Source organism: Streptomyces sp. NPDC002276 (assembly GCF_053891435.1).
Map to the genome: position 1 here is coordinate 809,799 of NZ_JBSFCQ010000002.1, position 57,671 is coordinate 867,469.

At 68.6% G+C, this 57,671-nt stretch carries 51 protein-coding genes and 1 tRNA gene (2 of these 52 cut by a window edge); 39 read left to right on the forward strand and 13 right to left on the reverse strand.

Annotated features, from left to right (window positions below):
• Nucleotides 1–5, reverse strand: the 5' portion of a protein-coding gene (locus tag ACWIHT_RS08875; RefSeq protein ID WP_456165847.1) for an AurF N-oxygenase family protein. It extends 934 nt beyond the left edge of the window; only the first 5 of its 939 coding nucleotides appear in the window; it begins with the start codon at nt 3–5; its stop codon lies beyond the left edge, outside the window.
• Between the two features lie 136 nt (nt 6–141).
• Between ACWIHT_RS08875 and ACWIHT_RS08880 the strand changes: the two genes are divergently transcribed.
• The 3 genes from ACWIHT_RS08880 to ACWIHT_RS08890 all read left to right on the forward strand — a co-directional run bounded on the left by ACWIHT_RS08880 (nt 142) and on the right by ACWIHT_RS08890 (nt 1,748).
• A complete protein-coding gene (locus ACWIHT_RS08880; protein WP_456166041.1) occupies nt 142–969 on the forward strand; it encodes a hypothetical protein in 828 nt (275 codons plus the stop codon).
• Nucleotides 966–1,163 (forward strand): hypothetical protein, encoded by a 198-nt coding sequence (locus ACWIHT_RS08885; RefSeq protein WP_456165849.1) that lies wholly within the window; start codon nt 966–968, stop codon nt 1,161–1,163. The genes ACWIHT_RS08880 and ACWIHT_RS08885 overlap by 4 nt, the downstream gene beginning before the upstream one ends.
• A gap of 141 nt (nt 1,164–1,304) precedes the next feature.
• A complete protein-coding gene (locus ACWIHT_RS08890) occupies nt 1,305–1,748 on the forward strand; it encodes an ADP-ribosylglycohydrolase family protein (RefSeq protein WP_456165851.1) in 444 nt (147 codons plus the stop codon).
• Here ACWIHT_RS08890 and ACWIHT_RS08895 read toward each other — a convergent pair.
• The 7 genes from ACWIHT_RS08895 to ACWIHT_RS08925 form a co-directional block, all read right to left on the reverse strand.
• Nucleotides 1,745–2,263, reverse strand: coding sequence for a DUF3291 domain-containing protein (locus tag ACWIHT_RS08895; protein WP_456165853.1), 519 nt, complete (start codon nt 2,261–2,263; stop codon nt 1,745–1,747). The two genes, ACWIHT_RS08890 and ACWIHT_RS08895, sit on opposite strands and share 4 nt — an antisense overlap.
• Nucleotides 2,264–2,306: 43 nt before the next feature.
• Nucleotides 2,307–3,767 carry a penicillin-binding transpeptidase domain-containing protein gene (locus ACWIHT_RS08900; RefSeq protein WP_456166043.1) on the reverse strand — a complete coding sequence of 487 codons (1,461 nt, stop codon included), beginning with the start codon at nt 3,765–3,767 and terminating at the stop codon, nt 2,307–2,309.
• Nucleotides 3,768–3,775: 8 nt separating this feature from the next.
• On the reverse strand, nt 3,776–5,140 hold the full coding sequence (locus tag ACWIHT_RS08905) for an FtsW/RodA/SpoVE family cell cycle protein (RefSeq protein ID WP_200717091.1): 1,365 nt from the start codon (nt 5,138–5,140) through the stop codon (nt 3,776–3,778).
• Nucleotides 5,141–5,201: 61 nt separating this feature from the next.
• A complete protein-coding gene (locus ACWIHT_RS08910; RefSeq protein ID WP_456165855.1) occupies nt 5,202–5,693 on the reverse strand; it encodes an SH3 domain-containing protein in 492 nt (163 codons plus the stop codon).
• Nucleotides 5,694–5,872: 179 nt separating this feature from the next.
• Nucleotides 5,873–7,042, reverse strand: coding sequence for an ATP-binding protein (locus tag ACWIHT_RS08915; protein ID WP_456166045.1), 1,170 nt, complete (start codon nt 7,040–7,042; stop codon nt 5,873–5,875).
• Between the two features lie 65 nt (nt 7,043–7,107).
• Entirely contained in the window at nt 7,108–7,830 is a 723-nt protein-coding gene (locus ACWIHT_RS08920; protein ID WP_456165857.1) for a hypothetical protein, read from the reverse strand.
• 87 nt (nt 7,831–7,917) lie between these two features.
• A complete protein-coding gene (locus tag ACWIHT_RS08925) occupies nt 7,918–8,424 on the reverse strand; it encodes a protein-tyrosine phosphatase family protein (RefSeq protein WP_456165859.1) in 507 nt (168 codons plus the stop codon).
• A gap of 96 nt (nt 8,425–8,520) precedes the next feature.
• Between ACWIHT_RS08925 and ACWIHT_RS08930 the strand changes: the two genes are divergently transcribed.
• Nucleotides 8,521–9,324, forward strand: a complete 804-nt coding sequence (locus tag ACWIHT_RS08930) for a nuclease-related domain-containing protein (protein WP_456165861.1) — start codon at nt 8,521–8,523, stop codon at nt 9,322–9,324.
• A gap of 158 nt (nt 9,325–9,482) precedes the next feature.
• Here the strand turns inward: ACWIHT_RS08930 and ligD are convergent, their stop codons facing one another.
• Complete coding sequence (gene ligD, locus ACWIHT_RS08935; RefSeq protein ID WP_456165863.1) at nt 9,483–10,364, reverse strand: non-homologous end-joining DNA ligase; 882 nt, start codon at nt 10,362–10,364, stop codon at nt 9,483–9,485.
• A 60-nt stretch (nt 10,365–10,424) separates the two neighbouring features.
• On the opposite strand from ligD, the gene ku reads away from it, so the two are divergent.
• A complete protein-coding gene (gene ku, locus ACWIHT_RS08940; RefSeq protein ID WP_456165865.1) occupies nt 10,425–11,426 on the forward strand; it encodes a non-homologous end joining protein Ku in 1,002 nt (333 codons plus the stop codon).
• 143 nt (nt 11,427–11,569) lie between these two features.
• Here the strand turns inward: ku and ACWIHT_RS08945 are convergent, their stop codons facing one another.
• The gene (locus ACWIHT_RS08945; RefSeq protein WP_456165867.1) at nt 11,570–13,336 is read right to left on the reverse strand and encodes a beta-ketoacyl-[acyl-carrier-protein] synthase family protein; all 1,767 of its coding nucleotides are present in this window, start codon (nt 13,334–13,336) and stop codon (nt 11,570–11,572) included.
• A 398-nt stretch (nt 13,337–13,734) separates the two neighbouring features.
• Here ACWIHT_RS08945 and ACWIHT_RS08950 point away from each other — a divergent pair, with 398 nt between their 5' ends.
• On the forward strand, nt 13,735–16,116 hold the full coding sequence (locus tag ACWIHT_RS08950; protein ID WP_456166047.1) for an endonuclease/exonuclease/phosphatase family protein: 2,382 nt from the start codon (nt 13,735–13,737) through the stop codon (nt 16,114–16,116).
• A gap of 344 nt (nt 16,117–16,460) precedes the next feature.
• On the opposite strand, the gene ACWIHT_RS08955 is transcribed toward ACWIHT_RS08950, so the two are convergent.
• Nucleotides 16,461–17,774, reverse strand: a complete 1,314-nt coding sequence (locus tag ACWIHT_RS08955; RefSeq protein WP_456165869.1) for an acyltransferase family protein — start codon at nt 17,772–17,774, stop codon at nt 16,461–16,463.
• A gap of 226 nt (nt 17,775–18,000) precedes the next feature.
• Here ACWIHT_RS08955 and ACWIHT_RS08960 point away from each other — a divergent pair, with 226 nt between their 5' ends.
• The 7 genes from ACWIHT_RS08960 to ACWIHT_RS08990 all read left to right on the forward strand — a co-directional run bounded on the left by ACWIHT_RS08960 (nt 18,001) and on the right by ACWIHT_RS08990 (nt 26,314).
• The gene (locus tag ACWIHT_RS08960; protein WP_456165871.1) at nt 18,001–19,632 is read left to right on the forward strand and encodes a chitinase; all 1,632 of its coding nucleotides are present in this window, start codon (nt 18,001–18,003) and stop codon (nt 19,630–19,632) included.
• Between the two features lie 147 nt (nt 19,633–19,779).
• Complete coding sequence (locus ACWIHT_RS08965) at nt 19,780–21,264, forward strand: glycoside hydrolase family 16 protein (protein ID WP_456165873.1); 1,485 nt, start codon at nt 19,780–19,782, stop codon at nt 21,262–21,264.
• Nucleotides 21,265–21,299: 35 nt separating this feature from the next.
• Complete coding sequence (locus ACWIHT_RS08970) at nt 21,300–21,656, forward strand: hypothetical protein (protein ID WP_456165875.1); 357 nt, start codon at nt 21,300–21,302, stop codon at nt 21,654–21,656.
• Nucleotides 21,657–21,933: 277 nt separating this feature from the next.
• Complete coding sequence (locus ACWIHT_RS08975) at nt 21,934–22,533, forward strand: lamin tail domain-containing protein (protein WP_456165877.1); 600 nt, start codon at nt 21,934–21,936, stop codon at nt 22,531–22,533.
• Between the two features lie 298 nt (nt 22,534–22,831).
• Nucleotides 22,832–23,092 (forward strand): hypothetical protein, encoded by a 261-nt coding sequence (locus ACWIHT_RS08980; protein ID WP_456165879.1) that lies wholly within the window; start codon nt 22,832–22,834, stop codon nt 23,090–23,092.
• Between the two features lie 762 nt (nt 23,093–23,854).
• Nucleotides 23,855–24,388 carry a hypothetical protein gene (locus tag ACWIHT_RS08985; protein WP_456165881.1) on the forward strand — a complete coding sequence of 178 codons (534 nt, stop codon included), beginning with the start codon at nt 23,855–23,857 and terminating at the stop codon, nt 24,386–24,388.
• 876 nt (nt 24,389–25,264) lie between these two features.
• A complete protein-coding gene (locus ACWIHT_RS08990) occupies nt 25,265–26,314 on the forward strand; it encodes a beta family protein (RefSeq protein ID WP_456165883.1) in 1,050 nt (349 codons plus the stop codon).
• A gap of 667 nt (nt 26,315–26,981) precedes the next feature.
• Here ACWIHT_RS08990 and ACWIHT_RS08995 read toward each other — a convergent pair.
• Nucleotides 26,982–28,580, reverse strand: coding sequence for a hypothetical protein (locus tag ACWIHT_RS08995; protein ID WP_456165885.1), 1,599 nt, complete (start codon nt 28,578–28,580; stop codon nt 26,982–26,984).
• 297 nt (nt 28,581–28,877) lie between these two features.
• Between ACWIHT_RS08995 and ACWIHT_RS09000 the strand changes: the two genes are divergently transcribed.
• The 4 genes from ACWIHT_RS09000 (at nt 28,878) to ACWIHT_RS09015 (ending at nt 32,799) form a co-directional block, all read left to right on the forward strand.
• Nucleotides 28,878–30,035 carry an AAA family ATPase gene (locus ACWIHT_RS09000; RefSeq protein ID WP_456165887.1) on the forward strand — a complete coding sequence of 386 codons (1,158 nt, stop codon included), beginning with the start codon at nt 28,878–28,880 and terminating at the stop codon, nt 30,033–30,035.
• Nucleotides 30,032–30,226 carry a helix-turn-helix transcriptional regulator gene (locus ACWIHT_RS09005; RefSeq protein ID WP_067029612.1) on the forward strand — a complete coding sequence of 65 codons (195 nt, stop codon included), beginning with the start codon at nt 30,032–30,034 and terminating at the stop codon, nt 30,224–30,226. The genes ACWIHT_RS09000 and ACWIHT_RS09005 overlap by 4 nt, the downstream gene beginning before the upstream one ends.
• The gene (locus ACWIHT_RS09010; protein ID WP_456165890.1) at nt 30,223–31,677 is read left to right on the forward strand and encodes a tyrosine-type recombinase/integrase; all 1,455 of its coding nucleotides are present in this window, start codon (nt 30,223–30,225) and stop codon (nt 31,675–31,677) included. Before ACWIHT_RS09005 ends, ACWIHT_RS09010 begins: the two co-directional genes overlap by 4 nt.
• Before the next feature lie 333 nt (nt 31,678–32,010).
• Entirely contained in the window at nt 32,011–32,799 is a 789-nt protein-coding gene (locus ACWIHT_RS09015; RefSeq protein ID WP_456165892.1) for a hypothetical protein, read from the forward strand.
• Nucleotides 32,800–33,535: 736 nt separating this feature from the next.
• On the opposite strand, the gene ACWIHT_RS09020 is transcribed toward ACWIHT_RS09015, so the two are convergent.
• A tRNA-Arg gene (locus tag ACWIHT_RS09020) sits at nt 33,536–33,607 on the reverse strand.
• Nucleotides 33,608–33,666: 59 nt separating this feature from the next.
• Here ACWIHT_RS09020 and ACWIHT_RS09025 point away from each other — a divergent pair.
• The 22 genes from ACWIHT_RS09025 to ACWIHT_RS09130 form a co-directional block, all read left to right on the forward strand.
• Nucleotides 33,667–34,272 (forward strand): response regulator, encoded by a 606-nt coding sequence (locus ACWIHT_RS09025; protein ID WP_456165894.1) that lies wholly within the window; start codon nt 33,667–33,669, stop codon nt 34,270–34,272.
• Nucleotides 34,273–34,395: 123 nt separating this feature from the next.
• Complete coding sequence (nrtL, locus tag ACWIHT_RS09030) at nt 34,396–35,517, forward strand: ArgS-related anticodon-binding protein NrtL (RefSeq protein WP_456165896.1); 1,122 nt, start codon at nt 34,396–34,398, stop codon at nt 35,515–35,517.
• 92 nt (nt 35,518–35,609) lie between these two features.
• On the forward strand, nt 35,610–37,007 hold the full coding sequence (gene lysA, locus ACWIHT_RS09035) for a diaminopimelate decarboxylase (protein WP_456165898.1): 1,398 nt from the start codon (nt 35,610–35,612) through the stop codon (nt 37,005–37,007).
• Nucleotides 37,008–37,178: 171 nt separating this feature from the next.
• Entirely contained in the window at nt 37,179–38,471 is a 1,293-nt protein-coding gene (locus tag ACWIHT_RS09040; protein ID WP_456165900.1) for a homoserine dehydrogenase, read from the forward strand.
• A 6-nt stretch (nt 38,472–38,477) separates the two neighbouring features.
• The gene (thrC, locus tag ACWIHT_RS09045) at nt 38,478–39,536 is read left to right on the forward strand and encodes a threonine synthase (protein WP_200679749.1); all 1,059 of its coding nucleotides are present in this window, start codon (nt 38,478–38,480) and stop codon (nt 39,534–39,536) included.
• Nucleotides 39,537–39,836: 300 nt separating this feature from the next.
• Nucleotides 39,837–40,778, forward strand: coding sequence for a homoserine kinase (gene thrB, locus ACWIHT_RS09050; protein ID WP_456165902.1), 942 nt, complete (start codon nt 39,837–39,839; stop codon nt 40,776–40,778).
• 402 nt (nt 40,779–41,180) lie between these two features.
• A complete protein-coding gene (rho, locus tag ACWIHT_RS09055; RefSeq protein ID WP_456165904.1) occupies nt 41,181–43,241 on the forward strand; it encodes a transcription termination factor Rho in 2,061 nt (686 codons plus the stop codon).
• A 338-nt stretch (nt 43,242–43,579) separates the two neighbouring features.
• A complete protein-coding gene (locus tag ACWIHT_RS09060) occupies nt 43,580–44,716 on the forward strand; it encodes an LCP family protein (protein WP_456165906.1) in 1,137 nt (378 codons plus the stop codon).
• A 162-nt stretch (nt 44,717–44,878) separates the two neighbouring features.
• Nucleotides 44,879–45,103: a 50S ribosomal protein L31 gene (gene rpmE / locus ACWIHT_RS09065; protein WP_019060712.1), complete on the forward strand. Its 225-nt coding sequence runs from the start codon at nt 44,879–44,881 to the stop codon at nt 45,101–45,103.
• A 108-nt stretch (nt 45,104–45,211) separates the two neighbouring features.
• On the forward strand, nt 45,212–46,288 hold the full coding sequence (gene prfA, locus ACWIHT_RS09070) for a peptide chain release factor 1 (RefSeq protein ID WP_456165908.1): 1,077 nt from the start codon (nt 45,212–45,214) through the stop codon (nt 46,286–46,288).
• 71 nt (nt 46,289–46,359) lie between these two features.
• Complete coding sequence (gene prmC, locus ACWIHT_RS09075) at nt 46,360–47,205, forward strand: peptide chain release factor N(5)-glutamine methyltransferase (RefSeq protein WP_043683121.1); 846 nt, start codon at nt 46,360–46,362, stop codon at nt 47,203–47,205.
• Nucleotides 47,206–47,368: 163 nt separating this feature from the next.
• Complete coding sequence (locus tag ACWIHT_RS09080) at nt 47,369–48,016, forward strand: L-threonylcarbamoyladenylate synthase (protein WP_262063545.1); 648 nt, start codon at nt 47,369–47,371, stop codon at nt 48,014–48,016.
• Complete coding sequence (locus ACWIHT_RS09085) at nt 48,013–48,681, forward strand: arsenate reductase/protein-tyrosine-phosphatase family protein (RefSeq protein WP_200710996.1); 669 nt, start codon at nt 48,013–48,015, stop codon at nt 48,679–48,681. The genes ACWIHT_RS09080 and ACWIHT_RS09085 overlap by 4 nt, the downstream gene beginning before the upstream one ends.
• A 421-nt stretch (nt 48,682–49,102) precedes the next feature.
• A complete protein-coding gene (locus ACWIHT_RS09090; protein WP_456165911.1) occupies nt 49,103–50,350 on the forward strand; it encodes a serine hydroxymethyltransferase in 1,248 nt (415 codons plus the stop codon).
• A gap of 129 nt (nt 50,351–50,479) precedes the next feature.
• Entirely contained in the window at nt 50,480–51,799 is a 1,320-nt protein-coding gene (locus ACWIHT_RS09095; protein WP_456165913.1) for an MraY family glycosyltransferase, read from the forward strand.
• 306 nt (nt 51,800–52,105) lie between these two features.
• A complete protein-coding gene (locus tag ACWIHT_RS09100) occupies nt 52,106–52,519 on the forward strand; it encodes a hypothetical protein (RefSeq protein ID WP_399122063.1) in 414 nt (137 codons plus the stop codon).
• A gap of 210 nt (nt 52,520–52,729) precedes the next feature.
• Nucleotides 52,730–53,566 carry a F0F1 ATP synthase subunit A gene (gene atpB, locus ACWIHT_RS09105; RefSeq protein WP_456166049.1) on the forward strand — a complete coding sequence of 279 codons (837 nt, stop codon included), beginning with the start codon at nt 52,730–52,732 and terminating at the stop codon, nt 53,564–53,566.
• Nucleotides 53,567–53,639: 73 nt separating this feature from the next.
• Nucleotides 53,640–53,888: an ATP synthase subunit c family protein gene (locus ACWIHT_RS09110; RefSeq protein ID WP_067003022.1), complete on the forward strand. Its 249-nt coding sequence runs from the start codon at nt 53,640–53,642 to the stop codon at nt 53,886–53,888.
• A gap of 37 nt (nt 53,889–53,925) precedes the next feature.
• Nucleotides 53,926–54,471, forward strand: a complete 546-nt coding sequence (locus ACWIHT_RS09115) for a F0F1 ATP synthase subunit B (RefSeq protein ID WP_456165915.1) — start codon at nt 53,926–53,928, stop codon at nt 54,469–54,471.
• Nucleotides 54,468–55,283, forward strand: a complete 816-nt coding sequence (locus ACWIHT_RS09120) for a F0F1 ATP synthase subunit delta (RefSeq protein ID WP_456165917.1) — start codon at nt 54,468–54,470, stop codon at nt 55,281–55,283. The genes ACWIHT_RS09115 and ACWIHT_RS09120 overlap by 4 nt, the downstream gene beginning before the upstream one ends.
• A gap of 129 nt (nt 55,284–55,412) precedes the next feature.
• The gene (atpA, locus tag ACWIHT_RS09125; protein WP_456165919.1) at nt 55,413–57,002 is read left to right on the forward strand and encodes a F0F1 ATP synthase subunit alpha; all 1,590 of its coding nucleotides are present in this window, start codon (nt 55,413–55,415) and stop codon (nt 57,000–57,002) included.
• 21 nt (nt 57,003–57,023) lie between these two features.
• A protein-coding gene (locus ACWIHT_RS09130; protein WP_456165921.1) for a F0F1 ATP synthase subunit gamma crosses the window boundary here: on the forward strand, nt 57,024–57,671 show its 5' portion. The gene runs 270 nt beyond the window's last position; 648 of the gene's 918 nt are visible here — the first part of the coding sequence; the start codon lies at nt 57,024–57,026; its stop codon lies beyond the right edge, outside the window.

Sequence of the window (57,671 nt, forward strand, 5' to 3'; positions counted from 1 at the left end):
GTCATGGTTCTCCCACCTCGCACGTCGGTGTGTTACCCGGGGTCACATCCTCCGAGTCTTATGAGACTGCTTGTCAGCAAGCTCGTCAATCCCTCCGCCCGCATGTTCTGCGTGTCCCGCATGTACGGTGCTGTCGTGTCCATGCCTCCGCCGCCGCAGCAGCCGCCGTATTCCCAACAGCCGCAACCCCAGCAGCCGTACCCGCAGCAGTACCCTCAACAGCCGTATCCCGCCCAGCAGTTCGGGCCGCCGCAACAGCCCTACGGCCAGCCCCCGTACGGTCAACAGCCCTACGGCTGGGGCGCTCCTCCGCCCGGATTCCCGCCGCCCCCGAAGAAGCGCGGGCTCGGGTTCGTGCTGGGAGTCGTCGGCGGGGGGCTCGGTGCGGCGGGGGTGGTCTTCATGGCCGTCGTGCTGACGGTCGGAAGCCAGACCGCCACCCGGTTTCCCGAGGCCGACTTCGTGCTGACCCTGCCCAAGACGCTGGTCGACGGCCGCTTCGAACTCGCCAACGACCTCTCGGACACCGAGGGGCAGAAGATCGAGCAGGAGGCGGACGGTGCCTGGGACGCCAAGGACACCGTGGGTGTCATCGGCACCTACACCCTGAACGGCGACGCGACCAAGGGCACGCTGGCGCTGTCGGGGATGTACGGCCGGTTCAAGAACACGGACGAGGCCCGCGAGGGCATGCTGAAGGGCGCCGGTGAGGCGGACGGCGTGACCGTGGCCGTACCGCGCAAGGACTTCGTCGAGGGCGGGGTCACCATCTCCTGCGAGGTGATCAGCCAGAAGCAGCTCAGCGTCGACGTCACCTATCCGACCTGCGCCTGGTCCGACGGCAACACCGCCGCCACCGTCGCCTGGACCACGGCCGCGACCCTCACCCAGGACCCCTCGGACGTCGACCTGGCGCTCTCCGCGAAGATGACCCTCCAGGTCCGCTCGGAGACCAGGAAGGCCAAGTGACCCCGGCCCGCCGCAGTTTGGAGGGCCTCGCCCTCGGCGACGCGTTCGGCGAACGCTGGTTCCCGCTCTTCCGCGAACCGCGCCGGGCCTACGACGAGGTCCGCGCCCGGCGCACCCCGGAGGAACCGGAGTGGCACTGGACGGACGACACGGCGAGATCCAACAGGAGCCCCTCGCCCGGGCGTTCGCGCTGAGCTACGAGGCCGATCCCGCGCGGGGGTACGGCCGCGGAATGCACCAGTCGCCGCCCTTGCCGCTTCAGGAACCGCACCGCTGGCGGGAGTTCGACGCGCAAGCTGTACGACGGCCAGGGCGGCCTGGGCAACAGCGCCGCGATGCGCGCCGCCCCGCTGGTCGCGTGGTTCCACGAGAACCTCGACCTCGCGGTGACCCGGACGACCCTGTTCGCCGGGTTACCAACGCCCGCCCGAAGGGCATCGCCGGCGAGGACGCCCGAAAGTGCCGTAAGGGGTGGGCTGTTGCGGGCCGTCGACGTGCCGTTCGCCACCGGGCCGTGGCGGGCCGCCGATCTCCTCGGCAACGGTCAGCGGGTCCGCGCCGACGACACCGTCCCCTTCGCCGTCCGGTCGGCCGCCCGGCACCCCGGCGATCTGACCTCCGCCTTGTGGGCCACCGCCGAGGGGTTCGGTGACGTCGACACCACTTGCGCCATCACCGGCGGCGTCGTGGCGGCCCGGACGGGACTCGACGGCGTGCCGCAGGACTGGCTGCGGCGCCGCGAGCCCCTGCCCGGACCACGTCCCGGCCCCGGGATCTAGACCGAACAGCCCAGCCCCTCAGGGATGTTGACCGGTGCCACCGGTTCCGCGCCCTGGGGCGGGAACGACGTCCGCAGGGTGAACGCGTACGGGGTCGGGCCGTGGGCGCGGAGGTGCAGGACGCGTTCCTCCGCCTCCGCGACCGTGGGACGGTGGCCCGCCGGCACCCACCACAGGGCCACCATCGCCTCCCGCACCTGCTCGAACCACTCACGGCGGCGGGCCAGCAACTCCCTGTGCTGTCCTTGGTACATGAACGCGGTCAGGGCGTTCGTGTCGCGCCACACCGACATGTTGATGATCAGCCACTCGTCGCCGAGGACGGAAACGTCGGTCGCGTTGCCGGAGTCGGACTGGAGACGCCACACAAAACCCTCGGCCGCGTCGACGACGGCGTTCACGGGGTCGAGGGCGTCCACGAAGTCCTTCAACTCCGGTGAGTCCAGCGGAAATCGGAGTCGGCCGATGTTGACCTGGGCGAGTTCGTACGCGGGTACTGTCAATGGCTCAGTCATGAACCGAACGATAGGTCGGGCGCCCGTGTCGGGACGCCCCGTCTCACAGGCCGAGCACCGCCTCCATCACCGCCTTGGCGATCGGCGCCGCGTCCCCGCCCCCGCTGATGTCCGAGCGGTCCGCGGACGCGTCCTCCACCACCACCGCGACCGCCACCTTGGGCTCCATGTCCCGCTCGCCCTGCGCCCAGGACACGAACCAGGCATATGGCGTACCGGAGTTGCCGATGCCGTGCTGCGCGGTGCCGGTCTTGCCGCCGACGGTCGCGCCGGGAATCGCCGCGTTCGTGCCGGTGCCTTCCGTGACCACGTCCTCCATGAGTTCCTTCATCTGTACGGCGGTTGCTGGGTGCATGGCCTGGCGGACAGGGCGGGACGATCCGACCGTCGACACCGTCTCGCCGCCCCGTCTCGTCGTGCGCTCCACCAGGTACGGCTGCCGTACCTGCCCGCCGTTCGCGACCGCCGCCGCGACCATCGCCATCTGCAACGGCGTGGCCCGCGTGTTGTACTGGCCGATCGACGACAGCGCCAACTGGGCTTTGTCCACCGAGGTGTCGAAGGTGCTGGGGGAGACGGCGAACGGGATCCGCACCCCGATGTCGTTGAAGCCGAACGCCTCCGCCGTGCCGCTCATGTTCCGCACGCCCACATCCACGCCCAGCTTCGCGAACACCGTGTTGCACGACCACTCGAAGGCCGAGCGGAGCGGCGCGTCCGCGCAGCCGTCGCCCTCGTTCGTGAGCGTCGTCGAGGTGCCGGGGAGCGTGAACGGGTCGGGGGACTTCGTCGCCGCGTCCAGGTCCGTCACCACCCCCGCGTCCAGCGCCGCCGCCGCGGTGACCACCTTGAACGTCGAACCCGGCGGATAGGTCTGCCGTGCCGCCCGGTTGAGCATCGGCTTGTCGGGGTCGGCGTTCAGGCGGGCCCAACTGCGGTTCGCGGTACGGCCGTTGCCCGAGAGCGCGCCCGGGTCGTAGGACGGGGTGGAGACCAGGGCGAGGACGCGGCCGGTGGACGGTTCGATCGCGGCGACCGCGCCCGTGCGGGTGCCGAGTCCGTCGTAAGCGGCCTTCTGCGCGGCCGGGTTGAGGGTGGTGACGACATTGCCGCCGGGGTTCTGGGCGCGGGTCAGGTCGTTCCACAGGGGGAACGGCGAGAGCATCTCGTCGGTGCCGGAGAGGATGCCGTCCTCGGAGTGCTCCAGGAACGTCGTGCCGTACTCCTGCGAGGCGAAGCCGGTGACCGGCGCGTACAACGGGCCGTCCTTGTACGTCCGTTCGTAGCGGAGCTGCTCGCCGGAGTCCCGGGAGCCGGTGATCGACCTGCCGCCGACGAGGATGGCGCCGCGCGGCTGGTCGTAACGGGCGATCGTCTGGCGGCGGTTGGCGGGGTTGTCGTCGTAGGCGGGGGACCGGAAGACCTGGACGCGGGTGGCGTTCACCAGCAGGGCGAGCAGGAGCAGGGTGCAGAAGGCCGCGGCGAGGCGGATGTGCCGGGTCATGGCGTCGGTCACGCTGCCACCTCGATGTCGTAGCCGGACTGGCGGCGGGCCGAGTCGCTGATCCTGATCAGCAGGGCCACGATCGCCCAGTTGGTGACGACCGAGGAGCCGCCCTGGGCGAGGAACGGCATCGCCATGCCGGTCAGCGGGATCAGGCCGGTCACCCCGCCCGCGATCACGAACACCTGGAGCGCGACGATCGAGGCGAGGCCGACCGCGAGCAGCCGTCCGAAGGGGTCGCGCAGCGCGAGGCCCGCCCGGTAGCCGCGCTCCACGAGCAGGCCGTAGAGGATGAAGATCGCGGAGAGGCCGGCCAGGCCCAGTTCCTCGCCCGCTGTCGCCAGGATGAAGTCCGACTTCGCGGCGAAGCCGATGAGGATCGAGTGGCCGAGGCCCAGGCCGGTGCCGAGGATGCCGCCGGCCGCGAACGCGAAGAGGGACTGGGCGAGTTGGTTGGGTCCCTGGCCCGCGTCGATCGACGCGAAGGGGTGCAGCCAGTCCAGGACCCGGCTGTGGACGTGCGGTTCGAGGCGTCCCACCGCGACCGCGCCGAGGGCCGCGAGCAGCAGGCCGACCGCGATCCAGCCGGTGCGGCCGGTGGCGACGTAGAGGAGGGTCACGAAGAGGCCGAAGAACAGGAGCGAGGTGCCCAGGTCGCGTTCCAGGACCAGGACGCCGACGCTGATCAGCCAGATCGCGACGATCGGGCCGAGGACGCGGCCGGTGGGGAGCTGGAGGCGCCAGACGCGGCGGCCGGCGTAGGCGAGCGCGTTGCGGTTGGCCGCCAGGTACGCGGCGAAGAAGATCGCGAGCAGCACCTTCGCGAACTCGCCCGGCTGGATGGAGAATCCGGCGATCCGGATCCAGATCCGGGCCCCGTTCACGGCCGGGAAGAGGACCGGGAGGGTGAGGAGGACGAGGGCGGCGGCCACGCAGACGTAGGCGTAGCGCTGGAGGACGCGGTGGTCGCGGAGGGCGAGGACCACGACGATGAAGAGGGTCACGCCCAGGGTGGACCAGACGAGTTGGGTGGGGGCCGCGCGGTCGCCCGGGGTCTCCAGGTCGAGCCGGTAGATCAGGACCAGGCCGAGACCGTTGAGGAGCACCCCGATCGGGAGCAGGAGCGGGTCGGCGTACGGCGCCCGCAGGCGCACGGCCAGGTGCGCCAGCAGGGCGAGCACGCCGAGCCCGGCGCCGTAGCCGGCGGCGCCGGGCGGGACCGTGCCGTTCTTGGCGATGCCGACAGCGCAGTAGCCGTACACCGAGAGGAGTACGGCTACGACGATGAGGGTGAGTTCGATGCCACGGCGCCGGGGGAGGCGTACAGCGGGTGTGGGAAGGTCCGCTGTGACGGTGGTTCCGGCGTTGGTCATGTCCGGAACTTACCCAAATGGGGCGGGTTGTGTGCCTTGGGTGGCGAGTGTGTCTCGCCCGTCAGCACCAGCGGGGGGCGGGGCCGATGTTGTCGATGTAGCGCGCCGAACCCCAGGCCCAGGTGCCGTCCGTGAGCAGGTACCAGAGGTGGTTGCCCTGGACGTTGGAGCCGCTGGTCTTGCAGAAGATCGACACGCGCTCGCCGCGGTAGGCGTACCGGATGATCCGGCTGCCGCGGTCCGGCCGGGAACGCAGGGCCAGTTCGCTCGCCGTCACGACGCCCCGGTACAGGCGCGGGTTGTTCTGGTGCTGGCCGTGCTGGTTGGAGCCGCTCTGCTGGTTGTAGTCGCCGCGGCCGTCGTCGTCGCCGCGACCGTCGGAGTCCTCGTCGCCGCGCTGGTTCCAGTCGTCGTCGTCCTGGGGGCGGCTGACGCTCTGGTCCTGGTCGCCCCATTCGTCGTCGGCCACGGCGGGTGTGATGGCGGCACCGGTGACGAGCGCACCGGCGGCGACCGCTATACCGATACGACGGAGAGAGAGGCTGAGGGACATGGGGGTACCTCCAGGAAGGGGGCGAAGCTGACTAATCGCCACATTAGGAGGAGGTGAGAGCGGTCGCTCGTCACACTGGTCCACACGGGTTTTCAGGGGCGCGGGGCTGTGTCGATATGCGGCTCCGCCGCGTGGGCGCGACCAGCCCCCACCGGCCCGCGGCCGACGAACAACCACTCTCAACGCAACATCAACGTCGCCAACGCCCCGCCGTCCCCCACGTTCGAGAACTCCAGCCGCGCCCCCAACACCTCCGCCTGGCCGAGAGCGATGGTCAACCCCAGTCCATGCCCCGTAGCTCCCCCCTCGGTCCGAAACCGCTGCGGACCGTGCTCCAGGAGATAGCCCGGGTACCCGTCCCCGTGATCCCGCACGGTCACCACCGCCCCGTCCACGGTCACCACCACCGGCCCCCGCCCGTGCCGGTGCGCGTTCGCGACCAGATTCCCGAGCACCCGCTCAAGCCGCCGCCGGTCCGTCTCAACCCACTCGTCCCGTACGACGACGACCTCCGTGTCCGTCCCCGACGCCAGGACCACCCGCGCGGCCACCGCCCCCAACCGCTCGGTGCCCAGCTCCAGTCTCTCCCGCCGGGTGTCGAGGCGGGAGATCTCCAGCAGGTCCTCGGTGAGCGTGCGCAGCGCGGCCACCCGGTCCCGCACCAGCTCGGTCGGCCGCCCCGGCGGCAGCAGCTCGGCCGCCGCGTGCAGCCCGGTCAGCGGGGTGCGCAACTCGTGCGCCACGTCCGCCGTGAACCGCTGCTCGGTGAGCAGCTTGCCCTGCAACGAGGAGGCCATCGTGTCGAGCGCGGCGGCCACCGCGGCCACCTCGTCCTGCGGCCGGCTCGCGTCCTTCGTACGGGGATCGTCGACCCGCGCGTCCAGGTCGCCGGCGCTGATCCGCCGGGCCACCTGCGCGGTGCCGTGCAGCCGCCGGGTCACCCGGGTCACCGCGAACGCGCCGACCAGCAGCGTCGCCCCGATCGCCAGCGCCGAGGACCACACGATCGCCCGGTCGAGCCCGGCGATGGTGTCCGCGCCCTGCGAGTAGTCGACCGCCACGGCCAGCACCCGCCCGCCGTCGGCCGGTCCCGCCGCCCACATCGTCGGGCGCCCCCGGTGCCTGCCGACCATCGTGCCCCGGTCGCCGTCCTCGGCCAGCCGCCGCAGGGGCGTGGGCAGACTCGCGGGGTCGACACCGGCGCCGTGCAGCAGCGAGTCCCCGGCCTCGTACTGCGTCGTCGCCGTCCGCAGCCGCGACAGCGCCAGCTCACGGGCCTGGCCCACGGTCCGGTCGGTCACCGACACATGCACGAGCACGCCGAGCAGGGCGGCCAGCGCGCAGCACATCACCGTGATGAACGCGGCGGACTTGACGGCGAGGGTCCCGGCCCACCGGGGCAGCGCGAGCCCCGTCACGAGGTCGCCGAGGGCACGGGCGCGGGCGTCGCGCGACGGACTCCGTGCTTACGGCTGCCCGTGCGCAGGAACTCGTCGTGCGTCAGCAGCATCGCCTTCTGGTCGGCGTCCCAGGTCCACTGCACGCGGTACTCGTACCCCGCCAGCTCCGAAGGCGAGCGGATGATCACCGAATGCCCGGCCAGTTCGACCCCGCTCACCGCGTCGTCGTTGGCCATGACCTGTACGAGCCGGTGCTTCTCGACGGTGTAGACCCGCACGGCCGTCATCCTGGTGGGCAGCAGCCGGAAGCCGAGCGTCAGGTCGTCGTGCCCGTCACCGGTCAGGTCGCGGTAGTACGGCTTGAGAACGGGACATCGGCTCCGGTCCCCGCCCTTCGCACAGTCGCCGATCCGCTCGGCCGTTCCCCGGTACGCCGCCTTGGAGCCGCCGTAGTCGCCCGGATCGGCGGCGATCTCGGCCCGTACGACGGCGATCGGGTCCACCTTGCGGATGTCGTCGCCGGGGACGGTGACGCCCTTCACGATCTCCGTGTCGGCCTCGTCGAAGTCGTAGGCGGGGGAGGCGGCGGGCGACATGTTCGGCCAGAGCCGGGCGGGGCTGGTCGCCGTCGGGGTCGAGCCCGCGCCGCGCAGCGCGCCGGTGTCACCACAGGCCACCGCGGTCGCGAGCAGCAGGGCGACGACGGCGGTGGCGCGGGCGGGGCGACGGAACAGCACCCATACACCCTATTCGTACGGAAGTCCTTTTTGTTCACGCCCCTCGGTGGGCCGGAGAAACGATTACCCGGCAGCTCGGACGGTCGGCTACTCGGTCAGCTCCTCCAGCAGCCGGGCCGTGGACAGTCCCGCCCGCAGATACTCCACGAACAGTTCGTTGTGCAGCGCCCACGGCGAGCGGCGGGTGCGGATGAGCCGTATCGCCTCCTCGGTGGAGTACCCGCGCCGGACCAGCGCGTGCGCGACGACAAGCCCCGACCTGTTGTAGCCGTGATAGCAGCGGACGAGGACCTTCCGCCCGTCGTCCAGCGCGTCGCACGCGGCCCGGGCCAGCCGCATCACGCCCGCCAGCTGCGTCCCGTCCAGCGGCCCGTCCGGAATCGGCCACACATGGTGCTCGACGCCGGAGTCGGGCCCGTGCCCCGGCAGCCGCAGCAGCGTCTGCACGAGATCGAACTCGTCCCGCACCACCGCGAACTCCCGTTGCCCGGAGCGCCCTCGGAACTCGTGCCCGCCCATCCACAGACCGGTGACGATCTCGCTCCACGGAGTGTCCGGAGCGGGTACGTCGGGTTGCTTCCTGCGCGTCCGCAACGGCGCCTCCCCAAGCCCCAGCGACTGACCCAAAGGTAACCGGGTTCTTGCCCCTTGAGCACCCCGCCTGTTCCCATGGTCGAGGGGTGATGGTGCATGAGCGGACTGCGCATCGTACCGACCTGGCGCCATGGTCAGGAACGGCTGTACGTCTGTCACACGGACGGAAGGAACGTCGCCTGGTACGACCGGGAGGCGGCCAGGATCAACCTGCTCAGCGAGGACAGCAGAGAGGACGTGCTGCACGCCCTCGGCCCCTTCCTCACCGGCCCGGTCACGATCGGCCCGCCACCGGTGCCGACCCCCGCGGAACTCGCGCGGCTCTCCCTCCACCCCGACGACGACCTCGCGCCCAACCGCCCAGGCGAGGCGCTCCACCTCGCCCTCGACCGGGACCCCGGCCCACAGCACCGGCTCCGCCCCGACCAGCGCCGCCGCGCCCTCACCGCCGAACAGGCCGTCGGCGAGGCCCTGGACGCACTCGACGGCGCCGGCTGGCACACCCTCCACTCGATCCCGCTGCCCGGCGGCGACCGCCTCCACCACCTGGTGATCGGCCCCGGCGGCCTCTTCGCCGTCCACGCGCTGTACGCCCGTAAACAACGGGTCCGTATCGCCGACCCCATGGTCACCCTGGGCCGCCGCGACCCGCTCCCCCTCCTCCGCCGAGTCCGCTCCGACGCCGACCGCGCGTCCTACGCCCTCACGGCCGAGGTCCGCCCGGTCCTGGCCCTTGTCGGCCCGACCGACGTCACGGTGACGACCCCCCTCCGAGAGGTCCGCGTACTCCAGGACACGGAACTCCCCGGACTGGCAAGAACGGGCGGGGTGTTGAAGCCGGCGGACGTGGAGGCGCTGCACGCGATGGCCAGGGACCGGCATACGTGGGGGAAGGTGTGAGGGGGCACGGCTGACGGCACCACAACCCAGCCCGTCCGGCGTTTGAGGACGAGGCCGTTCGGGCCGAAGCGGGGGGCTGGGGGCGGCAGCCCCCAGGGACGGGACGGGACGGGTAGGGATAGGGGTAGGGGTAGCGGTAGGGGCGGCGGGGGCGAAAATCACGGCACAGCCCCCACCGACCCTCCACCGACCAACGGCGCCAGCAAATCCCCGTACTCCCGCAGCCGTACCCCCATGTCCGTTGCCAGAAAGGCGAGTTGACGCACCGACCGACACGCCTCCACCTCCTCCCACGTCACCGGCGCCGACACACTCGGCGCGGCCCGCGCCCGCAGCGTGTACGGCGTCGCCGTCGTCTTCCGCGCGGCGTTCTGACTCCAGTCGACGAACACCTTCCCCGCCCGCAGACTCCGCGTCATCCGATGCACGACAAGCCGGGGGAGCGCCTTCTCCGCCGCCACGGCCAGCGCCTTCGCGTACTCGACGGCCCGCTCCGACGGCACCGGCTCCACCCCCGCCAGCAGGTGCAGCCCCTTCGCCCCGGACGTCTTGACGTACGCCTCGATCCCGTCCGCGGCCAGCCGCTCCCGCAGCCACACCGCGACCTCACAGCACTGCACCACCGTCGCAGGCGCCCCCGGATCGAGGTCGAACACCAGCCGGTCGGCGAGGCCCGGCGCCCCGATCACCCACTGCGGGGTGTGGAACTCGGTGACGAGGTTCGCCGCCCACATGAGGGACGCCAGGTCCTGGACCAGCACCATCCGGGCCGGCCCCTCCGACCTCGGCACCTCGGCCGTGGTGACCCACTCGGGCGTACCCGGCGGCACGTTCTTGGCGAAGAACACCTGACCGTCCGGCCCGTCCGGGTACCGCAGGAAGGACAGCGGCCGGTCCCGCAGATGGGGCAGCAGGGCCTCGGCGGTCGTGGCGTAGTAGTGCAGGACCTCGCCCTTGGTGAAGCCGTCCGCCGGGTACAGCACCTTGTCCAGGTTGCTGAGCGCGAGCCTTCGCCCCTCCACCTCTGTGATCGGCGTCATACGATGAGAATCCCACGTAAACGTGATTAATCGACAGATACCGGAAGGCGGGTGCCGCAGGTGCGATCCATATGGAACGGCGCCATCTCCTTCGGCCTGGTCAGCATCCCGATCAAGCTGGTGAACGCGACCGAGAGCCACTCCGTCTCCTTCCGCCAGATCCACACCGAGGACGGCGGCCGCATCCGCTACCGCAAGGTCTGCGAGCTGGAGGACCGCGAGGTCGCCCAGGCCGAGATCGGCAAGGCGTACGAGGACGCGGACGGCACGATGATCCCGATCACGGACGAGGACCTGGCCCAGTTGCCGATCCCGACGGCGAAGACGATCGAGATCGTGGCCTTCGTACCGGCCGACCGGATCGATCCGCTCCAGATGGACGCGGCCTACTACCTCTCCGCGAACGGCGTCCCCGCGGCGAAGCCGTACACCCTGCTGCGCGAGGCGCTGAAACGCAGCCAGAAGGTGGCCATCGCGAAGTACGCGCTGCGGGGCCGGGAACGCCTGGGCATGCTGCGCGTGGTGGACGACGTGATCGCGATGCACGGCCTGCTCTGGCCGGACGAGATCCGCGCCCCCGAGGGCGTCGCCCCCGACACGAGCGTCACCGTCCGCGACAAGGAACTCGACCTCGCGGACGCCCTGATGGACACGCTGGGCGAGGTCGACCTCGCCGACCTCCACGACGACTACCGCGAGGCCGTCGAGGAGATGATCACCGCCAAGGCCTCCGGCGAACGGCCCACCGACTCCCCGGCCCCGGCCCCCAGCGGCAAGGTCCTCGACCTCATGGCGGCCCTGGAGAAGAGCGTCCGGGAGGCGCAGGAGTCGCGCGGCGCGGAACCGGCCAAGAAGGCCGAGGTCACCTCCATCTCGTCGCGGGCGACGCCGAAGCAGACCACCGGCAAGAAGTCGACCTCCACGGCGAAGAAGACGACGGCGAAGAAGACGACGACCACGAAGGCGACGACCACGAAGGCGACGACCACGAAGGCGACGAAGAAGTCCGCCGCGAAGAAGACCCCGGCCAAGAAGACGCCCCCACGGAAGCGAACAGCCTAGGGGACTACAGCGCGCCCCATAGGGGCGCGGGGAACTGCGCGACCAGCCACAACGCACCCGCACTCGCACGACGGCCGGGCGCAGCCCTACAGCCACAACGCACCCGCACCCACACCCGCACTCGCCCCCAGCCGGGCGCAGCCCTACCCCACCCGCCGCAACGCCAGCACCGCGTTGTGCCCCCCGAACCCGAACGAGTTGCTCAACGCCAGATCCCCACCCCCCGGCAGCTTCCGCCCCACCCCCACCACCACGTCCAACCCCAACGCGTCGTCCAACTCTCCACTCCCCACGGTCGGCGGCACCACCCCGTGGTGCAGCGTGAGCACGGTGGCCACGGCCTCCACCGCACCCGCCGCCCCCTGCAAATGCCCGAGATGACCCTTGAGCGCGGTGACGGGTACGGCCCGCCGCCCGAACACGGCCCGCAGCGCCTCCGCCTCCGCGAGATCGCCCTCGACCGTCGCCGTGGCATGCGCGTTCACGTGGACGACGTCCACGACATGCCCGCCCGCGTCCCGCACCGCCCGCCGCACGGCGAGCGCCACCCCCGCACCCGACGGATCCGGTGCCGCCATGTGATGCGCGTCGGCGGACAGCCCCCACCCGGCGGCCTCGCAGTAGATCCGCGCTCCACGCGCGCGTGCGTGCTCCTCGGCCTCCAGGACGAGCACCCCCGCGCCCTCCCCGTTCACGAACCCGTCCCGGTCCGTCCCGAACGGCCGCGACGGTGACGAACCGTCCTCCACCCCCCGTCCGGCCAACGCCCGCATCGCGGCGAACGACGCCATGATCGCCGGCGTGACGACCGCCTCGGCCCCGCCCGCGAGGGCGATGTCGACGCGGCCGTACCGTATGCGGTCGACGGCCGCCCCGATCGCCTCCGTGCCGGAGGCACACGCGGCGGTGACCGTGCGGGCCTCGCCGGTGATGTGCAGGTCGAGCGAGACCTGGGACGCGGCCTGCGAGGGGACGGTCATCGGTGTGGTGAGCGGGGAGACCGCGCGCGGGCCCTTCTCGCGCAGCTTGCGGTCGCCGCCGACGAGCACGGACGCGTCCCCGAGGATCGTCCCGAGGCTGACCCCGACCCGCTCCGGATCGAGCCCGCTCTCCCGCGTGCCGCCCGCCACGAACCCGGCGTCACCCCACGCCTCCCGCGCGGCGAGCACCGCGAACTGCGCGGCCCGGTTCATCCGCCGCGCCGCCGCCCGGGGGAGCAACTCCGCCGGGTCGACGGGCACGGTACCGGCCACCCGCACGGGTAGCTCCGCGAACTCCTCGCCGTCCAGTTCCCGTATCCCGTGCCGACCGTCGAGCAGCCCCCGCCACAGCTCGTCGACCCCGACCCCGAGCGGTGTGACGGCCCCGAGCCCGGTGACCACCACCCGCCGCGGCCCGTTGAGGACCGCCTCTCGCTCGGGCCGCGCGTGATGCCGTACGACGTACTCCGCGCCGCCCCAGCCACGGACCTCCGCATCGGTCGCGACCTCGTCCGTCGCCGCCCCGTCGAGGTCCCGGTGCCACACACCCCAACGCCGTGCGTACGACACCTCGTCGGCGCGCGGATCGACGACCCGCAGGGTGGTCACCCGGTCGCCGTCGCGGAACTCGACCGCCCCGAGATCGTCGGAGTCGAGGCGGGCGATCGCCCCGACGTCCATCCGGTGGCAGGCGACGGTGACGCGCAGGTTCCGCCCGAGCACCTCGTCCCGGTCGGCCCCGCCGAGCGGCGGACGCAGCGCGAGCCGGATCGTCTCCGGGGTCTCGGGCAGCGTGTGCATCACGACGTACCAGCAGTCGCGTTCGGCGTCGTCCGGGCTCAGAGCGATCAGATCGCCCGGGATGACTTCGGCGGCGCTCACCGGGTGCGGCGCGAACGGAATCTCCGGCGAATGGGGCGAATTGGACATACCTCTACACACTCCTGTGCTCAGAACGGACTTAAGGTGCGCGGCAAACCATCCAGAGTGAACTGGACGAAACGGGAAAACGCCACGGTTGAACGGTGAACCTCTTGCCGCTCGGGAGCTCTCAAGACCCGCCGGAATGGGCCGAGTTGCCCGATTCGATCACCGGACTTATGTGTGGAACGTCACTTTCGTGGCCGCGCTGGCCGCCCCCGCCCCCACTTGTTCCCTGGATTTAACGCGAGGCCCTCTGGCAACTCCCTTTCTACGCGCGTAACTTGAGCCGACTCCCCACAGGCACCGGTATCGGCAGCTACACGAAGTACGAGGAGACAGCCAGCGTGTCCAGACCTGAAGGGCGCAGATCCCGCGCCCGCCGCACCGCCTACTCGATCGTCTCGGTGGGCGCGGCGGGAGCGTTCGCCTTCACCGCCCTGCCCGCCGCGCACGCCACCCCGTCGGCCTCGGCGGTGATCGCCGAGGTGTACGGCGGCGGAGGCAACTCGGGAGCCACCCTGACCCGGGACTTCGTGGAACTCGGCAACGCCGGTTCCACGGCCTACGACCTGTCGGGCTACAGCGTGCAGTACCTGCCCGGTACGCCTTCCTCCGGCTCCACTTGGCAGGTCACCGCCCTCACCGGCGCGATCGCCCCCGGCGCCCGCTACCTGGTCGGCGAGGGCACCGGCAGCGGCGGCACCACCGCGCTGCCCACCACCGACGCCAGCGGCTCGATCGCCATGAGCGCCACCACCGGCACGATCGCCCTGGTCTCCGGCACCACCGCGCTCACCTGCAAGACCGCCGCGGACTGCGCGGCCGACACCCGGATCGTCGACCTGACGGGCTACGGCACCGCGGTCGTCCGCGAGGGCAGCGGCCCGGCCACCGGCGCCTCCAACACCGCGTCCGTCGCGCGCGCCGACTCGCTCGCCGACACCGACGACAACGCGGCCGACTTCACCGCCGCCACCCCCTCCCCGGTCAACTCGGCCGGCCAGACGCCCGGTTCGGGGGACGGCGGCGGTGGCGACGGCGGCTCGCCGACCGACCCCGGCACGGTCCGCGTCCACGACATCCAGGGCACGACCCGTCTCTCGCCGTACTCCGGCCAGACGGTCACGCGCGTCCCGGGCATCGTCACCGGCGTTCGCTCCAGCGGCTCCCTCGGCTACTGGATCCAGGACCCGACCCCCGACACAGACCCGCGCACCAGCGAGGCCGTCTTCGTCTACACCGGCTCCACCAAGCCCACGGTGGCGGTCGGCGACTCGGTCCTGGTCACCGGCAAGGTCAGCGAGTACTACCCGAGCAGCACCAGCCAGTCCAACACCGAGATCACCGGCCCGACCACCACGGTCCTCTCCAGCGGCAACGCCCTCCCGGCCGCCGTCACGCTGGACGCCACCTCGGTCCCCGACGCCTACATCCCCACCGCGTCCGGCGGCAGCATCGAGTCCCTCGCGCTCCAACCCGCCGTCTACGCCCAGGACTTCTTCGAGTCCCTGGAGGGCATGCGGGTCACGTTCGCCGACGCGAGGGTGGTCGGCGCTTCGGACGCCTACGGCGAACTGTGGGTCACGGTCAAGCCGAACGAGAACGCGACGGCGCGCGGCGGCACCCTGTACTCGTCGTACGACCAGCCCAACACGGGCCGTATCGAGGTGATGTCGCTCGATACCACCTCAACCTTCCCCGCGGCCAACGTAGGTGACGAACTGTCAGGCACGACCACAGGCCCCCTCGACTACTCCACCTACGGCGGCTACAACGTCCAGGCCACCCAGCTCGGCACCCTCGTCGACAACGGCCTGAAGCAGGAAGTGACGCGCAAGCAGAAGAAGGACGAGCTGGCGGTCGCCACGTACAACGTGGAGAACCTGGACGCGCTCGACACCCAGGAGAAGTTCGACCGGCTCGCCGAGGGTGTCGCGGTCAACCTCAACTCCCCTGACATCGTGGCCCTGGAGGAGATCCAGGACGACAACGGCGCGACCAACGACGGCACGGTGACGGCCGAAGGCACCCTGAAGCGCTTCACGGACGCGGTCCGCGCGGCCGGCGGCCCGGCGTACAAGTGGCGTTACATCTCGCCGACGAACGACGCGGACGGCGGCGAGCCCGGCGGCAACATCCGCCAGGTCTTCCTCTTCAACCCCAAGCGGGTCTCCTTCACCGACCACAAGGGCGGCGACGCGACGACCGCGACGAGCGTGGTGAAGACCCGCAAGGGCGTCGAACTCACCTACTCCCCGGGCCGGATCGACCCGACCAACGCGGCCTGGGAGGACAGCCGCAAGCCGCTGGTCGGCGAGTTCACCTTCCAGGGCGAGCAGGTCTTCGTCGTCGCCAACCACTTCATCTCCAAGGGCGGCGACCAGCCCATCCACGGCCGCTACCAGCCCCCGGCCCGCAGCTCGGAAACCCAGCGCGCGGCCCAGGCGGCGGAGGTCAACACCTTCGTCAAGTCCCTGCTGGCGGCGGACAAGAACGCCAAGGCGATCGTCCTCGGCGACCTGAACGACTACGAGTTCTCCCAAACGGTGACCACCCTGACGGCCGACAAGGTCCTCAAGCCCCTGATCACCACCCTCCCCGCCGCCGAGCGCTACACCTACGTCTACGACGGCAACTCCCAGACCCTGGACCACATCCTGACCAGCCCCGCGGTGACGTCCTTCAACTACGACGTCGTCCACATCAACGCGGAGTTCGCGGACCAGGCGAGCGACCACGACCCACAGATCGTCCGGATCGACCTGTCGAAGTGCGGTAGGCACTAGCTAGCGCTGTTGACGTCTGACGGGACTGACGGGGCTGACAGGGCTGACGGGGCGGGACGGCGTAAGTCGCCTCGCCCCGCCTCGTCAGCTTCTCGGGGCGGGGCAGGACAACCCCCTGAGGGGTGTGCCGTCTCGATGCTGGCGAGGGCAAGTCTTTGAGGGGCGCCGAGCCGTCTCGATCCCGGCCAGGGCACCTCCCTGAGGGGCGTGCTGTCCTGATGTCGGCGAGGGCACTCCCTGAGGGGCGTGCCCTCTCGACGCCGACCAGGGCAACTCCCTAAGGGGCGCGGGGAACTGCGCGACCAGCCACAACGCGCCCGCACTCGCAAGCCAACGCAAGCCCCTCAGACGCTAAGTCGCACACCCCGGTCCACAACACTCCGCCCCGTCACCATGACCAGCCCCACCCCGACCGCCAGCCCCAACGCCGGCAGCACCGGAAACCGCCCGCCGTAGGCGAACCCATGCCCCGCGAACCAGATCAACGCCCCCACACTCGCGGCCAACCCGAGCCACAACGCCCAAGCCCTGCGCACGAGATCACCCGGCCGTGTCCGCTCGTACACGACCGCCAGCCCACGCTCCAACGGCCGCAACGCCCCTACGACCCCCACCAGCACACCCCCGAGCACAACCAGCCACGGCACCCGCAGCACCCACCAACTCCCCGACCCGTAAGCGGGTTCCGGCGCAAGCCCGGTGAGATAGAACGCACCGGCGACGATCAGCACAGGCAGCATGTGCCACAGGTAGAGCGTCATACTGGCCCCGCCCAACGGCCGCACCAGCCGCCAGAGTTGAACGCGCTCCAGCAACCCCCGCAGCATGGGCGCGAGCAGCAACGCCAGCCCGACCTGCCCAACTACCCACGCCAGCATGGCCGCAGACGGGGGATTGGTGTTGCTGGGGCTCTGCCCGGTGACGAGGATCAGACTCACCGGGAACGGCCCGAGCCAGACCAACGCGGCGAAGCCGACCACACCACCCACAGCCATGAACGCGGGCAGCGCGGACAGCTCGCTGAGCAGCATGTCCCGCCAGCAGAAGCCCAGTTGATAGGCGACGCCCCACACGAGCACGTAGTTCAGCAGTCCTACGGCGGGCGCGTGCACGCTGACCACCACCGAGTCGGCACCCAGGGCAACCGCCCCCATCACCACCGGCACCCGCAACCCCCACCGCCGATGTGCCGTGCACAGCACCGGAGTTGCCGCGCTGAGCAGCAGATACACCGGCAGGAACCAGAACTGCATGGCCATCGCCCACCCGACGAGCGCGAGGGTGTCGGCGTCCACCCCGACCGCCACGCAGATCGCGACGGCGACCAGCACCAGCCCGCTGTACACCCCCGCGGGCAGCAGCAGCCGTAGCGCTCGCTGCCCCACCCAGCCGGTCGCGGTACGGCCCTCGGCCCGCGCCCGCTCCCAGGAGCCGCCCGCCGCGTGCCCACCGGCCAGGAAGAACAGCGGCATGATCTGGAAGCCCAGGGTGAGCCACTGCGTCCAGGGCACGGTCGCGAGCAACTCCGGTGCGCCGATCGCCCCGTTGGGCTCCCGCACCAGCCCGGTGATCAGCCAGTGCCCGAACACCACCAGCACGATCGCCCACGCCCGCAGGAAGTCGACGTAGCGATCCCGGCCCCCGCTCAAGTCCCCCATGGGACGCCATGGTGCCGTGGGAGTACGGCAGTTGGGGCGGACGTGCGCTCTCCCGCAACCAATCCGTGCCCGTCACGACACCCGCTCCCGGCCCCCGTTTCTCTTGACCCGCCCTTGCCTTGACTCGCCCCTGTCAACGCTGCTTCCCTGAGCCCACACATCGAATTGGTCTGCACCAATATCGATCAGGGATTGAATCGATTCACCCCCCACTGGAGGACGCCATATGCGCACCCGATCGAGATCCCGTTCCCTCCTTTCCGTCGCCCTGCTGACCGGAGCCCTAGCCGCCGCCGGACTCACCGCGGCGGCCCCCGCGTCGGCGGCCTCCGCCCCGAACGCCTGGCCCGCCCATGTCTTCGCCCCGTACTTCGACGCGGGCTCGGGAAACGTTTCCCTCACCGACGTGGCCAACAACTACGGCACCAAGTTCTTCACCGCCGCGTTCGTCGACGGCCCCGGCTGCCAGTGGCAGGTACCGGGCCAGTCCGCCCTCCAGTCAGCGATCGACGGCATCCGCGGCCTGGGCGGCGATGTCTCCGTGTCCTTCGGCGGCTACACCTCAGACACCGCGCTCACCGAGATCGGCGACTCCTGCTCCAGCCCCGAGGCGGCGGCAGCGCAGATCGAGAGCGTCATCACCACCTTCAACCTCTCGCACGTCGACTTCGACATCGAGTCGGCCTCCCTCACCAACTCCGCCGGCATCGACCGCCGCGACAAGGCCCTTGCCCAGGTGCGCAGTTGGGCCGCCAACAACGGCCGCGCACTCTCGATCTCCGTCACCCTCCCCGCCCTCCCCAGCGGCCTCTCGGGCGACGGCGTGAACGTGCTGAACAACGCCCGCGCCAACGGCTTCACCCCGGACGTCGTCAACCTCATGACCATGGACTACGGCTCCTCGGGCACCGACATGGGCAACGCGGCCAACACGTCCGTGGACGCGGCGGCGGGCCAGGTCGCGAGCGCGTTCGGCATCTCCACGTCAGCCGCGTACGCCAAGCTCGGCAACACCCCGATGATCGGCCAGAACGACAGCGCGGGCGAGGTCTTCACCCTCGACAACGCCCGCAGCGTGGAGGCCTTCGACGCGTCACGGGGGATCGCCCTGACGTCGTACTGGTCGCAGAACCGCGACAACGGCGGCTGCGCGGGCTCGACTTCGGCCCAGAGCACATGCAGCGGCGTCAGCCAGAACTCCGGTGACTTCGCGCGCATCTTCCAGGCGTTCACGTCGGGCAGCAGCAGCGGTGGCGGGAGCACCGGCTCCACCACGCAGTCCCTGCCCGGGACTTGGGCCCAGTGCGCGAGCGAGAACGGCACCTGCGCGGTCAACGGGACGACCGCCGTGGCCTACGGCGCGAGCGGCAGGTTCAACTACGCGACGGAGACCGGCTCCACACCGTGCACCAACGCGATCTTCGGCGACCCGATCTCCGGCACGGCCAAGTCCTGCTACGGCCAGACGGCCCCGCCCGCGACCGACGTCTGGACCTCCTGCGCGTCGGAGAACAACACCTGTTCCTTCTCCGGCGTGATGACGGTGGCGTACGGCGCGGGCAGCTCGTTCAACTACGCGACCCTGCCCGGCGGTACGGCCTGCTCCAACGCCGTGTTCGGCGACCCGATCCCGGGCACCGCCAAGTCCTGCTACCTGATCGGCGCCCCGCCGTCGTTCGCCACGTGGACCAACTGCGCTGCGGAGAACGGGACTTGCGGCATCACCGGCACCCACGAGGTGGCGTACGGGGCGGCCGGACGGTACGTGTACCGGTCCGTGTCCGGGTCCACCGGGTGCAGCAACGGGGTCTTCGGCGACCCGATCTCCGGTACGGCGAAGTCCTGTTACGTCCAGTAGCACTCATAGCACTCATAGCACGAGTCGCATGAGTCGCGCGACTCGCACAAGCCTCACGAGTCTCACGAGGAAGGCCGGACGATGTTCAGATCACGAACGACGATGTTCAGACCGAGGAAGACCGGCCCGACCGGACGATCCTTGCCTGTGCGGCAAGTGATCTGGCTCGCGGCCCTGACCCCGGTCGTGGCGCTGCTCTACGGCGCCACGACCGCCCAGCCCGCGACGGCAGCCGCCCCCGGAGCACCCTCCGGCTGGTCGACCGTCTTCAGCGACGACTTCAACGGGTCGGCGGGGTCGGCCCCTTCGTCGGCCAACTGGAAGTTCGACACCGGCCCGGGTTCGAGCTTCGGCACCGGTGAGATCGAGACGATGACCGACTCGACCGCCAACACCCACCTCGACGGCAACGGCAACCTGGACATCACCGCGCTGGGCTCCGGCAGTTCATGGACCTCGGGGCGGATCCAGACCCCGACCGCGAACGTGGGCGCACCGGCAGGCGGCAAGCTGGAAGTCACGGCATCCATCCAACAGCCGAGCCCAGCAAGCGGGTTGGGCTACTGGCCGGCGTTCTGGATGCTGGGCCCCGGCCAGTGGCCGGAGAACGGCGAGATCGACATCATGGAGGACGTCAACGCCCTCTCCGACGTGGCCGGCACGATCCACTGCGGCACCTCCCCGGGCGGCCCCTGCGACGAGGGCACCGGAATCAGCAGCGGCCTGCGCGCCTGCCCCGGCTGCCAGAGCGGCTTCCACACGTACTCGATGATCCTCGACCGCACCAACACCGCGGCGGAGACGATCACCTTCTACCTGGACGGCAGCGCCTACTACACGGTCACCGAGGCCCAGGTCGGCACCGCCACCTGGCAGGCCGCCTTCGACCACAACCAGTCGATCATCCTCGACCTGGCCATGGGCGGCGCGTTCCCCAACGCGGCCTGCGGCTGCACCAGCCCGAGCGCCGCGACCTCCTCGGGCGGCACACTGAGCGTCGACTACGTGGCCGCGTACACCACGACGGGAAGCACCGTGGGCTCCACCACCCAAGCCCTGCCCGGCACTTGGACCCAGTGCGCGGCGGAGAACGGGACCTGCGCGGTCAACGGCACGTCGGTGGTCGCCTTCGGCGCGAACGGCCGTTTCAACTACACGACGGCGACGGGCTCGACACCCTGCACCACCGCAGTGTTCGGCGACCCGGCCTCCGGAGTGGTGAAGACCTGCTACGCGGAAACGGCGCCCCCAGCAGCCGACATCTGGTCCCCGTGCGCGTCGGAGAACAACACCTGTTCCTTCTCCGGCGTGATGACGGTCGCGTACGGCGCCGCGGGTGCATACCGCTACGCCACGCTCCCGGCGGGCACCCCCTGCACCAACACGGTCTTCGGCGACCCGATCCCGGGCACCGCCAAGTCCTGCTACCTGATCGGCGCCCCGCCGTCGTTCACCACATGGACCAACTGCACGCCCGAGAACGGGACTTGCACCTTCTCCGGCACCCACGAGGTGGCGTACGGGGCGGGCGGCCAGTACTTCTACGGCACCTTCACGGGCGGCACCCCGTGCACCAACACGGTGTTCGGCGACCCGGCGTCAGGAACGGCGAAGACCTGCTACTACCAATGACCGAGCGAACGTAGCCTCCCCCGCACGCCTTCGGCATGGTGGCGGCGCTCGTCCTGCGCACGGCCTGCGGCGGTGGGGGCTCGGGCGGCGGCAAGGACCCCGAGGTCGCGTCGATCAGCCATCCAGCCACCGGTTCGGGTGGCGGATCGACGAGCCCGACCGCCGACGCCGATGCGGCTGTGGGCGGCCTACTGGGCCTGCCTGCCGATGCGGCCGGTGACCCCGTGGCAGACGGAATGAAGGTCCACGCCCTGCCCGAGTACGGCGAGGACTACGACAGCGGCGCGCCCCACCTGAGCCAGTCCCAGGAGGAGCGAATCGTGAGCCAATGCACCAAGGAGTCCTTCAAGCAGCGGGAATCGAGGCCCCGGCCGTTACCCACTTTCGGGTGAGGCCTCCGGCGGACCTGGGGTGGCGCACCCTGGCGATCACGGACCTCGGGTCAGTGCCCCCAACAATTCGGGGCGTCAACCTGGTGCATCACACGCATAAATGGACGCTACAGGCGACAATCACGGAAATGCGACTGACTCGTAACGCGATTCACGTATCGCTCATATCCCGTCGGCACGGCGGAGAAGGTGTGGGTGTGCGGCCAACAGGCCGCCACCCGCACACCGCACAACCCGGGGTACGGCCGTAGCCGTATGCCAGGGAGGTGCCCGCACCATGCTGGGGGAACCCGTGACCTCTTCACCTTCCGTGTCCGTCCGTCGTCTGGCCGCAGCCGCGCTGGCTGCCGGCGCTCTCGTCGGCGCGGCGGCACTGCCGGCGACCGCTGCTGACCACGCGGCCCGGCCGAGCGTGGAGATCAGCCGCGTGCAGGCCGACTCGCCGGGACCGGACGACCGCTCCGCCCGTTCGCTGAACAACGAGTGGGTGGAGATCACCAACCACGACCGCCGCGGCGTCAACCTCGACGGCTGGAAGCTGTCGAACAAGGAGGGTCAGACCTACACCTTCCGCCACTACCGCCTCGCCGGTCACGCCACCGTCCGCGTCCACACCGGAAAGGGCCGCGACACCGCCCAGGACGTCTACCAGGACCGTCGCGACTACGCCTGGGACAACCGCTCCGACACCGCCACCCTCCGCAACGACCACCGCCGCCTCGTCGACGACAAGTCCTGGGGCGGACGCAACGGCGGCGGCCAGGGCGGCGGCCACAACGGCGGCGGCCACGGCGGTGGCGGGGGCCACGAGGGCGGCGGCCACGAGGGTGGCGGGGGCCACGAGGGTGGCGGCCACGGTGGCGGCGGCCACCACTGACCACCGGCACGGCACGATGACGTTCGATCGGCAACGAGCGTCTCGGCAGTGACGTGACGTGACGTAACACCCACGGCGCGCCGTCCCATCCAGGGGCGGCGCGCCGTTCGTCGGTCCGACCGTCCATCCACCAACTGCGGTCCTGGCAGTCCTCACCCCGAAGCCGGCCACCTCCACCTGAGGAGGCGGCCTCACCGCCTCCTATACTCCCCGCGTGTCTGAAACACCGCACTTCTTCCATATCTCATCCGTACTCAACCGCCGATCGATCGCACAACACGGCCTGGATTGGACCCGCATGGGCGCCGCACGGGGAATCGCCGGCAGCCGCCGCCCCGAGGCGGAGGGCATCTTCGTCTGCCGGGGCGAGGAGGAAACAGGGTTCTTCTTCCGGATCAACAACACCGGCGGCCCGGTCGACCTCTGGTCCGTGGACGGCATCGACGAGGCGCTACTCCTGGACAACGGCAACGGATTCGCCTACCTGCCCGAACGCATACCGGCTGAGCGAGTCCGCCTCGTACGATCAGATGTTCCGCGGACCGACGAGTCCTGGTAAACGCGGTGCAGGATCGCCAGTTGCGGGATCGGGCCCGTTGAGGCGGTTGGGCTGAGGCTGTCCGACCGCCGCCTGCCGGACGCGGGTCGGGGCATGGTGACGCCATGGGAGACGCGTCCCGTCTCCGGCAAGCAGTGGACTGATGCGGGGCAGCGACACGACCGCCGGGGGCAAGCATGGCTCCGGTGCATTCGCGATGATCCTGCTGCCCCGGGTTCGCGCTGTCGACGTCTTGGGCGAGACCTGTCACAGTCGTCGCGTGGACTGGATGTCTCCGGCTTCCACGTTGTTGGGGGCCGTTATCGGCGCTGGTGGAACACTCGCTCCTGGCGCAACGCGGTCAATGGCGGCAGCAGTTGGACGCACAAGATCGGAATGTCCGCCGCCAGTTGTGTCGGACAACATGCTGGAGGCGGTTCACGATGCCTTCGGCGCCGATGCTCTGTACTCCGTGAGGGCGCAGCTCGTGATCAGCGCCCCGGTACCGGTTGCGGAGCAGGTGCGGAAATCAATGATCGCCATGCGCGATCTACGGGATTGCGTCGGGCGCGGGAACCTCATCGAGACTGAGGAATACGCAACGGCCCAGCGAGCGGTAAGGGACAGTCAACAACGTCTGCGTGACGTGATGCGCGCAGATTTGGCCGGCCGACATTAGGCCCTCTAGCCCCACACATCGGCATCGTGCTGGGTGCACCGGCGGAGATGCCGGAAAAGGAATGGTACATAGTTTCGATCCCCTTAAAATCTTGCTATTGAAGGATGATCGGCGGAATAATTCAGGGCGATACGATTTCACGCATTTCAGGGGGAACAGTGAAGGGTAAGGCGCGTCGAGCGGTATCCGTAGCAGTCGTATTCGCATCAACGGCAGCTGTGACAGTGGTCGGTAGTGAAACGAGTAGCGCAGCAAGCCATTCCTGCTGGCGGGCGAGTCACAGTCATACCATCACCAAGTTGAGGGTTCCTCTACTGGAGAGCGGTTTCACCTATCGCTGGTGCGCCCAGAATGGTCGAATCGACGAGTTCGTCGTAGAGAGTTCGTACAGTGTAATTCGCAATTGGGTTTGGGCATCCGACCCTCGTGCCGACGTTCAGCCGACCATGTCTCTGGGACAGGACCATCTGCATGTCTATGCCGACTTCAGCGCGAAGTCGACACTCGCGGGCGGCGGAAAATTCAAGGGCACAAAAGGTGAGGTGAACGTGAGTTGGTCGCCGGGGCGTTTGGGTGACCACTACGAGATCGACTTGTGGCCGGATGGGCGAAACTCGGGCGAGATCTGGAAGGGCTGAACCCGATTCATTGACCGCACTCATCGGTTCGGCCCGCAGTGCGTTCTCGCTGTTGACCGCTGCATGGTCGGAATCGACGTTCCCATATCGCTGTTGATCACCCGCGGTGTCTACCTGCTGGATTGATGCGGCCGCGCGTGGCGAACCAAAGATCGTCAGGCATGGCAAAGGCCCGCGGTCGGCGGAGGACCCGCAGCTGGGGGCCTGGCCTTTCGTCTCCTTCTTCCTGTCCTGGGACTGGGTCTTGTCGGGGATCTTGGGGACCTGCTTCTTCTCTGCTCAGGAGTGGTGCGCCCGTCTTTCATGTCCCGCTACTCCTGGGCCACACCGTGGTTGAGGGGCGTTTGCGCCTTGGCGGGATCCGCGGACTCCCAGTTCGCGGAAGGCGCTGATCGCCCTCTGTCCTGAGGCTCCTGAGCCACCGTCACGGAGGACGATCAGAGGCGGATGGCGAACGCGATCACTGGCAAACGCCTGCTTCCAACGGCATCCGCCCGCACACACACGAAGACCCCGTCCTCAGCCGAAACGCTGATGGCGGGGTCTTTAGGCACCAAATACAAGGTGCCCCCGGCAGGATTCGAACCTGCGCACACGGCTCCGGAGGGCACGCCGTACCTGTCGCAGTTCGGCCCCCTGAACTGCTGGAACGCCGCCGACCGAGCCCGGGTGAGGAACGTTCACTCGCCACTCACTCGGAGCGGCTCCGTGGAGCCCTACCGGCACGGTACGTGGCTCGCGTGACTTCCTTCGGCCCTCAACTTTGAGCCCCATGGCGAGAACAGCGCTCTACCTGCCAGTGATTTGCCCGGTCACCCTGTCAAGAGCGGTGGGCACGACAACTGACTGAGTGTGGGGAGCGCTTGGGGGTGGCTGGTGGCCTACGTTCCTATTCTGAAGGGCAAGGCGGGGGAGTTTCTGGCGCTTGGACACGTCACAGCGGAGGTGCAGGCTCAGCTCCGCCCAGTGATGGAGATCGTGCCGGACTTTGAGCTTCGCGACTTGCTGGAGACCTTCTGCGATCACGCGATGGAGAACGTGCCAGACGGCATGGTCCTCACAGTTGACTGTGGTGCGTTGCCCCCAGTCCGCGTGCTCAGCGGGGACGCGGGCGGGCCCATGGTGCGGGTTGGGGAGTCTCTGGGGCTCCGCGGTGTTGCCATGTGCCCAGTCTTCAGGTGTTCTGATCCTGACGAAGTGTTGGCGGAAGTAGCAGCGGTGTCCGCCGGCCACCGGCAGGGGGCATGCCTGCGCGTATCTACGGCGGAGGGCCTCAGCGATTCGCTCCCCTGCGCAGACGAGATACGGGATCTGCTCCGAGCGGTACAGCTGGCTCCGGAGGAAGTCGACTTGCTGTTTGATGCAGGTCCAGTGCACTCGGATCGGGCCCGGGAAGTCCTGGCCGAAGCAACCAATGAAGCCCTGAGGCGTCTCTCATGCTGGCCATGGAGGCGCCTCTGCGTGGCGGCCGGCGCCTTCCCGGTCAACCTGAAGGGATTCGAGCGGGGCCGGGCAACGCCTGTTGTCAGGGAGGACGCGCGATTATGGCAGTCGGTCGCCGAGAAGTGGCCGGGGCGGCAACCTGAATTCGGGGACTTCGGCGTGACGTACCCCCGCATCCTGCCCAAGAGCCGTGGAACGCCAGATCCCAACATGCGCTACACCACGCCGGCCGAGTGGCAGGTCTTCGTATATCCGCGGGTCAGGCCGGGCAACGACGACTTCTTCACTCTCAGCCAGGACTTGGTCAACTCGCCCTACTGGCCTGTCACCGGAGCCGCCACGTCGTGGGGGGACGCTCGACTTCAGGAATGCGCTCAACGGAAGCGACCGAAGGCAGGTGGGGGCACCGAGTGGCGCGCCTGGGCAACCTCGCACCATCTAGCCGTCGTAACGACTCAGTTGGCGATGACTGGACATCCGTAGGGCCGCCGTGGCTGCGGAGTGGTGGCAAGGCCACCAGCGAAGCGGCGGTCCGTCGCCAAAGGCTCCGGAGCACAATCAGAGTTCAGCTTGCGAATCGGCCCTGACCAGCAGGTTCCTTGATCCTCGGAAGCGTGTTGTGCCCTCCTATATCGCAGATAGTGCGAAGCAGGAAGTCACCTCCGGCTCCTGCGCTCGATGAGAGGTCGGCTTCGCCGACGGGCTGGAACACTCCTGGGGTGTTCCAGCCCGTCTGGACCACATGCCCTCGGAACGGTGGGTGATTGGGGGAGAGGGGTACCAGGTGACGCCGGGTTCGGAGAGGGCCCAGTCCGGCACCCGTCAGGGGTTGGGAAGGCGGGGCGCAGACGCGGTCGTGTGCGACGAACGTTGTGGCGGAGTGACTGCCGATGTGCCCAAGGGGTGGATTGGGTGGGGAAGGGTGGTGGCGAGGGACTCGGTGGTGTAGTCGGTGACTGGCGGCTGATGCCGGTCTACCAGCTCGCACAATTCGTCCCAGTTATCCAAGGCGTCCAACTGTCGTTCGAAGTCATCGAAGCGAGCGCCTCCCCATCCGTTGATGGCGAACTCCATGAACAAGGAGAGCAACACAGCGTAATTTTGCTGGTATCGACCCGCGTCCCGATCTGTATCGATCGCTATCCAGCCCCTATTTTGACCTTTGATTTCGAAGTCGACACGGTAGGTGTCGAAGTCGGCCGTTACGGAGCCGTTGGCGTAGGTAATGACGGCGTGACGTTGGGTCAGCGAAGAGGGTACATGCTTGGCGACCCGCATCCGCAAGTCGATCGTGCCGTGGTGGGCAGTGGCCTCCAGCCAGGTGGGGGGCGATCTCCTGGCCGTACTCGTCGCGGACCTGAGCGGCGCGAGCGGCATGCCGGCCCAATGCGCAGCCGGTCCAGGTGACAGGGCCTGCGCCGGTGATGTGCCGGAGTAGCAGCAGCGGGTGGATGGTCGTTTCGATGAAGGGGTGCAAGGTCCCGGGGACTTCAGTCCAGAGGCGGGCATAGCTGGCCGGTGAGCGCGAGGCGCCTTCCAGGAGGTCGATCTGAGCTGACCGCACTTGTCCCAGCTCCTCGCGCAGTGCGTGCAGGGCCGCCCCGCCCAACAAGCCGGGCTCGCTGGCAGTCAGGAAGCGCGAATATATGGGTAGCGGCTGTAGGAAGTAGGTGAGTGGGAGGGCCTTTTCCAGGCTGTAGTAACTCAGGGCGAAGCCGCGGGCCATCAACTGTGCACCCTCAGCGCGCAGCACGTTGCGTTCGGGGCGGCCGGAGGCGATGGGCTTCTCCACGGCGAAGGGGATGTCAGCAGTAGCCAATGCGACAAGCTGAGTGAAGTGAGCGAATGTCGGAGAGGCGATGATGGTCGGGACGTGTTCCCGCAAAGCTGTGGCTAGCACTTTCTCTGGAGAAGTCACCTGCAGCTGGGCATCATTGCCAATCGCGGCGCGGGCGTTGGCGGTCTCAGGGTCTTCGATAGAGGAGATCGTGATGCTGCTGCGTTCGTAGCCCAGGGTTTTCAGAGCGGGCAGGATCCGGTTCAAGGTGACGTCGCCGGAGCCGATGATCGAGACTGTCTGGGCGGTGCGGGTGTCGATGCCAGGATGGGAACTGAGGGCCACGGTGATCGCGACTCCGAAATAGGCGAGGCCGAAGACTGCCAAGGTAGTTCCGAACTGGTCTCCCGCCTCGGGATTACCGATGAAGGCTTGCAGCAACTCGGTGATGCCACGCCCGGTCACATCGCTAACGAGCAGTAGTTGAATGGTCAGGAGCAGTGGGAATGTCAGCACGTACTCTGCTGGGTGGAAGATCGTGTAGTACCGCTCCACGAAGGCTCGCAGCATGAGGTAGTACGCGACCCACACTACGCATTCGGTGATCAGCAGCCAGCCCGCTGCTGAGAGTAGCTCCGCAAGCAGTACAGGTGGATGTGGGTTGGCTGCATGGCGAACCATGTAGACGGTTCCGGCCACGCCAAGGATGACGATGAAGTACCACTCGGTGTAGGCGGCGGGAAAGTCTGGACGCTGGTTCGTCGTTGGTGGTTTTGCGCTGTTCCTGCGCCTGACACCATATTTAATCCACTGAAGCGGCGATAAGAGGCGCATCAGGAAAAAGAGGTGAAACACCGCGAAGGCTAGTGGGGACCGACGGCCGCCCCAGATGTAGGAGGAAGCGGCCGGGCGAGTGGAGACCTTCTGCACTGCGCGCGAGATCCGCTCAAGAAGTCGAGGGTGCATCGTCACCGTAGTAGGGTACTTACACAGCGTTAGAATCGCTGGCGCTTAGATCGATCTGGTCAACCACATCCTCGCGCGGGGGCGGACGCCCTGGATGATCAGAGCGTTTGGAGTTTTCAACGCTCTCTACATCGCCTCCGTAGCTCTCGGACAACTGGTCGCCGGGGGAGAGCTGAGCGAAGTCGATGTAATGGGTTGGTTGTTGACTACCGCACTCTACGTAGGGCAGGGCGAGTGCGAGGCGCGCCGCACGATTGCCTCCGGCCTGCGGGCAGGTGCCCGGCGCCCCCGGACGGTCGCGGCATGAGCGCCAACCCGATCCCGCCCCTGCACCTGTACTCAGTTCCTAGCGACCCCCTACCTCCCACCGTGCCGCCGCCGAAGCGGGAACGCCCGCGGATCGCGTGGACGGCCGATCAACTCATGGCCGCGGACTTCCCCGAGCCAAAGTGGGCAGTGCCCGGCATCCTCGCCGAGGGCGTGAGTCTGCTTGCGGGACCGCCCAAGGTCGGCAAGTCCTGGCTCTCCCTCGGACTCGCCCTCGCGGTCGCCGCCGGAGGCCAGGCGTTCGACTCCGTTCCGGTCGACGGCGGACCGGTCCTCTACCTCGCCCTGGAGGACACCCCGCGCCGTCTCCAGACCCGCATGGGCAAGCTATTGGGAGGACAGCCGGCACCCGCGGGGCTCACCCTCGTGACCGAGTGCCCGCCCTTCCCCGCGGGCGGGACCGAGGCCATCGCGCAGTGGTTGGACCGCAACCCGGACGCTCGCTTGGTCGTCATCGACGTGTTCGCCAAGATGCGCGGCCAAGCCCCGCAAGGAGTGTCCGCGTACGACGCGGATTACGTCTCCGTCGGCTATGCGAAGCGGCTCGCGGACCACTACGGCGTCGCCGTCGTCCTGGTTCACCATGTCCGCAAGGCAGGCTCGGACGACTTCCTGACCGAGGTCTCCGGGACCAACGGCATCGCGGGTGCCGCGGACGCCACGCTCGTACTGAAGCGGGCCCGCGGACAGGCGGACGGCATCCTGCACGTCACCGGCCGCGACGTGGACGAAGCCGAGTACGCCCTCAGCTTCCAACCCGCCTCCGGAGCCTGGCACTTGCTGGACGGCCCCGTCACCGACCACACCGTCGGCGACACCCACGCCGCGATCCTCCGCTACGTCCGCGCCCACCCCGGTGCCAAGCCCAAGGACATGGCGGGCGAGCTGCCCCACGTCGACATGGACACGATCCGCCGGACGTGCTCGCGCATGGCCGAAGCCGGACAGCTCACCAAGGACGCAGGCAGCCGGTACTACCCGGACACCGAGACCCGGACACAGGGCACCCAAGAGGTGTCCGCACTGTCCGGCTGTCCGGTTACCCCATCTGACCAGCACGGACAACCCGGACAGTCGGAATTGGAGCTGTCCGGGTTGTCCGGGTCGACCGAAGCCGAAGGGACGGCGGTATGAGCGCCCGCGCGCTGGACGAGAAGTTGACCGTCGCGGAGGTCATCACCGATCTGAAGGTGGCTCCGTCGACGTTCTACCGGTGGCGCCAACTCGGGAAGGGCCCCCGCTCGATCAAGCTTCCCAACGGGGACGTACGAATCCGCCGATCCGAATACGAGCGTTGGCTTGCGGAGCGGGAGGACGCTGCGTGAGCACCGAGAACGACACCCCTGCCGGGCGCCCCCGCGGGTCGGCCCGGCAGGGCTACTCCTTCGACGTCAAGCTGTGGAAGGTGTCCAAGACCGGGCGTAAGTCGCGCCCGTGGCGCCTCCGATGGGTGGTCGCAGGTCGGGTGCACGGCGACACGTTCACCACCTCTGCTCTCGCGGAGAGTCGACGGTCCGAGCTGTGGCAGGCCATGAACCGGCGCGGTGAAGCGTTCGAGATCGAATCGGGACTGCCTGAGTCCGAGGTGCGCGCGGCGGCAGAAACGGCGGACACGAAGCCGTCGTTGCGATGGTTCGAGTTCTGCCGGACATACGTCGCCGGACGCTGGCGTACGAGCGCTGCCAAGTCCCGTGAGGGTATGGCGGACGGCCTTGCGGCCGTGGCTCTGGCCATGCTGAAGCGTGGAGATGGCGCCCCTGAGGACAGGGAACTTCGGTTGGCATTCCGGTGGGGGGTAATCCCTGCGAATGCGGGGGAGGAGCCGCCGGCCGAACTGAAGACCGCGTACGACTGGCTCTCGACATCGGACCGCCCGGTCGCTGCCCTGGCCGACGCCGTCGTGTTCGAGGACGTGATGTATCGCCTCAGCTACCGGCTGGACGGCACCCCGGCGGCAGGGGAGACGTACAAGAGGCGGCGCCGCGCTCTGAACACCGCTCTCGAACACGCAGTGGCCACGGGGGAACTACCGGAGAACCCACTTCAAGCATCCCGCAGGAAGCGCGTCGGTTCTTCTGGTGTGGTGGACCGTCGGGTCCTCGTGAACGCCGTACAGGGGCGTCAGTTGCTCACCTCCGCCTCCTACGTTGGGTCGTGGGACCGCAATCGCGGGCGGCGCCTGGTGGCCTTTTACGCGGTCTTGTACTACGCGGGTCTGCGTCCTGCCGAGGCCGTCGGGCTGCGACTGGCGGACTGCCATCTGCCGGACACCGGTTGGGGCACGCTGACGCTGCGGGAGACGCGTCCCGTGTCTGGCAAGCAGTGGACCGACTCCGGGGAGCGGCACGACCGCAGGGGCCTGAAGGCGCGCGAGGCGTCCACCGACCGGCCGGTTCCCATACCACCCGTCCTAATCGTGATTCTCCGGGCTCACGTGAAGGAGTTCGGGACTGCTAAGGAAGGGCGCGTGTTCGGCAACGAGCGCGGGGGAGCGGTCGGCTCATCCACCTACTGGCGGGTGTGGGAGGAGGCTCGGGAGTACGCGTTGCCTCCGGAGCGTGTTGCTTCACCATTAGCTGGGCGCCCGTATGACCTGAGGCATGCGTGCATCACGCGGTGGCTGAACGCCGGAGTACCCATCGCTGAGGTGGCCCGACGGGTCGGCAACTCTCCAGAAGTCATCCACCGTCGCTACCACGGTTGCATCGACGGCCATGAGGAGGCAGCCAACGCGAAGATCTCGAAGTTGCTGGAGGAAGACGGTGACGCCGATTAACGGCGCGCACCAACGTTCCGTTGGTCGGTCCTGAGTCGGACCGACCAACGGTTGCTCCAGCTGATCAGTACTAAAGGCGACGTTTGGATGCTGAGTTGGCGTGCTTTCTCTGTACGCGGGCGGGCGCCGTAAGTTGTGCCGACTGCGCTGGTGGCGAGATTTTCGCGTTGGGCTCAATGCCGCGACCCCTTCCAAAGTCACGGCCGTGGTTTTCACTCATTCAACATTCTCTCGCTGCGCGTGTGAGTACCTATCAACGGGCCAAGTTGCATCTCAGATCAATTGATTTACCGTAGAGGGGGGCTGCTCTCGTGCGAGAGAGGCGGCAGGTGCATGATGATTTTCCGCAAGATGTGCCGGAAGGGTGTCATAGGATTTCGTGTCCTCCTGATCCTCGTCATCGCGTTCTGCACCGCTACGCTCGCACTGTCGAGCTGGAAGATCTGGCACCTGACGGGTAGACAAGAAGCCGTCGCCATATGGGTTCTCTTCGGCGCTGCCGTTCTAGACCCGATGATCAGACTGGTCAAAGAGTACCGGCGTCCCACCGACGAAAAGCTGTCGGAGCCCCTCCAGGGCCACTTGAGTCCGTTCCTGTCCGATGTTGTCGACCTCACCCAGGCTGACTGGAGACTCGTGGGTGTGCAGGCGTTCCGGGTCAGGAGCTTCGGACATTGGAAGTGTTTGCACAGATGTAAGCGCCTCAGGGTGTATGCGCACCCAGGCCCAGTCGACGTCCGCTGGACCAAAAATAAGGGAGCGCTGGGGAAGTGTTGGGCCGATGACGCTTGGACGGTTCACAGTATGCGTGTCGCCGCGCAGCAGTTCGGCGTCGGGGTAAAGCCAACCCGGGCACAGTTCGATGGTCTGAGTGAGGACGACCGGATGGGCCTCGGGTACGAAGAGTACGGGAAATTGATCAAGGAATTCTCTGAATATGCGGCATATCCGATCAGGGACGCCGAAGGCAATTTCATCGGTTGCCTTGTGATCGACATCCCTAATGATGCAGATCCTCAACACCAGCCACCGAACGGCGAATCGCTACTTGATGTAGCTGGACTCAAGCAGAAAGCTGCGTTCTATGCTGACACGGCGGGGCGGATCATGAGCAAAGCGTGACAACTTCTCTGCGGAGCCAGCCGTGCGCCTGGGCATTGACCCGACGGGCGCATACTGTTAGGAAAGCGGTGTCGAATGAGCATTCGGCACGGCGAGTCTCAGGTGACTCCCCGACTGAGTAGGCGATGACCATGAACACAACTGTGTATGAGGCGGCCGGGGTGGAGATCTCTGATGTGGAACTGCGCGCGATTCTTCGCGAGACTTACGGGGAAGCTGGCCTTGAGTCGTACGAGAAGCTCATAGCTACGCGCCCCCCGGAGGAAGTGCAGGTCGCACTGAGGGGCCTCGTGGAGGATCTGAAGGTGCAAAGGGACGCGACTCGGAAGGGTGGACGGCGCGCTGCTTGCTAGCGCCACCCCAAGAAATCTTGGAGCCCCCAAGGTTGAGGCCTGACTCTATCCGGACGGCGCCGAGGCCACGAAAGTAGTCTGGAGGCCTTCACCTTTATGTTGAGGCCGCGCCGCGGAGGGTGGCATCTGGGCAGGCGTGGCTCTTGGGAGCTTTGGACTGCCCTGCACCAGAGACCGACGCTGGGCGGGCGCGGTTCGACGCCTTTGCAGACCGAGCTGTGTCGATGTAGGGGCCGTTTACCCGTCGGCGCATGTGTGTCGGAGGTGTGTCGTGAACAGTGAGAGACAACCAGAAAGAGCGGGAGTCAGTGAGACTGACTCCCGCTCTTTCGTGTCGGCATCCGCACAGGTCAGAGCATGATTCTGACTGTTTGACCAGCGAGTGCCCCCGGCAGGATTCGAACCTGCGCACACGGCTCCGGAGGCCGTTGCTCTATCCCCTGAGCTACGGGGGCGTGTTCGTCGCGGTGTTCTTGGCGACGGGTAGAACCCTACCAGCTCCGTACCGGTGTTCATGAACAGGTTTCCCGGTGGTCAGAGAGGTCGGGGGAGAGGTGGTCCGGGAGGTGTTCCGGGTCGCTCGCAGGGGGTGGAAGTGGGGAAAACCCGGACGCGGTGGCCGGTCCGGACCTACTCTCAAGTTGTGCCAGGCGCGTCGGGTCGGGTGCTTGTTGTGGACGACAACAAGGTCATCCGGCAGTTGATCAGGGTCAATCTCGAACTGGAGGGTTTCGAGGTCGTGACCGCGGCCGATGGTGCCGAGTGCCTGGACGTCATCCATCAGGTACGGCCCGACGCCGTGACCCTCGACGTCGTGATGCCGCGGCTGGACGGACTGCGTACCGCCGCTCGGCTGCGCAGCGATCCCCGTACCCGTGATGTGCCCCTCGCCATCGTCAGCGCCTGCACTCAGCACGAGGTCGACAGCGGACTCGACGTCGGCGTCGACGCGTTTCTCGCCAAGCCCTTCGAGCCTTCCGAACTCATCGCGCTCGTACGGCAGTTGATCGAGCGTGGGCGGCGTGACGCGGCTGATGGGTTGTCCATCGGCGGTCCCTTCGGCGCGGGCGAGGCCGAACGGGCCGGACGGGGTGGACGGGGTGGCCGTACCGGCGGCTGACGTTTCCGGGTCCCAGACGTCCGACATGGACACCTCGGCCCACCTCCACCCCGGCGTCCACATCCCGGACCCCCGGCCAAACCGGCTGGCCTACCCACCCCCCTCCTCCCCTACGCTTGTCCCGTGACCCCCGTCGAGCTCTCCCGTACCGTGCTGCGCGCGGTGCGCCGTGCTGTCGAGGGCGGGGAGCTGAGCGTGGTCGTGCCGGAGAAGGTCTCGGTGACCGTGCCGGGGGCCGGCGGGTGGGGTGACTACGCCACCAACATCGCCCTTCAGCTCGCCCGGCCCGCCGGAGAGACCCCCCGCCGCGTCGCCGAGCTGCTGCTGCCGCATCTGGCCGGCGCGCACGGCGTCAGCGGTGTCGAGATCACCGGGCCCGGGTTTCTCAACATCAGTCTGGGGAGTACGGCGTCCACCTCCCTCGTCGCGGAGATCCTGCGACGCGGACCGCGGTACGGGTTCGTCGACGAACGAACCATCGGCGACGACACCCCGCCCAACACCCCCGCCGCTCACTTCGTACGACTTCACGCCCCCTACGAGCCGCGCGCCCTCGTCGTCCTGGACGTCGTCGCCCGTCTGCTGCGCTCACAGGGTGCCGACGTCCGCACCAGCCGCGAGGCCCGCACCAGCCGCGAGGCCCGGTTGCCCGAGCCGACCTGGGCGACCGTTCTCGGCGTCGTAAATGTCGCCCCTCAAGAATCCGCCCCGCTCGACCGCGACCTCGAAGTCGTACGCCCCGTCCCCGTCCCCACCCCCGACATCGCCGCCCTCCTCGGCCGCGACGCCGCCCGCTGGGCCCTGCTCCATCCCGCCGGCCATGACCGGCCCCGTCTCACCGCCGACCACCTCGTGCAGCGGGAGTCGAATCCTCTCTTCCGGGTCCGTTACGCCTACGCCCGCACCCGGGCCGTCAGCCGCAACGCCGCCGATCTCGGATTCACCGGCCAACCCGGCGACGTACAAGAAGCCACACCCTCCCCCGCGCAAGAGGTCACCCCCCTCCTCGCCGACCACCCCCGCGTCCTGTCCCGTGCGGCAGCGCACCGCGCTCCCGATCTGCTCGCCCGTCACCTGGTCGCCGTAGCGGATGCGACGTTGGCTTTCCTTCCCGCGGTGCTTCCGCTCGGGGACGAGAAACCCTTGGCCGCCCACCGTGCCCGGCTCGCGCTTGCCGAAGCCGCCGGGGCGGTGCTCGCCGGTGGCCTGTCCCTGCTCGGCATCGACGCACCCGAACACCTCTGAGCGCCAGGACCGAGCTAAGACCAGGCCAGACAGAACAAGCAAGAAGTCACCGCTCGATCCCCGCGCCAGGAAGAGACAGAAGAGAACACGCCATGAGCCGTTCCGCACACCCCGCCGGTCCCCGTCACGCCGATGTCCTGCCCGAGGGGCACTATTCCGGGCCCGCCGCCGACCTCAACGCGCTCGACCCCAAGGTGTGGGCGCAGACCGTCACCCGCGACGACGACGCGAACGGTGTCGTCACCGTCGGCGGTATCGATGTGAAGACCCTTGCCGAGCGGCACGGGACTCCTGCCTACGTCCTCGACGAGGCCGACTTCCGGGAGCGGGCCCGGGCCTGGCGTACCGCGTTCGGGCCGGACGCCGATGTCTTCTACGCCGGAAAGGCGTTCCTGTCCCGTGCCGTCGTGCGGTGGTTGCACGAGGAGGGGCTGAATCTCGACGTGTGTTCCGGGGGTGAACTCGCCACCGCCCTCTCCGCCGGTATGCCCGCCGACCGCATCGCCTTCCACGGCAACAACAAGTCCACGGACGAGATCCACCGGGCCGTCGACGCCGGTGTCGGACGCATCGTTCTCGACTCCTTCCAGGAGATCGTGCGCGTCGCCCATATCGCGCAGTCCCTCGGCAAGCGGCAGCGCGTGCAGATTCGGATCACGGTGGGCGTTGAAGCGCATACGCATGAATTCATCGCCACCGCCCACGAAGACCAGAAGTTCGGGATTCCGCTGGCCGGGGGGCAGGCCGCCGAAGCCGTACGGCGTGCTCTTCAGCTCGATGGGCTGGAGCTGATCGGGATTCACTCCCACATCGGGTCGCAGATCTTCGACATGTCCGGGTTCGAGGTCGCCGCCCATCGCGTGGTCGGGTTGCTGAAGGACATCCGGGACGAGCACGGGGTCGAGCTGCCCGAGATCGACCTCGGGGGCGGGCTCGGGATCGCGTACACGAGCGATGACGATCCCCGCGAACCTCACGAGATCGCCAAGGCGCTCACCGAGATCGTCACCCGCGAGTGCGACTCCGCCAAGTTGCGGACTCCTCGTATTTCCGTCGAGCCGGGGCGCGCGATCGTCGGGCCCACCGCCTTCACGCTCTACGAGGTCGGCACCATCAAGCCCCTCGACGGGCTGCGGACGTATGTGTCGGTCGACGGCGGCATGTCCGACAACATCCGGACGGCGCTCTACGACGCCGAGTACAGCGTCGCTCTCGTGTCCCGCCGCTCCGACGCCGAGCCGATGCTCGCCCGTGTCGTCGGCAAGCACTGCGAGAGCGGGGACATCGTGGTCAAGGACGCGTTCCTGCCGGGGGATCTGGCACCCGGTGATCTCATCGCCGTACCGGCTACGGGCGCGTACTGCCGTTCCATGGCCAGCAATTACAACCATGTGCTCCGGCCGCCGGTCGTCGCCGTGAAGGACGGCGAGTCGCGGGTCATCGTCCGGCGGGAGACCGAGGAGGACCTGCTTCGGCTCGACGTCGGTTGAGCCGCACTCCGCAGAAACAACACTCTGCAGAAACAAACGGGGTGGAAGATCTCCCGTCTTCCACCCCTGTGAAAATGAAATCGATGTCTCACGATCCGGACTATGGATAGAAAGTCCCGTCCGGTGAGTGAGACTGGTCCAACCGATGACGGTATGAGGAAACGAGGTCGGATGATGCGTACGCGTCCGCTGAAGGTGGCGCTGCTGGGCTGTGGAGTGGTCGGCTCAGAGGTGGCGCGCATCATGACGACGCACGCCGACGACCTCGCCGCCCGCATCGGCGCACCGATCGAGCTCGCGGGGGTCGCGGTACGGCGGCCCTCCAAGGTCCGTGAAGGCATCGACCCCGCCCTCGTCACCACCGACGCCACCGCCCTCGTCGAGCGCGGCGACATCGATGTGGTGGTCGAGGTCATCGGCGGGATCGAGCCCGCCCGCACCCTCATCACCACCGCCTTCGAGCACGGTGCCTCCGTCGTCTCCGCCAACAAGGCGCTCCTCGCGCAGGACGGCGCCGCCCTGCACGCCGCCGCCGAGCGGCAGGGCAAGGACCTGTACTACGAGGCCGCCGTCGCCGGGGCGATCCCACTGATCCGGCCGCTGCGCGAGTCCCTCGCCGGGGACAAGGTCAACCGCGTGCTCGGGATCGTCAACGGCACGACCAACTTCATCCTCGACAAGATGGACAGCACGGGGGCCGGGTATCAGGAGGCCCTCGACGAGGCCACCGCCCTGGGGTATGCGGAAGCCGATCCGACCGCCGACGTCGAGGGCTTCGACGCCGCCGCCAAGGCCGCCATCCTCGCCGGAATCGCCTTCCACACGCGCGTGCGTCTCGACGACGTCTACCGCGAGGGGATGACCGAGGTCACCGCCGCCGACTTCGCCTCCGCGAAGAACATGGGCTGCACCATCAAGCTGCTCGCCATCTGCGAGCGGGCCGAGGACGGCGGGTCCGTCACCGCGCGCGTGCACCCCGCCATGATTCCGCTCAGCCACCCGCTCGCCTCCGTGCGCGCCGCCTACAACGCCGTGTTCGTCGAGTCCGACGCCTCCGGGCAGCTGATGTTCTACGGCCCCGGAGCGGGCGGCGCCCCCACCGCCTCCGCCGTCCTCGGCGACCTCGTCGCCGTGTGCCGCAACCGGCTCAACTCGACCACCGGGCCCGGCGAGTCGGCGTACGCCGGACTGCCCGTGTCGGGCATGGGCGAGGTCGTCACGCGGTACCACATCAGCCTCGACGTCGCCGACAAACCAGGTGTTCTCGCACAGGTCGCCACCGTGTTCGCCGAACACGGTGTCTCGATCGATACGGTTCGGCAGCAGGGGAAGGACGGCGAGGCCTCTCTCGTCGTCGTCACGCACCGCGCGTCCGACGCCGCCCTGGGCGGGACCGTCGAGGCGTTGCGCAAGCTCGACACCGTGCGGGGTGTCGCCAGCATCATGCGGGTTGAAGGAGAGTAACCAGCAATGACCCACCAGTGGCGCGGAATCATCGAGGAGTACCGGGACCGGCTCCCGGTGTCCGACAGCACGCCGGTCGTCTCCCTCCGCGAGGGCGGTACGCCCCTCGTGCCCGCGCAGGTGCTCTCCGAGCGCACCGGCTGCGAGGTCCACCTCAAGGTGGAGGGCGCCAACCCCACCGGGTCCTTCAAGGACCGCGGTATGACCATGGCCATCACGCGGGCCAAGGAGGAGGGCGCGCAGGCCGTCATCTGCGCCTCCACCGGCAACACCTCCGCGTCCGCCGCCGCCTACGCCGTGCGCGCCGGGATGGTCTGCGCCGTCCTCGTGCCGCGCGGCAAGATCGCGCTCGGCAAGATGGGCCAGGCCCTCGTGCACGGCGCGAAGATCCTCCAGGTCGACGGGAACTTCGACGACTGCCTCACCCTCGCCCGCGAGCTGAGCGACAACTACCCTGTGGCGCTGGTGAATTCGGTCAACCCGGTGCGCATCGAGGGCCAGAAGACGGCCGCCTTCGAGATCGTCGACATGCTCGGCGACGCGCCCGACATCCACGTCCTGCCGGTGGGCAACGCGGGCAACATCACCGCGTACTGGAAGGGCTACAAGGAGTACGCCGGCGACGGCATCGCCGCGAAGACTCCGCGCATGTGGGGGTTCCAGGCGTCCGGGTCCGCGCCCATCGTGCGCGGCGAGATCGTCAAGGACCCCTCGACGATTGCCACCGCGATCCGCATCGGCAACCCGGCCTCCTGGCAGTACGCGCTCGCCGCGCGGGACGAGTCCGGCGGGTTCATCGACGAGGTGACGGACCGTGAAATCCTGCGCGCCTACCGGCTGTTGGCCGCCCAGGAAGGCGTTTTCGTCGAGCCCGCGTCCGCCGCTTCCGTCGCCGGTCTGCTGAAGGCGGCCGAGCAGGGCAAGGTCGACCCGGGCCAGACCATCGTCTGCACGGTGACCGGAAATGGTCTGAAGGACCCGGACTGGGCCGTCGCGGGCGCCCCGCAGCCGGTCACGATCCCGGTCGACGCGCCGACGGCCGCCGAGCGACTCGGACTCGCGTAGAGCACCACCTAGAACGGCCACCGGGGGAGATCCCCATCGGGGGTGCACAGGGGGCTTACGACACGCATCGTGCGCCTCCTGTGCGCCCTATGTCGCCACAGAACCTTCCTTCGATAGGCTGTACCGAACCCGCCCGCCGCATATGCCTGCGCGCATGGCTCGGCACCGCGCCGTCTCCACGGCCCGAGGGTCTCCACGTACCTATCGGATGTCATCGAACTTCATCGCACCTCATCGCACTTCGTCGCACTTCATCGAATGTCTTCGACAATCACGCAGCTCAAGGAGAGTCATCGAGCGATGGCCGGTCCAGCCTTCCGCGCCGCCGCCGTCCGGGTGCGCGTCCCCGCCACCAGCGCCAACCTCGGCCCGGGCTTCGACGCCTTCGGCCTCTCGCTGGGGCTCTACGACGACGTCGTCGTCCGTGTCGCCGACTCCGGGCTGCTCATCGACATCGCGGGCGAGGGCAGCGAGACCCTCCCGCGCGACGAGAACCACCTCCTCGTACGGTCCCTGCGCACCGCCTTCGACCTGCTCGGCGGACAGCCGCGCGGCCTGGAGATCGTGTGCGCCAACCGCATTCCGCACGGCCGCGGTCTGGGCTCCTCCTCCGCCGCCATCTGCGCGGGCATCGTCGCCGCGCGCGCCGTGACCATAGGCGGGGACTCCAGGCTCGACGACACGGCCCTGCTGGAACTCGCCACCGAGATCGAGGGCCACCCCGACAATGTGGCGGCCTGTCTGCTGGGCGGCTTCACGCTCTCCTGGATGGACGCCGGCGCCGCGCGGGCGATCAGGATGGACCCCGCCGATTCCATCGTTCCGGTGGTTTTCGTGCCCGGGAAGCCCGTCCTCACCGAGACCGCGCGCGGCCTGCTCCCGCGCAACGTCCCGCACGTCGACGCGGCCGCCAACGCGGGCCGCGCCGCACTGCTCGTCGAGGCCCTCACCCGCCGCCCCGAACTGCTGCTGCCCGCCACCGAGGACCGCCTGCACCAGGAGTACCGCGCGCCGGCCATGCCCGAGAGCGCGGCGCTCGTCGAGCGGCTGCGCGCGGACGGGGTGCCGGCCGTCATCTCCGGTGCGGGGCCCACGGTGTTGGCACTGGTCGACGCCGACAACGCCGACAAGGTCGCCCATCTCGCCGGCGAGGGCTGGGCCGCCAACCGGCTCGACCTCGACGAACAAGGCGCGTGCGTTCTTCCGCTCGCGGCCCCGAGCAGCGCCCCGAGCAGCAATTGACTACGTACCGTCGCCGGATTTCGAGAGGGGGAATGTTTGTTGGATCCGGTAGTGTTAATCTCAAGTCTGCACCCGACCCCACCATGGCGAGGTGCTTGTTGTCCCCGTCAGGGACAGACATTCTTCCGGGAGCCTCCCAAACCACACTCTGTTCCGTCCGGGCACTGAGTGGTTCGCCGGGCACGCTCCGGAAGCCGGGAAAGCTCCGGAATTGGTGCGACCAAGCAACGTGACACAGCCACTCGGTGCCACTGCTTTGGGAAGCGCCGTCACCAGAAATCTCTTCCGCCGCTTAGGCGGACCACCGCCCCGGCACGGTTCACACAGCAAGAACCGAAGCCGGACAGCACAACCGGTCGCCGAGCCAGACAGGCCGACGTCCGCTCCAGGGAAGGACCCTTCGTGAGCGACACCACCGATCTGATGGGCGCGCGTGTCGAGGAGACCGCTGCCGCGCCCGCCACGGACGCCTCCGCGCCTGCCACCGGTGCCGGCTCCCGGCGGCGCCGCGGTACCGGCCTCGACGGCATGGTGCTGGCCGAGTTGCAGCAGGTCGCATCCGGCCTCGGCATCAGGGGCACCGCGCGGATGCGCAAGAGCCAGCTGATCGAGGTCATCAAGGAGGCGCAGGCTGGGGGTGCCCCCTCTGGGGGAGGAGGTGCTCCGGCCAAGGCCGAGACCGCCACCGAGACCAAGCCCAAGCGCCGCGCCACCTCCAAGACCCGTACGGGCGACGAGACGGTCGCCCCGGCCGAGGAGAAGGCCGAGAAGGTCGCCGCCGAGAAGGCCGTGGCCCAGCAGCAGATCGAGATCCCCGGCCAGCCGGCCAGCGAGGATGCTCCGGTCGAGCGTCGTCGGCGCCGGGCCACCGCCGAGGCGGGCAGCCCCGAGACGGTCGTCGCCGAGGTCAAGAGCGAGCCGAGGGCCGAGACGCCCGCCGCCGCGCAGGGCGAGGCCAGGGGCGACGCGGGTGACGACGGCCGTCAGGGCCGCCGTGACCGCCGTGACCGCGACCGCGGTGGCCGCCAGGACCGTGACCGCGGCGACCGCCGCAAGGGCGACGAGCAGCAGGGCGGCGGCCAGCAGCAGGACCGTCAGCAGAGCGGCGGCCGTCAGGACCGGCAGCAGCAGGGCCAGCAGCAGAGCGGTGGCCGCCAGGACCGTCAGGACCGTCAGGACCGGCAGCCGCGTGACAACGGCCCGCAGGACGACGACGACTTCGACGGCGGACGCCGTGGCCGTCGCGGCCGTTACCGCGACCGCCGTGGCCGTCGTGGCCGTGACGAGTTCGCGGGCACCGCCGCCGGTGAGCCGCAGGTCGCGGACGACGATGTGCTGATCCCCGTCGCGGGCATCCTCGACATCCTCGACAACTACGCCTTCATCCGTACGTCGGGCTACCTGCCGGGCCCCAACGACGTGTACGTCTCCCTCGCCCAGGTCCGCAAGAACGGTCTGCGCAAGGGCGACCACGTCACCGGCGCGGTCCGTCAGCCGAAGGAGGGCGAGCGCCGCGAGAAGTTCAACGCGCTCGTGCGCCTCGACTCGGTCAACGGCATGGCGCCCGAACACGGCCGCGGGCGGCCGGAGTTCAACAAGCTGACGCCGCTGTACCCGCAGGACCGCCTCCGTCTGGAGACCGACCCGGGCGTCCTCACCACCCGCATCATCGACCTCGTCGCGCCGATCGGTAAGGGCCAGCGCGGTCTGATCGTGGCCCCGCCGAAGACCGGCAAGACCATGATCATGCAGGCGATCGCCAACGCGATCACGCACAACAACCCCGAGTGCCACCTGATGGTCGTCCTGGTCGACGAGCGTCCGGAAGAGGTCACCGACATGCAGCGGTCGGTGAAGGGCGAGGTCATCTCCTCGACCTTCGACCGCCCGGCCGAGGACCACACCACGGTCGCGGAGCTGGCCATCGAGCGGGCCAAGCGGCTGGTGGAGCTGGGCCACGACGTCGTCGTCCTGCTCGACTCCATCACGCGTCTGGGCCGTGCCTACAACCTCGCCGCGCCCGCCTCCGGCCGCATCCTCTCCGGTGGTGTCGACTCGACGGCGCTGTACCCGCCCAAGCGCTTCTTCGGTGCCGCGCGCAACATCGAGGACGGCGGTTCGCTGACCATCCTCGCCACCGCGCTCGTCGACACCGGCTCGCGCATGGACGAGGTCATCTTCGAGGAGTTCAAGGGCACGGGCAACGCCGAGCTGAAGCTCGACCGGAAGCTCGCCGACAAGCGCATCTTCCCCGCGGTGGACGTCGACGCGTCCGGTACCCGTAAGGAAGAGATCCTGCTCGGCAGCGACGAGTTGGCCGTCACGTGGAAGCTGCGCCGGGTGCTGCACGCGCTCGACCAGCAGCAGGCGATCGAGCTGCTTCTCGACAAAATGAAGCAGACGAAGTCGAACGCCGAGTTCCTTCTCCAGATCCAGAAGACCACTCCCGGCAACGGCGACTGAGGGCCGGCCTGAGAGCTGTCGTACCGGAGAGAAGGGCCGTACCCCAAGGGGTGCGGCCCTTCTCTCTGTGCGTTTCCCGAGACCTTCGGCACAGCGAAGTCACCGGGCACCGGTTTCCAGCGATACGGCATCTTCGGCTGAAATCGCAGGTGAGCGGGGGCATGACCCGCTGGCGTGACTACGCAGAGTGCTCGTTTCCGTACGCGATGGGCACTCTGTGTTGTGCAACCCTTTGTCGAGTTTCCCCGTCTGACCAAGCGGACGAAAATGGAGCGGTACTGACCGCGCCCGACCCTGAAAGCAGGGGGTAACCGACCGGACGAGAGACCGAGGAGCCCATGTCCGCCGAGAGCACGCCGGAGCCCGGCATACCGGGCCAGGACGGCAACAGCGGCCCGCGCCACCGCGCCAAGGGCCGCAAGCAGAAGAACCGCGGTCCGCGCCACAAGGCCCTGATGATCACGGCCTGGGTCGCGGGAGGCGTCCTGGTGCTGGGCGGCACCGGCGCCGGGTACGTGTACTTCAAGCTCAACGGCAACATCAAGAGCGTCGACATCAACCAGGCCCTCGGCACCGACCGGCCGGTCAAGGTCGACAACGGCTCCGAGAACATCCTCGTCCTGGGCTCCGACTCCCGCTCCGGCACCAACAAGAAGCTGGGCGGCGGCACCGACGACGGCAGCGCCCGTTCCGACACCGCGATGATCATCCACGTGTACAAGGGCCACAAGAGGGCCAGCGTGGTGTCCATCCCGCGCGACACCCTCGTCGACCGGCCCGCGTGCACCGACACCAAGGGCGTCACGCACGACGCGGCCTCCGGCGTGATGTTCAACGAGGCGTACTCGACCGGTGGCGCCGCCTGCACGGTGAAGACCGTCGAGTCCATCTCCGGTCTGCGCATGGACCACTACCTCGAAGTCGACTTCGCCGGCTTCGAGAAGCTCATCAACGAGCTCGGCGGCGTCCAGATCACCACCACCAAGGACATCAAGGACACGAAGAGCCACCTGGACCTCAAGGCGGGCAAGCACACGCTCAACGGCTCGGAGGCCCTCGGCCTGGTCCGCACCCGGCACGGCGTCGGCGACGGCTCCGACCTCGGCCGCATCCAGCTCCAGCAGGCGTTCATCAAGGCCCTGGTCAACCAGGTCAAGCACGTCGGCCTCCTGACCAGCCCGACCAAGCTCTTCGACCTCGCCAACACCGCCACGCAGGCCGTCACCACCGACTCCGACCTCGGCTCGGTGAACTCCCTCACGTCCTTCGCCAACGGCCTCAAGGGCATCAGCTCCGCCAACATGAACATGGTCACGATGCCGGTCGAGTACGACCCGGCCAACCCGAACCGCGTGATCGTGGAGAAGGCCAAGGCCCAGCTGGTCTGGACGGCCCTGAAGAACGACCAGCCGATTCCGGCGGCGGCCTCCAAGGGCACGGCGACAGGCGAGGCCAAGGGCGTCGTGACGTCGTAGTCCGGCCGCGGGTGCGCCCTCACCGGGCCCGCAGGGAATACACAACGCGAACCCCCGGTTTGGGGGGATGGCCCCAGTCCTGGCAGACTGGACAGTCGGCCCCGGTTCACGCCCCGCGAACCCGCGGAGCGACCCGGCGCCCTCCCGAACCTAGGAGACACCTTGAAGCGCGAGATCCACCCCGAGTACGTCGAGACCCAGGTCAGCTGCACCTGCGGCGCGTCGTTCACCACCCGCAGCACGATCACGAGCGGCAACATCCGCGCCGAGGTCTGCTCCGAGTGCCACCCGTTCTACACGGGCAAGCAGAAGATCCTCGACACCGGTGGCCGCGTGGCCCGCTTCGAGGCCCGCTTCGGCAAGGCTGCTGCCGGCTCCACGAAGTAGCGAGCTTCAATTTCGCCGGTCCACGGCCACGCCCCTTTACCGGCGTGCCGGGACCGGCGTTTTTGGTCGCCCGCCTTCCCTTTCTTCACCGCATTTCAGGAGCCCAAGATGTTCGAGGCTGTCGAGGACCTCATCGGCGAGCACGCCGACCTTGAGAAGAAGCTCGCCGACCCGTCGGTCCACGCCGACCAGGCCAACGCGCGCAAGCTGAACAAGCGCTACGCCGAGCTCACCCCGATCGTCGCCACGTACCGCTCCTGGAAGCAGACCGGCGACGACATCGAGACCGCGCGCGAACTCGGCGCCGACGACCCGGAGTTCGCGGCCGAGGTCAAGGAGCTGGAGAAGCACCGGGACGAGATCACGGAGAAACTGCGGCTGCTGCTGGTGCCGCGCGACCCCAACGACGACAAGGACGTGATCCTTGAGGTCAAGGCGGGCGCGGGCGGCGACGAGTCCGCCCTGTTCGCCGGTGACCTGCTGCGCATGTACCTGCGGTACGCGGAGCGCGTCGGCTGGAAGACCGAGATCATCGACGCCACCGAGTCCGAGCTGGGCGGCTACAAGGACGTCCAGGTCGCCGTGAAGACCAAGGGTGGCAACGGCGCGACCGAGCCCGGCCAGGGCGTCTGGGCCCGCCTGAAGTACGAGGGCGGGGTGCACCGCGTGCAGCGCGTGCCCGCGACCGAGTCCGCGGGCCGTATCCACACCTCCGCGGCCGGTGTCCTCGTCACCCCCGAGGCGGAGGAGGTCGACGTCGAGATCAACCCGAACGACCTCCGCATCGACGTGTACCGCTCCTCCGGTCCCGGCGGCCAGTCCGTCAACACGACCGACTCCGCGGTGCGCATCACGCACATTCCCACCGGAGTCGTCGCCTCCTGCCAGAACGAGAAGAGCCAGTTGCAGAACAAGGAGCAGGCGATGCGTATCCTGCGCTCCAGGCTGCTCGCCGCGGCACAGGAGGAAGCGGAGAGGAACGCCGCCGACGCCCGCCGCAGCCAGGTCCGCACGGTCGACCGCTCCGAGAAGATCCGTACGTACAACTTCCCGGAGAACCGCATCTCGGACCACCGCGTCGGATTCAAGGCGTACAACCTTGACCAGGTCCTGGACGGCGACCTCGACGCGATGATCCAGGCTTGCGTCGACGCGGACTCGGCCGCCAAGCTCGCGGCGGCGTAACACGAGGTCGTCGTAACACCACGGCACGCACGGCACGTTGGGCACGGACGAGTACGACACGGAGGACTTGCGTGAACCTGCTGCTAGCAGAGGTGGCCCAGGCCACCCAGCGGCTGGCCGACGCCGGCGTGCCCTCGCCGCGCAACGACGCGGAGGAACTCGCCGCGTACGTGCACGGTGTGAAGCGGGGCGAGCTGCACTCCGTGAAGGACGTGGACTTCGACGCCCGCTACTGGGAGACCATCGCCCGGCGCGAGCAGCGTGAGCCGCTCCAGCACATCACCGGCCGCGCCTTCTTCCGCTACCTGGAACTCCAGGTCGGGCCAGGGGTGTTCGTGCCGCGCCCCGAGACCGAGTCGGTGGTCGGCTGGGCCATAGACGCGGTCCGCGCGATGGACGTCGTAGAGCCGCTGATCGTGGACCTCTGCACCGGATCCGGCGCCATCGCGCTCGCCCTCGCGCAGGAGGTCCCGCGCTCCCGGGTGCACGCCGTGGAACTGTCCGAGGACGCCCTCCAGTGGACCCGCAAGAACATGGAGGGGTCACGGGTCGACCTGCGGCAGGGCAACGCCCTGGACGCCTTCCCCGACCTCGACGGCCATGTCGATCTGGTCATCTCCAACCCGCCGTACATCCCGCTCACGGAGTGGGAGTACGTCGCTCCCGAGGCCCGCGACTACGACCCCGAACTCGCCCTGTTCTCGGGGGAGGACGGCCTCGACCTGATCCGCGGCATCGAACGCACCGCACACCGGCTTCTCCGCCCGGGCGGTGTCGTCGTCATCGAGCACGCCGACACCCAGGGCGGCCAGGTGCCGTGGATCTTCACCGAGGAACGTGGCTGGGCCGACGCGGCCGACCACCCCGATCTCAACAACCGCCCGCGCTTCGCGACCGCCCGCAGGGCGACGCCGTGACGGCCGCGTTCGCCACGGCAGCGGCGAGTGAGCCGAAGGGGCGCGTCGGTGTCGAGACCGCGAGCGCGCGGAGGCCCGCAGGGTCGAGCACGGTCGCGGTCTCGACACCGACAACAGGCGCCCCGGAGGCGAACCGAGCTACAAAAAAAGGAGACCGCTAGACATGGCACGGCGATACGACACCAATGACGCGACCGACCGCACGACGGGTCTGCGCGAGGCCGCGTCCGCCGTCCGCCGGGGCGAACTCGTGGTCCTGCCGACCGACACGGTCTACGGCATCGGGGCCGACGCGTTCACCTCGGAGGCCGTCGCCGATCTCCTGGACGCCAAGGGCCGGGGCCGCAACATGCCCACGCCCGTCCTCATCGGCTCCCCGAACACCCTGCACGGCCTCGTCACGGACTTCTCCGAGCTGGCCTGGGAACTCGTCGACGCGTTCTGGCCGGGCGCCCTCACGCTGGTCGCCAAGCACCAGCCGTCGTTGCAGTGGGACCTGGGGGACACCCGGGGCACGGTCGCCATCCGGATGCCGCTGCACCCCGTCGCCATCGAGCTGTTGACGGAGGTCGGCCCGATGGCGGTCTCCTCCGCGAACCTCACGGGCCACCCCGCGCCGGAGGACTGCGACGCCGCGCAGCAGATGCTCGGCGACTCGGTCTCCGTGTACCTCGACGGCGGTCCCACCCCCGGCAACGTGCCGTCGTCGATCGTCGACGTCACGCGCGAGGTGCCGCTGCTGCTGCGGGCCGGCGCGATCTCGGCCGAGGAGCTGCGGAAGGTCGTCCCCGACCTTGAGGTGGCGAATTGACAGCCCCTGACGCGGGGCGTGGCATAGGCAACGGGGAAGTGACGGGAACCTTCGGGCTTCCCATGGACAGCTTCCGCATCCTCCACGTCAGCACCGGCAACGTGTGCCGCTCGCCGATCACCGAGCGGCTGACCCGTCATGCCCTGGCGGACCGGCTCGGCGACCCGCTGTGGGGCGGGCTCATCGTGGAGAGCGCCGGCACCTGGGGCCATGAGGGCGCGCCCATGGAGACCAACGCGGCGACCGTCCTCACCGACTTCGGCGCGGACCCCTCCGGGTTCACCGGCCGCGAGCTGCTCGACGACCACGTGATCCGCGCCGACCTGGTCCTGACGGCCACCCGGGACCACCGCCAGCAGGTCATCTCCATGGGCCACTCGGCGGGCCTGCGCACCTTCACCCTCAAGGAGTTCACCCGCCTGGTGAAGGCGATCGACCCGGCCACCCTCCCACCCCTGGAGGACGGCATGGTGGCCCGCGCCCGCGCCCTGGTCCGCGCGGCAGCGGCCCTCCGAGGCTGGCTCCTGGCCCCCACAGCCGAAGCGGACGAGGTCTTCGACCCCTACGGCGCCCCCCTCCCGTTCTTCCGCTCCATCGGAGACGAGATAAACCAGGCCATCGACCCGGTGGTCACGGCACTGACGGGGGTTTCCGCCCGCACTTGATCCGGCGGGAGCCGTGTCGGCGACGCCCGGCGTGGAGTGGCTGAGGTGGCTGAGCCGGCGGTCGATCTGGTGGGTGCGGCGCTTGCAGTGGTTCCTGTGCGGACTTGATCCGGTGGTCGTGGTGCTCGGGGTGTGCTCGCGCGGATGTGATCCGGCGGGTGCGGGGAGTCGGCGGGAGTTTCCCGCGCAGGCCTTGTCAGGCGGGAGTCGTGTCGGCGATGCCCGGCGTGGAGTGGCTGACGTGGTTGAGCCGGGCGGTCGATCCGGTGGGTGCGGTGCTTGCGGGGGTTTTCGCGCGGACTTGATCCTGGGGCCCGTGGCGCTCGCGGGCCTGCGCCTGAAGGCCTGACAACAACCGCGCGTCCCATCCGTCCCGGGCCTACATTGGACGTACGTCACCGTCGACGGCTCGGAGTTCATCATGTCGGTCACCCCTGTTCTTGAGGCCGATGTCCTGCGTCGGCAGGACCCCGAGCTGGCCGAGATCCTGCTCGGGGAGCTGACCCGGCAGTCGACGACGCTCCAGCTGATCGCCGCCGAGAACTTCACCTCGCCCGCCGTGCTGGCCGCCCTCGGCTCCCCGCTCGCCAACAAGTACGCCGAGGGCTACCCCGGCGCCCGCCACCACGGCGGCTGCGAGATCGTCGACGTCGCCGAGCGCGTCGCCGTGGACCGGGCGAAGGCGCTGTTCGGTGCCGAGCACGCCAACGTGCAGTCCCACTCCGGGTCTTCGGCCGTACTGGCCGCGTACGCGGCCCTGCTGCGGCCCGGCGACACCGTCCTCGCGCTGGGCCTGCCGTACGGCGGCCATCTCACGCACGGGTCGCCCGCGAACTTCTCCGGGCGGTGGTTCGACTTCGTGGGGTACGGGGTGGATGCCGAGAACGGGCTCATCGACTACGACCAGGTGCGCGCCCTTGCCCGTGCGCGTCGGCCCAAGGCGATCGTCTGCGGCTCCATCGCCTATCCCCGGCACATCGACTACGCCCTCTTCCGCGAGGTCGCCGACGAGGTGGGCGCCTATCTCATCGCCGACGCCGCGCACCCCATCGGTCTCGTCGCCGGGGGAGCGGCGCCGAACCCGGTGCCGTACGCCGATGTCGTCTGTGCCACCACGCACAAGGTGCTGCGCGGGCCGCGCGGCGGGATGCTGCTGTGCGGGAGTGAGTTGGCCGAGCGGGTGGACCGGGCCGTTTTTCCGTTCACTCAGGGTGGGGCGCAGATGAACACCATCGCCGCCAAGGCCGTCGCGTTCGGCGAGGCGGCGACGCCGGCCTTCACGGTGTACGCCCATCAGGTGGTCGCCAACGCCCGGGTGCTCGCGGCCGGGCTGGCGGCGGAGGGGCTGGTCGTGACGACGGGTGGCACCGATACGCATCTGATCACCGTCGATCCGATGCCCCTCGGTGTCGACGGGCGTACCGCTCGCGGGCGGCTGGCCGCCGCCGGAGTGGTCCTGGACTGCTGTGCGCTGCCGCACGGTGAGGCCCGTGGGCTGCGGCTGGGTACGGCCGCGGTGACCACGCAGGGCATGGGGGAGGTGGAGATGGCGCGGATCGGCGCGCTGCTCGCGGGGGTGCTGCGGGAGAAGCCAGGGAAGGCTGCGAGCCGGCGGGCGCGTGACGAAGTGCGGGATCTTGTGGGTGGATTCCCGCCGTATCCGGGCTGAACGGGGGTACCCGGACCCGAGTACACAGCCACACGTGCAACCATCGTCGTTACCCGGAAGTCCCCAACCATATGCGTCCCTCGCTAGGGTGTGGGGCTGTGATGGCCAGCGAGACCTGTGGGGAAGCCTGTGCGTGAATACCTGCTGACGCTCTGCGTGACGGCCGCGGTGACGTATCTGCTGACCGGGCCGGTGCGGAAGTTCGCGATCGTGGCCGGGGCGATGCCGGAGATCAGGGCCCGTGACGTGCACCGGGAACCCACTCCGCGGCTCGGCGGTATCGCCATGTTCTTCGGTCTGTGCGCCGGTCTGCTGGTCGCGGACCACCTGACCAACCTCAGCGAGGTCTTCCAGAACTCGAACGAGCCGCGGGCGCTGCTCTCCGGCGCGGCCCTGATCTGGCTGATCGGTGTCCTGGACGACAAGTTCGAGATCGACGCCCTGATCAAGCTGGGCGGCCAGATGATCGCCGCCGGCGTGATGGTGATGCAGGGTCTGACGATCCTGTGGCTGCCGATCCCGTTCGTCGGCAACGTGGCGCTGACCCAGTGGCAGGGCACCCTGCTCACGGTCGCCCTGGTCGTCATCACCATCAACGCGGTCAACTTCGTCGACGGCCTCGACGGCCTCGCGGCCGGCATGGTGTGCATCGCCGCCGCCGCGTTCTTCCTGTACGCCTACCGCATCTGGTACTCGTACGGCATCGAGGCCGCCGCCCCGGCCACGCTCTTCTCGGCGATCCTGATGGGCATGTGCATCGGCTTCCTGCCGCACAACATGCACCCGGCGCGGATCTTCATGGGCGACTCCGGCTCGATGCTGATCGGCCTGGTGCTGTCCGCGGGTGCGATCTCCATCACGGGGCAGGTCGACCCGGACGCGCTCCAGTTGTTCCTGAAGTCGGAGAAGGCGGCCGTGCACTCGACGGTGCCGGTCTACATCCCGCTGCTGCTGCCGCTGACGATCATCGCGGTGCCCACCGCCGACCTGGTGCTGGCGATCGTGCGCCGCACCTGGAAGGGCCAGTCGCCGTTCGCCGCGGACCGCGGCCATCTGCACCACCGGCTCCTGGAGATCGGCCACTCGCACAGCCGGGCGGTGCTGATCATGTACTTCTGGTCGGCGCTGATCGCGTTCGGCGCCCTGGCCTACTCGGTCAACTCGGCCTCGATGTGGATCGTGCTGGGCATCGTCTTCCTGAGCGCGGTCGGGCTGGTGCTGCTTCTGCTGCCGCGCTTCACGCCGCGTGCGCCGCGTTGGGCCGAGTACCTGGTGCCGCCGCGATATCGCCGTCGCAGGGCGGCAGTTGAGCCCGTGGTGGTGCTGGCGGAGGAGGACCGCGATCCGCGTCCGCCGGTTGTCGCCGGAGTGTCAGGAGTCAACGGGGCGACCGCTGTCGGACCCCGTTCGCGGCTCCTGGACGGACGTAAAGCGGAGTCCTCGCGCTGACGCCGGCGCTGACGCCAAGGTAAGAATCTGACTAAAGCGTTGCCATCTCGTGGGCAGACAAAGCCCCCCTATACCAGACAAGTTGGCCGCTATTTTGCACAGACGCGCACCGTCACTCTCATGTGTGACAGCAAGCACACCTTCTAGGTAAAGACCGCATCAAATAGTTTGTGATACGGTTCACGAGAACCCGGGACAGAGCCGAAGGACCGCAGTGCGACGGTCCATTGGCGTGAGGTTCTCTCTCATCCCGGGACTACGCTCGTCCATGACGACACGCCCCCCTTAGCAAGCGGAGTTGCCGCCATGCCGTCCAATGACGCCCGGATTCTCCTTCAGGCCGCTGTGCCCACAGCTGCCGTCGGCGCGATTGCCGCCGTCGTCAGTGGTGTGGTCGCCGGCGGCAAAGGAGCTATTGGGGCAGCCGTTGCGACGCTGATCGTGATCCTCTTCATGGGAATCGGGCTCTACGTTCTGCAGCGCACTGCCAAATCGCTTCCGCAGCTCTTCCAGATGATGGGCCTGATGCTCTACGCGGCCCAACTGCTGCTGCTGTTCATCTTCATGGCCGCGTTCAAGAACACGACGCTGTTCAATCCCCGGGCCTTCGCCATCGTGCTCGTGGTCGCCACGCTCACCTGGATCGCCGCCCAGACCCGCGCCCACATGAAGGCCAAGATCCTCTACGTCGAGCCCGACAAGACCGGGCAGTCGTCGTGAGAGGTAGGCCCGCGATAAAGGCGCACGAGAGATGCTGCTATCGTCCGGTGCCAACTGCGGCATCGCGGGCGCGGGCATCTGAGCTGACGCCTGCTCAATCGCGAGGCGAGATGCCCCTCAGCCGCCCCCACATCCGTAACACCAGTCCCGTGCCGAACTGCGGCCGTGCGCCGCGCCGACACCACGAGGTTGCCGTACCCATGCGCCATGATGAAGGAGCCCGCGGTGAGTGCTGACCCGACGCAGACGCTCGCTTTCGACACGAGCTGTCACCTGTTCGACGGGTGTGGCTTCCCGGCTCCGGGCCTGCACTCGTTCCTGTTCGAGCCGCTCTTCGGCGACGGCGACAGCAACCTGTACTTCAACAAGACGATGCTGCTGGCGCTGCTCGGGTCGATCGTCATCGTGGGCTTCTTCTGGGCCGCCTTCGCCCGTCCGAAGGTCGTCCCGGGCAAGCTCCAGATGGTCGCCGAGGCCGGCTACGACTTCGTCCGGCGGGGTGTCGTCTACGAGACCATCGGCAAGAAGGAAGGCGAGAAGTACGTTCCCTTCGTCGTCTCGCTGTTCTTCTTCGTCTGGGTGATGAACCTCTGGTCGATCGTTCCGCTCGCCCAGTTCCCCGTCACCGCGATCATCTCCTACCCCGCAGTCCTGGCCGGCCTGGTGTACATCACCTGGGTCTCGCTGACCTTCAAGCGGCACGGATTCGTCGGGGCGTTCAAGAACTTCACCGGCTACGACAAGTCGCTCGGCATGGTTCTCCCGCTGTCGATGACGATCGAGCTGTTCTCGAACCTGCTCGTGCGGCCCTTTACCCACGCAGTCCGGCTCTTCGCCAACATGTTCGCCGGTCACACCCTGCTGCTGCTCTTCACGATCGCCAGCTGGTACATGCTGAACGGCATCGGCATCGCCTACTCCGCCGTGTCGTTCGTGATGGTCATCGTGATGACCGCCTTCGAGCTCTTCATCCAGGCTGTTCAGGCCTACGTCTTCGTACTCCTGACCTGCAGCTTCATCCAGGGTGCGCTCGCCGAGTCCCACTGAGCACCCTGACTGTCCGCCCATGACATCCGGTGGCCAACCCCCACCGGTCATTGAAAGAGAAGGAAGAACCGGCATGTCCGTTCTGCATGAGACCCTGGCCGCTGTCCAGATCAAGGGCAACCTCGGCTCCATCGGTTACGGCCTCGCCGCGATCGGCCCGGGCGTCGGCGTCGGCATCATCTTCGGTAACGGCACCCAGGCCCTCGCCCGCCAGCCCGAGGCGGCCGGCCTGATTCGCGCCAACCAGATCCTCGGCTTCGCCTTCTGTGAGGCGCTCGCCCTGATCGGTCTGGTCATGCCGTTCGTCTACCCGGCCTCCTGACCCGATCGCAGCGCACGTTTAGACGAAAGGCACTGATATGAGCCCCCTGGTTCAGCTGGCGGCGGAGGAGGCCGAGAACCCTCTCATCCCGCCGATCCCAGAGCTCGTCATCGGCCTGATCGCCTTCGTCATCGTCTTCGGCTTCCTCGCCAAGAAGCTCCTCCCGAACATCAACAAGGTTCTGGAAGAGCGCCGCGAGGCCATCGAGGGCGGTATCGAGAAGGCCGAGGCCGCCCAGACCGAGGCCCAGAGCGTGCTTGAGCAGTACAAGGCTCAGCTCGCCGAGGCCCGGCACGAGGCCGCGCGTCTGCGCCAGGAGGCGCAGGAGCAGGGCGCCACGCTCATCGCCGAGATGCGCGCGGAAGGTCAGCGGCAGCGCGAGGAGATCGTCGCCGCCGGTCACACGCAGCTCGACGCCGACCGCAAGGCCGCCTCGCAGGCGCTGCGCCAGGACGTGGGCAAGCTCGCCACCGACCTGGCCGGCAAGCTCGTCGGCGAGTCCCTTGAGGACCACGCCCGGCAGAGCCGCGTCATCGACCGTTTCCTCGACGAGCTCGAAGAGAAGGCCGAGGCGGCTCGATGAACGGAGCGAGCCGCGAGGCTTTGGCAGCCGCACGTGAGCGTCTCGACGCGCTGACGGACTCCACGTCCGTGAACGCGACGCAGCTCGCCGACGAACTGGCCGCCGTCACCGCGCTGCTCGGCCGTGAGGTGTCCCTGCGCCGGGTCCTCACCGACCCGGCGCAGGACGGCGAGGCCAAGGCCGCGCTTGCCGAGCGCCTGCTCGGCGGTCAGGTCGGCGGCCCCGCCCTCGACCTGCTGTCCGGCATGGTGCGCTCCCGCTGGTCGCAGTCCCGCGACCTGGTGGACGCGCTGGAGGAGCTGGCGGCCACCGCCGACCTCACCGCCGCCCAGCAGTCGGGCCAGCTCGACGACGTCGAGGACGAAGTGTTCCGGTTCGGCCGGATCGTCGCCTCGGACACCGGGCTGCGTGCCGCGCTGACCAACCGCGCGGCGGGCACCACGGCCAAGAGCGAGCTGCTGAGCAGCCTGCTCGGCGGCCGGGCCAAGCCGGCCACCGAACGACTGGTGACGCGCCTTGTGACCGCGCCCCGGGGACGTAGCCTGGAAGCGGGACTCGAATCCCTGTCCAAGCTCGCCGCCGAGCGCCGCAGTCGCCTGGTCGCGGTCGTCACCACGGCGGTCCCGCTGAGCGACCCGCAGAAGCAGCGCCTGGGCGCCGCCCTCGCGAAGCTCTACGGCCGTCACATGCACCTGAACATCGACGTGGACCCCGAGGTCCTCGGCGGTATCCGGGTGCAGGTCGGCGACGAGGTCATCAACGGCTCCATCGCGGACCGCCTCGATGACGCCACCCGCCGCATGGCGAGCTAGCAGTACCACAACAAAGACGTAGTAAGGCGGCCCGAGTTGGGCCGTGCAGAGGATTCACCTCATCACGGGGGGAGTCCCCCATCCCCCCAAGTGAAACTTCGGGCCCAACAAGGAGAGCAGGGAACCCAGATGGCGGAGCTCACGATCCGGCCGGAGGAGATCCGGGACGCGCTGGAGAACTTCGTCCAGTCGTACAAGCCGGACGCGGCCTCGCGCGAGGAGGTCGGCACGGTCACCCTTGCCGGCGACGGCATCGCGAAGGTCGAGGGCCTGCCCTCGGCCATGGCCAACGAACTGCTGAAGTTCGAGGACGGCACCCTCGGTCTCGCGCTCAACCTCGAAGAGCGTGAGATCGGTACCGTCATCCTCGGTGAGTTCAGCGGTGTCGAGGAGGGCCAGCCGGTCACCCGTACCGGAGAGGTCCTGTCCGTCGCCGTCGGCGAGGGCTACCTCGGCCGTGTCGTCGACCCGCTCGGCAACCCGATCGACGGCCTCGGCGAGATCGAGACCACCGGCCGCCGCGCGCTGGAGCTTCAGGCTCCGGGCGTCATGGTCCGCAAGTCGGTGCACGAGCCGATGGAGACCGGCTACAAGGCCGTCGACGCGATGACCCCGATCGGCCGCGGCCAGCGTCAGCTGATCATCGGCGACCGCCAGACCGGCAAGACCGCGCTGGCCGTCGACACGATCATCAACCAGCGCGACAACTGGCGCTCGGGCGACGTGAACAAGCAGGTCCGCTGCATCTACGTCGCCATCGGTCAGAAGGGCTCCACCATCGCCTCCGTGCGTGGTGCGCTCGAAGAGGCCGGCGCGCTGGAGTACACGACCATCGTCGCCGCCCCGGCGTCCGACCCGGCCGGCTTCAAGTACCTCGCCCCGTACACCGGTTCGGCCATCGGCCAGCACTGGATGTACGACGGCAAGCACGTCCTCATCATCTTCGACGACCTTTCGAAGCAGGCCGACGCCTACCGCGCCGTGTCCCTGCTGCTGCGCCGTCCGCCGGGCCGCGAGGCCTACCCGGGTGACGTCTTCTACCTGCACTCCCGTCTGCTGGAGCGCTGCGCGAAGCTCTCCGACGAGATGGGCAAGGGCTCGATGACCGGTCTGCCGATCGTCGAGACCAAGGCCAACGACGTCTCGGCGTTCATCCCGACCAACGTCATCTCCATCACCGACGGCCAGTGCTTCCTGGAGTCGGACCTCTTCAACGCCGGTCAGCGCCCCGCGCTGAACGTCGGTATCTCCGTCTCCCGAGTCGGTGGTTCCGCGCAGCACAAGGCGATGAAGCAGGTCTCCGGCCGACTGCGTCTCGACCTCGCTCAGTACCGCGAGCTGGAGGCGTTCGCCGCCTTCGGTTCCGACCTGGACGCCGCGTCGAAGGCCCAGCTGGAGCGCGGTCAGCGCCTGGTCGAGCTGCTCAAGCAGGCTCAGTACCAGCCGATGGCCACCGAGGATCAGGTCGTCTCCGTGTGGTCCGCGACCACCGGCAAGATGGACGACGTACCGGTCGAGGACATCCGCCGCTTCGAGAAGGAGCTCCTGGAGTACCTGCACCGCAAGGAGCAGGGCCTCATGACCTCCATCAAGGAGGGCGGCAAGATGTCGGACGACACCCTCGTCGCCGCCGCGGACGCGATCGCCGAGTTCAAGAAGCAGTTCGAGACCTCGGACGGCAAGCTCCTCGGCGAGGACGCCCCGGCCGCGGCCAAGTGACGTAAGGAAGGGACCTGACTCATGGGAGCCCAGCTCCGGGTCTACAAGCGTCGCATCCGATCCGTCACCGCGACCAAGAAGATCACCAAGGCGATGGAGATGATCGCCGCCTCGCGCGTCGTCAAGGCGCACCGCAAGGTGCAGGCCTCGACGCCGTACGCGAAGGAACTGACGCGCGCGGTCACGGCGGTCGGCACGGGTTCGAACACCAAGCACCCGCTGACCACCGAGGCCGAGACGCCGACCCGTTCCGCTGTGCTGCTCCTCACGAGCGACCGCGGTCTGGCCGGTGCCTTCAACTCCAACGCCATCAAGGCCGCGGAGCAGCTGACCGCGCGTCTCGTGGCCGAGGGCAAGGAGGTCGACACGTACATCGTCGGCCGCCGCGGTGTCGCCCACTACAACTTCCGTGAGCGCAAGATCTCGGAGCAGTGGACCGGCTTCACCGACCAGCCCGAGTACGCGGACGCGAAGAAGGTCGCGGGTCCGCTCATCGAGGCCATCGAGAAGGACACGGCGGACGGCGGCGTGGACGAACTCCACATCGTCTACACCGAGTTCGTCTCGATGATGACGCAGACGCCGATCGACAGCCGGCTGCTGCCCCTCAGCCTCGAAGAGGTCGTGGAAGAGGCTGCGCCCAAGGGCGAGATCCTTCCGCTGTACGAC

Coding starts and splice junctions, on each gene's coding strand:
- ACWIHT_RS08985 (WP_456165881.1), top strand. CDS start 23,855: ATGATCGGCGGAATAATTCAGGGCGATACGATTTCACGCATTTCAGGG.
- ACWIHT_RS08905 (WP_200717091.1), bottom strand. CDS start 5,140: ATGACCAACGCCGGAACCACCGTCACAGCGGACCTTCCCACACCCGCT.
- ACWIHT_RS08895 (WP_456165853.1), bottom strand. CDS start 2,263: ATGACTGAGCCATTGACAGTACCCGCGTACGAACTCGCCCAGGTCAAC.
- prfA (WP_456165908.1), top strand. CDS start 45,212: ATGTTCGAGGCTGTCGAGGACCTCATCGGCGAGCACGCCGACCTTGAG.
- ACWIHT_RS09115 (WP_456165915.1), top strand. CDS start 53,926: ATGAGCCCCCTGGTTCAGCTGGCGGCGGAGGAGGCCGAGAACCCTCTC.
- ACWIHT_RS08890 (WP_456165851.1), top strand. CDS start 1,305: ATGCGCGCCGCCCCGCTGGTCGCGTGGTTCCACGAGAACCTCGACCTC.
- ACWIHT_RS08930 (WP_456165861.1), top strand. CDS start 8,521: ATGAGCGGACTGCGCATCGTACCGACCTGGCGCCATGGTCAGGAACGG.
- ACWIHT_RS08900 (WP_456166043.1), bottom strand. CDS start 3,767: ATGACCCGGCACATCCGCCTCGCCGCGGCCTTCTGCACCCTGCTCCTG.
- atpB (WP_456166049.1), top strand. CDS start 52,730: ATGAAGGAGCCCGCGGTGAGTGCTGACCCGACGCAGACGCTCGCTTTC.
- ACWIHT_RS08980 (WP_456165879.1), top strand. CDS start 22,832: ATGGGCGCCGCACGGGGAATCGCCGGCAGCCGCCGCCCCGAGGCGGAG.
- ACWIHT_RS08975 (WP_456165877.1), top strand. CDS start 21,934: ATGCTGGGGGAACCCGTGACCTCTTCACCTTCCGTGTCCGTCCGTCGT.
- atpA (WP_456165919.1), top strand. CDS start 55,413: ATGGCGGAGCTCACGATCCGGCCGGAGGAGATCCGGGACGCGCTGGAG.
- ACWIHT_RS09025 (WP_456165894.1), top strand. CDS start 33,667: ATGAACAGGTTTCCCGGTGGTCAGAGAGGTCGGGGGAGAGGTGGTCCG.
- ACWIHT_RS09080 (WP_262063545.1), top strand. CDS start 47,369: ATGGCACGGCGATACGACACCAATGACGCGACCGACCGCACGACGGGT.
- ACWIHT_RS08970 (WP_456165875.1), top strand. CDS start 21,300: ATGGTGGCGGCGCTCGTCCTGCGCACGGCCTGCGGCGGTGGGGGCTCG.
- ACWIHT_RS09000 (WP_456165887.1), top strand. CDS start 28,878: ATGAGCGCCAACCCGATCCCGCCCCTGCACCTGTACTCAGTTCCTAGC.
- ACWIHT_RS09015 (WP_456165892.1), top strand. CDS start 32,011: ATGATGATTTTCCGCAAGATGTGCCGGAAGGGTGTCATAGGATTTCGT.
- ACWIHT_RS08910 (WP_456165855.1), bottom strand. CDS start 5,693: ATGTCCCTCAGCCTCTCTCTCCGTCGTATCGGTATAGCGGTCGCCGCC.
- ACWIHT_RS08960 (WP_456165871.1), top strand. CDS start 18,001: ATGCGCACCCGATCGAGATCCCGTTCCCTCCTTTCCGTCGCCCTGCTG.
- ACWIHT_RS09005 (WP_067029612.1), top strand. CDS start 30,032: ATGAGCGCCCGCGCGCTGGACGAGAAGTTGACCGTCGCGGAGGTCATC.
- ACWIHT_RS08955 (WP_456165869.1), bottom strand. CDS start 17,774: ATGGGGGACTTGAGCGGGGGCCGGGATCGCTACGTCGACTTCCTGCGG.
- ACWIHT_RS08945 (WP_456165867.1), bottom strand. CDS start 13,336: ATGTCCAATTCGCCCCATTCGCCGGAGATTCCGTTCGCGCCGCACCCG.
- ACWIHT_RS09120 (WP_456165917.1), top strand. CDS start 54,468: ATGAACGGAGCGAGCCGCGAGGCTTTGGCAGCCGCACGTGAGCGTCTC.
- ACWIHT_RS08915 (WP_456166045.1), bottom strand. CDS start 7,042: ATGTGCTGCGCGCTGGCCGCCCTGCTCGGCGTGCTCGTGCATGTGTCG.
- ACWIHT_RS09040 (WP_456165900.1), top strand. CDS start 37,179: ATGATGCGTACGCGTCCGCTGAAGGTGGCGCTGCTGGGCTGTGGAGTG.
- thrB (WP_456165902.1), top strand. CDS start 39,837: ATGGCCGGTCCAGCCTTCCGCGCCGCCGCCGTCCGGGTGCGCGTCCCC.
- ACWIHT_RS09060 (WP_456165906.1), top strand. CDS start 43,580: ATGTCCGCCGAGAGCACGCCGGAGCCCGGCATACCGGGCCAGGACGGC.
- ACWIHT_RS09110 (WP_067003022.1), top strand. CDS start 53,640: ATGTCCGTTCTGCATGAGACCCTGGCCGCTGTCCAGATCAAGGGCAAC.
- ligD (WP_456165863.1), bottom strand. CDS start 10,364: ATGACGCCGATCACAGAGGTGGAGGGGCGAAGGCTCGCGCTCAGCAAC.
- lysA (WP_456165898.1), top strand. CDS start 35,610: ATGAGCCGTTCCGCACACCCCGCCGGTCCCCGTCACGCCGATGTCCTG.
- ACWIHT_RS09090 (WP_456165911.1), top strand. CDS start 49,103: ATGTCGGTCACCCCTGTTCTTGAGGCCGATGTCCTGCGTCGGCAGGAC.
- thrC (WP_200679749.1), top strand. CDS start 38,478: ATGACCCACCAGTGGCGCGGAATCATCGAGGAGTACCGGGACCGGCTC.
- ACWIHT_RS08880 (WP_456166041.1), top strand. CDS start 142: ATGCCTCCGCCGCCGCAGCAGCCGCCGTATTCCCAACAGCCGCAACCC.
- ACWIHT_RS09100 (WP_399122063.1), top strand. CDS start 52,106: ATGCCGTCCAATGACGCCCGGATTCTCCTTCAGGCCGCTGTGCCCACA.